Source organism: Streptomyces sp. NPDC002088, assembly GCF_040296605.1.
In the GTDB taxonomy this organism is placed as follows: domain Bacteria; phylum Actinomycetota; class Actinomycetes; order Streptomycetales; family Streptomycetaceae; genus Streptomyces.
This window is the reverse complement of sequence record NZ_JBEOXO010000015.1, coordinates 1-57,671: the sequence shown is the minus strand read 5'-3', so window position 1 is coordinate 57,671 and position 57,671 is coordinate 1. Positions and strand designations below refer to the sequence as shown.

The window sequence follows — 57,671 nt, the reverse complement described above, 5'->3', positions numbered from 1 at the left end:
CTCGCAGTCGTTGACGATCCGCGCGGCTTCCTCGAGCGTCGAGAAGCCGATGACGGGTGCGACGGGGCCGAAGATCTCCTCGCGCCACGCGGGCATGTCGGTCGTCAGGTCGGTCAGTACGGTGGCGCGATAGCCGGCACCGACGATCTCGCCTCCCGCGGCGACGGTCGCGCCCGCCGCGACGCTCTCGGTGACGATGCCGTGCACCCGCTCCAGCTGGCGGCGGTCGATGATCGGACCGAGCGCCACGTCCTCGCGGGCGGGGTCACCGACCGGGAGCGCTTCGGCCTTCGCGGCGAGCGCGGCGGTGTACTCCTCGAGCAGCGACTCGTGGACGATGTGGCGGCCGGTCGTCATGCAGATCTGGCCCTGGTGCAGGTAGGAGCCGAACGCGCCGGCGGAGGCCGCCTTCTGCACGTCGGCGCCGGGCAGCACGACCAGGGCGTTGTTCCCGCCCAGCTCGAGGTGGGCCCGCTTGAGGAGGCGGCCGGCCTGCTCGCCGATCGCCCGCCCGACCGGCGTGGAGCCGGTGAAGGAGACGACCCGGACCTCGTCGGCCTCGACGACCGCCTGGCCGACCGAGCCGTCGCCCGGCAGCAGGTGGAGTACGCCGGCGGGCAGCCCTGCCTCCTCGAAGATGCGCGCGATGACGACGCCGCCGCTCACCGCGGTGCGCGGGTCCGGCTTGAGCAGCACCGCGTTGCCCAGGGCGAGCGCGGGCGCCACCGAGCGCAGGCCGAGGATGAGCGGGAAGTTGAAGGGCGCGATCACGCTCACGACGCCGGCGGGGCGGCGGCGGGCGAGCGACCAGCGGGCTTCCTCGGAGGTGAGCACCTCGCCCTGCGGGTGCGTCGGCAGCGCCGCGCACTCGAAGCACTCGCCCACCGCGAGCTGCACCTCGAAGCCCGCCTTGGCCCGCACGGAGCCGGCCTCACGCACCAGCCAGTCCTCGATCTCGGCGGCGTGCTCGGTGAAGAGCTCACCCGCGCGGCGCAGAACGGCGGCCCGCTGCTGCGGGGAGGTCGCCGCCCACTCACGCTGGGCCTCGGCGGCGCGGGCGGCGGCGTGCCGTACGTCCTCGGCCGTGGCCAGGCCTGTCGCGCCGAGCTGCTCCCCAGTCGCCGGCTCGAGAACCGGGTGCGCGGAGGTGGAGTCCTTCCAGCCGTCGCTGAAGAACCTCTTACCCCAGACGTCGTTGTCCAGGAGTTTCATCCGTCTCTTCTTTCTCTACGGGGGCTCTACGGGGGCTCTACGGGGGTGGTCGTTACGAGGGGGTGGTGAGGGCCGTGTCCACCTGGACGAGCCGGGGGCCGTCCGGGCGCTCGGAGAGGGCTGCACGCAGCTCCTCGACGCCGGTGACGTGCTGGGAGCGGACGCCGTAGCCCTCCGCGATGCGGGTGAAGTCCAGGCCTGGGATGTCCAGGCCCGGTGCGTCCGGCACGCCGAGGAGGCCGCCGAACCACCGCAGCGCGCCGTACGTCCCGTTGCGCAGCAGCACGATGGTCAGGGGGACGCGGTGCTGGGCAGCCGTCCACAGAGCGGTGATGCCGTAGTTGGCCGAGCCGTCCCCGATCACGCCGACGACAGGCCGGTCGGGCTGGGCCATCGCGACCCCGACGGCGCCGGGCAGCCCGAAACCGAGCCCGCCGGCGGCCGGGAAATAGTAGGAGCCGGGTCGGCGCAGGTCCATCTGGCGCCACCACGAGGAGTTCGTCGAGGTCGACTCGACCACGTACGCGGTGTCCTCGGGCTGTTCGTCGCGCAGCGCGGCGAAGACCTCCTCGGGGTGCAGGCGCGGCCCCTCGACGGTGAGCGGCTCGGGCGCGGGCCGGTACGCGCCTGTGGGCGTGGCTGGGGCGTCCAGCGCCTTCACCAGCAGGTCGATGACTGCTCCGGGGTCGGCGACCAGCGCCTCGCCCATCGGCGCCCGCGCGGCAGCGGAGGCGTCGTCGGTCACCTGGATGAGCCGGGTGCCCTCCGGCAGGTACCGGCCCGGGAGGTACTCGTGGTAGCGGAACACCGGAGCTCCGAGCACGAGCACGAGGTCGTGGCCCTCGAACGCCTGCGAGATGGGCGCGATCCCGGCGGGCAGCACGCCGCGGAACAGCGGGTGGCGGTTGGGGAAGGGCAGCCGGAACTGCGACGGAGCCGCCCACACCGGACCGCCGAGGCGCTCGGCCAGCCGGACGGCGTCGTCGAAGAGGCCGGCCGAGTCGATGTCGCCGCCCAGCACGAGCGCGGGCCGCTGGGCGGAGGTGACCTGCTCGACGAGCCGGCGGCCCTGCTCGGCGCCGGGCACGGAGGCCCGCTGGACCCGCCGGTCGAGCACCGCAAGGGAGTTGTCGTCGGCGTCGGCCGCCCAGTCGTCGTACGGGACGGAGAGGTACGTCGGTCGCCGCTGCAGCTGTGCTTCGAAGACGGCCTGGGCGAGCGCGCGCGGCACGTCCTGGGCGCACGCCGGCTCCGCGGCCCAGCCGACGAGCGGCTTCATCAGCGCCGGGGCGTCGACGTTGGCGAGGTTGGCCTCCGGGCCGATGGCGGACCGCACCTGCTGGCCGGCGACGACCACGAGCGGTGTACGGGAGGCCACGGCGTTCGTCAGCGCGCCCATCGCGTTGCCCGAGCCGGAGGCGGCATGCAGGTTGACCAGGACGGGCCGACCGGTCGCCTGGGCGTAGCCGTCGGCCATGCCGACGACGGCGCCCTCGTGGAGGCCGAGGACATAGCGGAAGCCGTCGGGCAGGTCGGCGAGGAAGGGCAGCTCGTTGGAGCCGGGGTTGCCGAAGACGGTGGTGAGTCCCTGGCACTCCAGGAGCTCGTGGGAGACACGACGCACGGATGGCACAGACATTCCTTTCGGATGAGCGCTCGACACGCTAGGCAACGCCGTGACATGGACACCAATAGATGTTGCGCCGCTCCGATATAGACTTCTTCGATATGGGGAGCTTCGACCTCAACCTGACCCGCGTCTTCGTGCTGCTGTACGAGACCGGCAGCGTCACGGCCACCGCCGAGACCCTCCACGTCACCCAGCCCACCGTCAGCTACAGCCTGGGGAAGCTCCGCCGGCACTTCGACGACGAGCTGTTCCGGCGTACCGGGCGCGGGCTGACGCCGACGGCCGGCGCCCGCCGGCTGTACGAGCCGCTCCAGCGCGCACTGGCAGAGATCGACGGGGCAGCGACCCGCCAGACCGACGACTTCGACCCCCGGACCATGTCGGGCCGCTTCACACTCGCCCTCTCCGACCTCGGCGAGGTGACCCTCCTGCCTCGCCTCCTGGCGGCGGCACGCGAACGCGCGCCGCAGGTGTCGTTCACCATCCGTCCGCTGGACGTGGACCACGCCGAGGGCCAGCTGCGCCGCGGCGAACTCGACGCGTTCGTGGCCACCCCGGTGCTGACCTCCCACCGGACCGTGCGGATCCCGCTCTTCCGCGAGCGCTACGTCGGCATGGTCGCCGCCGACCACCCCCGCATCCGGGGCGACTCGGTCACCCTGACGGACCTCACGGCCGAGCACCACGTGACGGTCTCCGGCCCCAGCGGGCACGTCGCGCCGCGAGCCCTGCTGGCCGCGCATGGACTCCTGGACCGCGTGGCCGTGGACGCCACCCGGTTCTCGATGCTTCCCTACCTGATGGAGCAGACCGACCTGATCGCCATCGTCCCCGAGTATGTCGGGGAGGTCTTCACCGCGTCCCAGCGCGTGCGCCTGGTGCGCCTGCCGTTCGAGACCGAGCCGATCGAGGTGGCCCTCTACGCACGGCACGAGTCCTCACGCAGCCCCTCGCAGCGGTGGCTGGTCTCGTTCATGGCCGAGGTGCTGGGCGAACAGGTGAGCCCGGCCCAGCTGCCGCCCTACGGCACCGCGTAGCCGCGCGCGGAGACGAAGCCCTCGACGAGCCTGGCGGCGACGTTCGGGGCGCCGCCGGTGGGCGGGACAGGTCGCGCTGCTCGGGTCGTCGATGGCTTCGGCGAGGCCCGGCTGCGCTCGGCCTGGGAGGGCCGGTTGCGCCGGTCGATGTGATGACACCAGGAGCATTCCTGGCTGGTGTAGGCCGGATCGACGTACACCACCGGCACCCCGGCCCGCTTCGCCTTGTAGGCGATGAACGCGCCGAGCTGGTGAAAGGACCAGGAGTGCAGCGTGACGCGTTGGGGCTTCCTGAGCCGTGCCCGCTCGCGGATGCCCGAAAGGTCTTCCAGGGCGATCCCGCGACCGGTGCGTTGAGCCTCCGCCACGATGCGCTTGCTGATCTTGTGGTTGATGTCCTTGGCCCGGCGGGCTTCCTTGCCCGCGTGCCTCTTCGCCCGCCGCTTGGCCGACTTGGTGTTTTCCACCACGGCCTGCGCGGGGAGCGTCTCGATCACGGCCGTCACGATGGGGCGGACCGCGCTGCGGCCCGCCCCAGATTTCCGTGCTCGTCTTCGTCGTCCGCGTCGTGCCGGTTTCCCCGCCCGGTTCGGCTAGATGTGCCCTTCGCCGAATCGCCGCCCACTGCTAGCGTCGGGGCGAACCGGGAGACGGGGGGCAGGCGCGATGGCGGCAGCCGACGTGATCGATCTGGTGGCGATGGGCGAGGACTTCGTCCGCGATCCGTATCCGGTTTACGCGGCGCTGCGCGAGCGCGGCCCCGTGCACAAGGTGCGGATTCCGGAGGGTGCGGAGGCCTGGCTTGTCGTCGGGTACGAGGCCGGCCGGGCCGCGCTCGTAGATCCGCGGTTGTCCAAGCAGTGGAAGAACGCCTCGCCCTCCTTTCCGATCCCCAGTCCATCTGCGGGGCGGCACATGCTCAACTCCGACCCGCCGGACCATGAGCGGCTGCGCAAGCTGGTCGTCCGTGAGTTCACCCCGCGCCGGATCGAGCAGCTCGCGCCGCGCGTGCGGCAGATCACCGACGAGTTACTCGACGCGATGGTGACGCTTCCGGACGGGCGGGCAGACCTGGTCGAGGCGCTCTCGTTCCCGCTGCCGATCTCCGTGATCTGCGAGCTGCTCGGCGTGCCGATGCTGGACCGGGCCGCGTTCCGCGCCTGGACCGCCACGATCCTCACCGACCCCGACCCGGGGGCGCGGCTGGCCGCGACGGGTGAGGTGGCCACGTATCTCGCCGAGTTACTGGAGCGCAAGCGACTGGCCCCGGGCGAGGACCTGATGAGCGCCCTGATCCGCACCACCGACGAGGACGGCGACCGGCTCTCTGCGGACGAACTGCGCGGTACCGCCTGGCTGCTGCTGGTCGCGGGGCATGAGACCACGGTCAATCTGATCTCCAACGGCGTGTTGGCTCTGCTGACCCATCCCGGCCAACTCACCGCACTGCGCGAGGACATGACACTCATGGACAACGCGGTAGAGGAGATGCTGCGCTACGAGGGGCCGGTGGAGACGCCGACGTTCAGGTTCACCACCGAGCCGATCGAGATCGGCGCTACGGTCATCCCCGGCGGTGGTGAGATGGTCCTCGTGGCCCTGGCGGACGCAAACCACGACCCGGCACGCTTCCCCGACCCCGGCCACTTCGACGTCCGGCGGGCCGCGGGCGGTCATGTCGCCTTCGGCCACGGCATCCACTACTGCCTCGGCGCGCCGCTCGCCCGCATGGAGGCTCGGATCGCAATCCGTGCCCTGCTGGAGCGCTGCCCTGACCTCGCCCTCGACGCCCACCCGGCCGCCCTGACCTGGCGCCACGGCATGCTCATCCGCGGCCCGCATCAGCTGCCGGTCCGGTGGAAGTCCTGACCTTGCGCTTGCCGAATACCCCATCCGTGCTGGTAGGCGGCATGCGTGTGCTCGTCGAGGATGCCGCCGCATCGCGTGCATCTACGTACGTTGAGGTGCGCAATCGTGCCCGGATCTTCGATCGGAGCGGGTAGCGGATGGAGAGGGGGGAGCCCGCGATGCTGCGCCTGCCGAGAATGCCATCCGTGCAGGCCAGGGCGCTTGCGTGACGATTGCGGCAGCTCGATCACTCGTGTTGCCTCGTCTCGCGTACGTGACTGTCACCAACGCCTTCGCTGCCGTGCCGCTGCTGCCGATGAGCGACCGAGACAAGGATGCGGAGATTCTCGTTCTGCACCACCAGGTCATGGTCCTCGAGAGGCGGCTCGATGCGGAGAGGGTGGAGTTCGACTCGGAGGACCGCGCACCAGGGCTGCGGCTACAAACGCGCGCCGCATGGGCACCGACAGCGCCTCTGCGATCATTGCCGATCATGAGTGTGGAAAGACCCGCGACGGGCGCGGACAACCAGCGGAGTGGGTCCGGCTGGCCGGACCGGCCGGGAGACACCGCCCTGACGATCAGGGTGCCCGAGGCCCATCCGCTGGTGCGCTCGGCTACCCCAGCGCACATAACCGTTCTGTACCCTTTCGTACCGGTGACACGCATCGCCACCGGCGTCGGCCGCGAACTGGCTGAACTCCTCAGCCGTCACGACGCGTTCGAGCTGACGTTCGCACGGTTCCGACGTTACCCGGGCGTCCTGTACCTCGACCCGCAGCCACACCAGCCGCTGACGGCCCTGACAGCCGACGTGCGTCGGCGCTGGCCCGAAGCGGTGCCGTACCGAGGGATCTTCGGCGACGAAGGCCTCGACCCGCACCTGACAGTCGCCAACGATGAGGGCCCCGACACCTGGGAGTCGGCGTATGACGCACTGGAAGCCGAACTCACCCCCCGACTGCCGCTGACCGCGACGGTGCGCGAGGTACTGCTGATCGTCTGGGACGGCACCGCCTGGTGTGATCACGCGGCCTTCCCGCTGCGGCCCACGCCTCCCCCCGGCACCGCCACGGCACAGACCCCGCCACCGCCCCGGGCGGTACACGAGCACTCAGCCGCTCGCAGCTCCCGCTATAAAGGCGCTGCCGGCGGAAGGCCGTAGGCGGCCTTGTCACCTGCGCCAGCCGGTTGCCGCCTCTGGGCGCGTGTTCGCCGTGGATCGAGGTCCCCGACGACTTCGTCGTCGGGGCGTGGCCGACGTAGGAGGCCAGGTGAGCGGCGCTGAAGTGGCGGGGACTGGAAACAGAGCATCAGCCACCGCGCCAGTCCCCGACCCTACTTACCGGCACCCCGCCTTGGTCTGCGGCTGCCTTCTCTGGAGCAGCCGCAGACGAAGACGCCGACGTCATGGAGCGTCAGCAGGGCACCGAGCTGCCGCCGTCGCTCAGCAGAGTGTCGCGGACCCACCCGTAGACGTCCGGGTTCTTGCTGTCGTTGCGCAGGTAGGTCCAGGTGTAGCCGTTGGTCAGCGGTGGTCGTGGCCCCAGCGGTCACGGTGATCCCGGTTGTCCCAGCGATGGTCGTCACGGCGGTCGTCCCAGCGGCGGTCATCCCCACGGCGGTCGTCCCAGCGGCGGTTGTCCCGGTGGTGGTCGTCCCAGCGGCGGTTGTCCCGGTGGTGGTCGTCCCAGCGGCGGTTGTCCCGGTGGTGGTCGTCCCAGCGGCCGTCGCGGTCGCCGTGCCAGCGGTCGTGGCCTCGGTCGTGCGTGGCATGAGATACCACCGAGGGCGCATTGGTTGCGGCGCCAGCGCCAGTGGCGCCGCCCAGCAGGGCGGCGGCCGCGACGCCCAGCGCGGCGACAAGACGGGAAATCCGCATTCCGTGCTCCTTTCACGGCAGGTGCCTGATGCGCCTGCCTGGTCGGACAAGTCAATGTTTACAGCCGGAGTGCACCATTACGTCCCAATTCTCACCAAAGGCAACTTATGTGATGAAGTATGTTGAGTCGGGAACCGGCGCCCGGCGTGTCGGCGTCACGCGCGCGCACGCGAACCGGGGGCCCGCACCCCCGGTCCACCAGGGTGAACTGGCATCACACGAACTTGTCGAACCTGCGCTCCCCACCCCCTACTTGTCCGCGATCACCTGCAACAGCAGCAGCCCCGCCCCAACTCGTCCCGTAGTCCGGTCCGGCACATACGGGCAGGTATCAGCGCCCGTGGACTATCCGTGGACAGGCAGCCGTCGAGTACGCATAAGCAGCCCTGTGACCACCAGCGACGCCCAAGTGGCCTCACAAGCCGTGCCACTCTCGCGCCAGAACGGACGGGTCACGTCCGGTGGAGTGGTGTATCGACGGCCACTCGGCGATCTCAGGCCATGGCGGGGCGCAGTCGCGGTGCTCTCGGAGACCGCCCTCGTGACCTGCTGCTTCTTCCGTTGCCTCACGGCGTGTCGGACATCGGAGCCTCAGCTTCGTGTCGCTTTCTCGGCGGTCTGCCCTGATCAGAGCAGACCGCCGGGCTTGTGACCTGGGCTGTCGCGCACCTTCCGAGTCAGCAGCCCGCAGGTCTCCCACCTGTGCGGTTGCCAGGTGGTTTGGGGACGAGCGCGGTGTCGGGTCGGAAGTGCGGGCACGCGTCGACGCCGCCGGCGCGGGCCTGGACGCGGGCTGCCGGAGCGGAACTCGCGTGGACAGGCCTCCGGGTGTGTGACCCGCTCGATCGCGCCGTGCGGTCGATGCGCTTTCCCGGTCGGTCGGACGGGCGGATCAGCGCAGTCCGGCGAAGAGATCGTTCTCGGGTATGGCCGCGCCGGTGGCGTCCTGGACACGTACGAAGGTCTCCATGCCCATCAACTCGCCGAACCTCTCCTTGCCCATCTTGAGGAAGAAGATGTTCTCGCCCTGACTGGCGTGCGCGGCCAACGCGTCGAACTTCTGACCGCTGAACGCGGTGGTGTCCACCCACGTGGTGATCTCATCGTCGGGGAGGCCGATCTCTGCCATCGCGGCGGCCTCGGCAGGATCCGGCTCCGGCATGTCCTCATGAAACTCTCGCATGATCTCGCCGAACCGCTGCATCATCGAGTGGGGCATCGTGGTCCAGTACACCTTCGGTGTCAGCGCGGTCATCTCCAGCGCCGCCATCGTGATGCGGTGGGCCTGGATGTGGTCGGGGTGGCCGTAGAAGCCGTTCTCGTCGTAGGTGACGACCACATCAGGTCGGTAGTGCCGCATGAGTTCCGCGAGTCGGGCCGCGCCTTCCTGCACGGGGGTCTGCCAGAAGGATCCGGGGGCGTCGTTGCTCGGCCAGCCCGACATCCCGGAGTCGGCATAGCCCAGCATCTCCAGATCGCTGACCTTCAGGACGTCACAGCTCGCCTCAAGTTCTTGACGGCGCATCAAGGCGACCGCCGCCGGATCGTGCCCGGGATCGCCCGGCTTGACACCCCCCGGTCCGTCACCGCAACCGCCGTCGGTACACGTCACGAGAACCGTGCGGATGCCTTCCGCCGCGTACCGCGCGAGGACCCCTCCGGTTCCGGTGGCCTCGTCGTCGGGGTGGGCGTGTACTGCCATGAGCGTCAAGGGCCGGTCAGTCATGAAACAGTCCTCCTGCAGAAATACGTCTTGGTCCGAGTGCGCGGCGGGCGTACCGCGGTCTTGGGGCCCGGATCCTGGTGGGGCGGACGACCTTGTGGTCTCCGTGTTCCCCGCCCGTGCGGCGCCGGTCCCTCCGTCGATGCAACCGTGCCGGCCTCACCGGCTGTTCCCGGCGCGGCCGCTTGGCCTTCCAGACGTCGGCGTTTCAAAGCGAACGAGGTACAGGCGCGACCTGCTGTCCTGTCGAAGCGCAGCTGGCAGATAGCTGCTCGATGACCTGCGGAGGTACCAGGTGGTTTGAGAATCCTGGTGGTCGGCGTTCTCAAACCGCCTGGCTTTCGCGGAAATCGATGCTGCGACCGAGGCGCTGGTAGCTCGGGCCACTTCGTGGCGCGGGTGAAGATCTTCTCGGAGAGGATCCGGGTGACGTCCGTCCCGGCCAGCCGCCGGTGAGGTGTCAGCGCTCCCACTCGATGGGGTCACTGGGCCGGCTCGGGGGGATGGCGGTCTGGACCTCGTGGAGCGCCCCCCGCGCCTCGTTCCACGTCGAGTACAGCCCCCAGGACATCGCCTCGGGGTCCCCGTTCACGATCTGGTCCCGGTAGTGCAGCATCTGGTCCCGGGGCAGATGGGCGATCCACTCGACATACTCGCGGTAGCTCATGCCGCGCTCGCGGGCGCCCTGTTCGAGGACCGGCACCACCTCGTCGGCGACGATGCCGCCTATGTTCTCGATCCAGTCCATACGGACCCGCCAGCGACAGAGTATGCCTCCGGAGTTGGGGATCGTCTCGTGTACCCAGCCAGCGCCATCGTCTTCCCGGCGGCTTCGGAACATCGACTCTCCTCAGGTCGGTTGACTAACGGTAGTTGTCCTACTGGCTTTCGCGGACGTCTCGATCGCGATAAAGGCAGAACCGCCGGTAGAGAGGGTCCTGGGTCCCGAGGGTGGTGTAGATCCGGGCGAATCGTCGGCTCAGTTCGGTGGTCGTGGCCAGGTAAAGCTCTTTCGGATCGATGGCGGTTGTCGGCGGGTTGAGGATCAGTGTGGCCAGCACCGCGATCTCGGGGAAGGCAGCGAGGTGGTGGCGGTCCTCGACGGAAACCTTCTTGCTGGCGGAATGCGCTTCGATGCGGTCGAGGCGATCGGTCCACTCTTTTCCGAGGTCAATCGGCATGCCGGAAGCGGACCACTCGTCGACGATTTTCCGGGCAAGGTCGAGGGCCTGGCGAATCTTCCGATGGCGGCGGGCGAGCTGGTCGAGTCGCCGCTGGGCTTGAAAGACTTCCGGCAGGCACGTGAGCGGGATGTCCTGCGTGGAACGGGTCCAGAGCCGATGCCGCAGGCAGAGGTGCTGATGGGCGGGCGAGAGAGTGATCACCACGGAAGCCGCGGGGCTACGGCGGGCCGTGCAGCAGCGGCAGGGACGGCCGAGTATCTGGTCCGTTCGGGGACCCGGGCGGTTGGGGCTGAGGAAGTCGGCGAGTGCGGGCAGAGCTCTGGCGAGCTTGTCCGTTGGGCGTCCCGCGAGTGCGGCCAGGCGGTCTGGTGAGTCGGGGGTCCAGCTGGCTGTGCTGTTGCTGAGCGGGGAGAACTCCGGCGGCAGGGGTCCCAGGAGCCGGGCGAGGGCGCCGGCGGGGCGGTTGTTGGCGACGGCCAGGCGGTGGAGATAGGAGCCGAGGGTCTCGTTGTGAATGGGGCCGGGCGCGATGGGCAGCGGGCGGAGGCGGTCAGGCTGCGTCGGCATCCGGCCTCCGGCGGCGGGGTCGACGCGTCCGGCGGCGTTCGTCGTGGGACGTCTCGGCGGTCTGGTCGACCTCGATGGTGTCCAGGGTCTTGCGGGTGATGGCTTCACTGCCGTTGATGATCGCCTCAAGAGCGGCGCTGCGGACCAGCTGGGAGAGGCTGCCGATGGCGCCGTCGGTGCGCTCGTGAAGGTAGCCGTCGAGTTTGACCAGGTTGCCGGACTTGTGATGATGCAGGCGCAGAGCGCCTTCGAGAGAGGCGACCAGACTCCGCCAGTTCTGCCGCTGTGCACTGGTGCCGTAGGCGAACGGTTCGGTGTCGGTGGCGGTGTAGCGTCCTGCGATCTGCTGTCCCCGGATGCCGCTGAACAGGCCGCTGGCGGCGACGTCGATGCCGGCCAGTACGAAGGTGGCGGGGATGCGCTCGGACAGGTATTTGAGCTGGTCGGAGGCTTCGGCCCCGGCCTGCGTCGCGAGGTTGAGGTTGTGGATCTCGTCCACCAGAGCCAGCTCGACCCACAGTTTGATCAACAGGTCGCAGACGGCGTTGGTGATGGATGCCTGGGTCTCTTGCCTGTGGACCGGGAGGCCAAGGAACCGGGCGAACTCGATGGCGAGCATCTTCGGAGTGGCCCGGGGCGGGACAGTGACGTAGACGACCGGTAGGCGTCCATCGGTGGCAGGGCCCAGCCGTTTGCGGACCAGGAGCTCGCGGTTGCGGCCGAGATGGGCGATGGCGGTGGTCTTGCCGGTTCCGGCCTGGCCGGTAACGATCAGCCCACGGCGGCCTGAGATCTGGTGCCGGTTGAGCAGCACCAGCCGTCGTCCTGTGGTGAACACGTTGCGGATGGTGGGAGTGGCCACGACCACGAGGCGCGAGTGGTGGTCCAGCCGGGGCTCGTTGCAGGCGAGCCGGTCTTCTTCGCTCAGGGCCCTGAAGGCCCGCAGCGGGAGCATCTTCGGGCAGGTCGGAGTGTCGTCGACGAACTGCCTCCAACCGTCCTTGGTGGTCAGCGGGTTGTGCTCGTCGTCGGGGACAGCGGGTGGGGTCACCACAGCGGTTTCCCTTCCTCTTCCAGGGGATTGAAGACGCCGAACGGGGTGACCGGCACTTCCTCGTCCTCGCTGTCACGGTCCTCCGCGTCCGCGGACGTGGCTGGAGGGAGCGCGGGCCGCGAGAGCGCTTCGATGGCGGCCCGGGTGCGGGCCAGGACCTGCTCGGATCCGGCAGGCGCTTTCCCGGACCGGCGAAGGAGTTTCGCCAGGACCTGGGCAACTGCGGTCTCGCTGGTGTCGTCTTTCCCCTGGTCGGCGAGGAGCTGACGTGCATGGCGCCAGGTGAAGCCAGCGAACGGGGCCCGGACCATGGGCAGATGCGTCCAGGGCGCCTCGATCCACCGGCGGCTGTCACTTCGCCGTACCCAGACGCGAGAGACGTCATAGGGGTCGTAGTGGACCTCCCACAGGTCCTGCTTGGCCGTCATGCCGGACGGTTGCCGCCGTAGCCGGTTGAATTCGGGGCTGTCGTAGGTGCGGTAGTTGACCTTGATGCCGCCCTGGAGGTATTCGGCTCCTACTACGGGCAGGTCACCGAGCCGGTCGCCCGCAAGGCCGTCAAATACCTGCACGGCGAGGGCAAGACGTCCAGCACCGGCGTCGGCGAGAAGCGGACCCGCGAGCTAGTCGTGCGGCCTCCCGCACCCAGCTGACACCTGGTCGCCTCGAGCGGCGGCCGACCATGTCGGGCGGCCGCCCTCGGTCCGTACTACACGGCGGCGGCCTGCGGCATGTCGTCCCAGGTGCGGCCGTCCAGCTCGCGGCCGCCGGCCTTCGGCGTGCGGCCGCCCCACTGCTTGAAGAAGAAGGCCGCCCCCGCCTCTTGGCAGGTGTCCCGGATCTGCTCCACCCACGCCGCATCCAGCGGCCGGTGCCTCGTCCCCGACTCGCCGCCGGCGATGACCCAGTCGATCCCGGTCAGCTCCAGCCCGTCCAGCGGTCCCAGCAACGGCTCGCACGACAGGAACCTCACCGCAGCCGGAACCTGCCGCAGGTCATCGACGCGCGGCAGTTCCTTCGCGCTCTCCACGGACACGCCCATCCACAGATTCGCCGGCCACTCCAACCGGTCGGCGACCTGCCGAAGCCGCCGCGCCCGCTTGGTGAGCACCTGGTAAGTGTGCTGCGGCGTCTCCGCGATCACGTCGAAGACACGGCGCACGTAGTCCAGCGGCACCCGGGCGTGGAACAGGTCGCTCATGGAGTTCACGAACACCGTCCGCGGGCTCTTCCACCCGTACGGCACCGTCAGCGCGTCTGGATGCACCGTCATCCCGAACCCGGGCCCGGACGTTCGCGGGTCACCGTCGGCCTGGTACTTCGGCGATCCCATGGCCTTCAGCCGCTTCGCCAGCGTCAGCGCGTAGCAGTTGTCGCACCCCTCGGAGACGCGGTCGCATCCCGTGGTCGGGTTCCATGTCGCCTCGGTCCACTCGATCGCACTGCGGTCACTCACCGGCCGGCCCTCCATCCCCTCGAACCGAGCCCTGTCCCCAACGGCGCAACCGCGGCCTGCTGTAAGCCCAACGACCCGCCGCACGACCGGGTACTGGCATCCAACCATCCGACGTCCGCACCGTACTCACCACCCCAAAAAATGAAACACATGTTCCCTTTCTTGTGGTGGTCTGCGTGCTGAAAACCGGCCGTCCCCTGGGCTCCCCCACGGGGACGTGGGCTGTGGCTTTCAGTAGCCGATGGTGAAGCGGCGCTGCACGAAGCGCGGCAGCTCCGCCTCATCGATCAAGGCGATGGCCGCGTCCTCCACCGAGATGCGGCTGCGGCCGTCAGCGTCCAGGACCGGCTGGTCGCCGCCGATCCGGAAGCGGCCGGTGCGCTCGCCGGGGCCGATCTCCTCCGCCGGGCTGAAGTAGGTCCACAGCCGGTTCGAGGTCCGCAGGACGGCCAGGGCGTCGCGGTGGCCGCGTACCGCTGCGGCGTATTCGCGGGGCAGCCCAAGCTGGTCGAGGGCGGCGTGCAGCAGCTCGTCGGAGTCTGCTCGCACCACTCCCGGTTCGATTTCGAGGCTGCCGGCGCCGCCGATCACGATGAGCCGGGTCCGTGGGCGGCTCTCCAGGGCCTTCAGCAGGGCCCGCGCCGCCGTCGCATAGACGGTCGGGTCGGCGATCGAGCGCCGGACGGTGTCCGCGAAGTCCTTGGCGGCATTGCCCGGCTGGAATCCGCTGATCAGGACGTCGAGTCCGGGCAGGACGCCGGCGATGCTCTTCGGGTCCAGGACGTCGACGCTCGTCCAGGTGATGTTGTCCCGACGTTCCTCGCCCTGTGCCTGAACGGCGTCCCGACTGAACGCCTTGACGTTGTGGCCGCGGTCGAGGGCCTCGGTGACGACCCGGCTGCCGATGGTGCCCGTGGCTCCGATGACTCCGATGTGCATGGTTCTCCCCTGTGCATGCAGAAGTGGGACGCCACTAGTGGTGACGCCATGCAAAAACTATACGCCGTGAAGTTTCTATACAGAGCTAAGTAAGTCGACGCTGTAGAGTGCCTGTTGTGACAGTCACGGGAAGCAGGGGAAGGCGCGAGCGGCTACGGGCCGAGACCACGGCCGAAATCAAGAAGGTGGCACTGGCGTTGATGGCCTCGGGCGGGCCGGACGCCATCACCCTGCGGGCCATCGCCCGCGAGATGGGCATGACCGCCAACGCCATCTACGGGTATTTCCCGACCAGGGACGACCTGGTCACCACGCTGATCAACGACGTGTACACCGCTTTGGCCGACGCTGTGGACACGGCCTGGGAAGCCACGCCCTCCGCCGATGCCGCCGTCCGGATCAAGGCATGGGCCAACGCGTTCCGGACCTGGGCCCTGGTCAACCCCCAGGGGTTCCGCCTCATCTACGGCGACCCCGTGCCCGGCTACCAGGCCCCCGAGGGAGGCCCCGCCCCGGATGCCGCACGCCGGGTCTGCACCGGGCTCACCGCCCTCGCGGCAGCCGCCTGGCCCCACGCCCGGCACCTCTACCAGGACAGCACCTTCGACTGGTCCGACTTCGACCCTGGGCTCCTCGAGAAGGTGCGTCCTGCCTTCCCCGACTTGCCGCCCGCAGCCGTCGCCCTCGCCCTGCGCATCTGGGGGCACCTGCATGGACTGGTGTCACTGGAGGTCTACGGCCACATGCGTACCCAGACCACCAGCCCGGAGAAGCTCTTCCGGGAGGAACTCGCCCAGCTCATACAGACGCTGGGCATCCCGCGTCGGTGCTGAACGTCCCAAGCGCCGGCAGGGTCTTTGAACTGCGGAATTGGGCATGCCCAACGTGTGAGATGGAGACGTTCACAGATCTCTTACCCCCCAATCGGCGGGTCACGGTGCGTCAGGTGAACGGATCCGTCAGACGGGTTCGGTGTTGAGGGCGCGCCCTGCGGGATGGCGAGTGTGAGCCCACGCCGGCAGGGCGGTCAGCGCTCCGACTGCCGTCAGGATGACGAGTGCGGTGGTGAGCAGCCACGACGCCGGGGGCGTGACCGTGTCGCCGAACAGCCAGTACAGGCAGAGCCCGGCCGGGATACCCGCCGCCAATCCGGGCACGGCGGACAGCAGTTGTGCGACGCAGAGCGCCGAGACGACCTGGCCGGGAGTGGCGCCGAGGGCACGCGTGATGGTCAGGGCGCGCCGGGCCTGCACGGCGGTGCTCCAGCCGAGAAGCGCGGTGTTGAGCGTGGACAGTGCACCTAGCGCGAGCGTGACGGCGAGCAGCACCTGGCCGGTCTGGTCGGTCCGCACTTCGATGGGACCGAACCGCACAAAGTCGGGGGCCGCGTTCAACTCGGTGTGCCAGGTGAGCACCGCGGTGACCATGATGGTGGTGGCGGCCGTGCCGGCGGAGGCCAGGGCGGCGCGGCCGGGCCGACGGGCGAGCAGCCGTACGCCGAGCAGCAGCGACGTGGGCAGGTAGGCCGTCATGGCGTTCAACCGCGGGCGGTGCGTGAGCGGGTGCGCCGGGTCGGCCAGGGCATGGACGGTGCTGGCACGGGCGGCGCGCAGGACGGGGCCGAGCGTACCGGCGAGGGCGACCACGACGGCGAGGAAGACCGTGCCGACGACGGTGTCGGTGCCCGGGGGACTGACGGTGTTGAGCAGCCCGGCACTGGGATCGGCCAGTTCGGGTGCCGCCACCGTCCCGGCGGCCAGTCCGAGCGCGGTGGCCAGGACGGTCAGCAGCAGGTACTGCGTCAGCAGTACGGCGGTGACGGTGCCGGGGCCCGCGCCGACGGCCTTGAACAGTCCGGCACGCCGCTGGTCGCGGGCGGCGCGTAGGGCGGTGAGTGCGGCGAGGGTGACGATGGCGGCGACGGCGAGCAGCCAGCCGCCGATGACCAGAGTGGGCCGGGTGAACCGGATCATGGCCATGTCCGTGTGGAGGACGTCCTGCCAGTAGTGGTAGCTGAGCCGGCCGTCGGCCCCGATGGCCTGGACGGCCGCGGAGCTGCCGAAGGCGTCGGTCGCTGCAGGGTCGGACAGCTTCAGGTGGATCAGGTGGACCACGGGCGCGTCGCCCGCCGCCGCGTGGGCGTCGGTGGTGGTGAGCCAGACCATGCCGCCGGCATCGGACGGCCCGACCTGCGCTGGGTCGCCCCAGGGATACACCGAGGTGGCAGCGCTGACCGCGGTCCCGACGACCGGGTAGCCGCGCCCGCCGACGGTGATGCTGTCACCGACACGCACGCCGAGTGCCTGCGCGAAGCCGCGCTCGATCACCGCACCGCCGGGGCGCACCCAGCTGCCGGCGGTCACCAGCGGTCGGTCCACGGCGGACCGTGAGCCGCCGCGCCCCTCGACCGCGGAGTGCGCGGAACGGCCGTTCGCCCGGATGGTGGTGTCGAACGCGAAGAACGGGCCACCGAGCGCGGTCACGCCGGGTGCCTGGGCGAGGCGCGCAGCGATGCCGGAGGGGTCCGGGTCCGTCGTCGAGACCATCACGTCGGGGCCGGCGGTGGCCGTGCGGGTCTTCGCGTAGGCGGTGGCCACGGTGTTGTCGGTCGCCAGACCCATGGCCAGGGCGGCGGTGGCGGCGGTGACGGCGATCAGGAACATGGCGGCCTCGCCGGGACGGCGGCGCAAGTCGCGCACGATCAGGCGCCATATCAGCAGCAGGCGTCCCACGGTCACTGCTCCCAGCTCAGCAGCGCACCGAGCCGTGTGGTGTCGCCGTGGCCGCCGTCGCTGTCCAGGCGGGTGTCGTCGGCCAACGCCCCGTCGCGCAGGGAGACGACACGGTCCGCGGTGGCGGCGACGCGCTCGTCATGGGTGACCACGACGAGGGTCTGGCCGACGGCGCGCAGTTCGCCGAAGAGGCGGAGGACGTCGTGCGTCGCGGCGCTGTCGAGGTTTCCGGTGGGTTCGTCCGCGAGGACAACCAGTGGCTCGTTGACCAGGGCACGGGCGATGGCGACCCGCTGCCGCTGCCCGCCGGAGAGCTCCGAGGGCAGATGCCGGGCCCGGTCGGCGAGCCCGACCCGGTCCAGGAGCCCGGCGGCACAGTGGCGGGCGGTGCGCGGTGAGGCGCCGGTGAGCAGCGCGGGCAGCTCGACGTTCTCCGCCGCGGTCAGCTCGTCCATCAGGTGAAAATCCTGGAAGACGAAGCCGACGACCCGGCGCCGCAGCCTGGCCAGCGCCCGCTCGCCGAGGTGGTCGATGCGCTGCCCGCCGAGCCACACCTCGCCGTCGCTGGGCCGGTCAAGACCGCCGAGGAGCTGCAGCAACGTCGACTTGCCGCAGCCGCTGGGCCCGGTCACCGCGAGCGTCTGCCCGGCCGGTACGTCGAGGTCGACCCCGTCGACGGCCCGTACCAGGCTCTCGTCCTCCCCATACACCCGCGACAGGCCGACCGCCCGCAGCAGCGGCCCGTCCGCAGCACCGGGGTGGCGGCCGACCGGCCCGGCGCCCGGGTTGTCGTCCGTACCCCTCCGCCGTGACCGGCCCCTGACCCGCGGCACGTCCCTCGTCATCCGATCCTTCCGCCTCTCCCACGCGGGGCGGGGGCGGACCAGGTCCGCTCGCACGCCTCCAGCCAGCGCAGATCGGCCTGCAACCGGAGCGCGATGCCCTCCAGGAGCAGTCCGGCCTCCGAGTTCGTGTCGTGAGCGAGGGCGGCGTGCTGGGCCTCGGCGAGGTTGCGCATCAGCTCCCGCCGTCGCGTGTCCGCGAGTACGAGCGGATCGGCCAGACCCGACTCGGCGGCGGCCACCAGCTTCAGGTGGAACTCCACCACGTCCGCTCTGGGCCCGGCGCTCTCGGCCATCCACGCGGCCACCCGTTCCTGCCCGGCCGCGGTCGGCGCGTACACCTTGCGCCGCGGGCCGCGCACCGGCGCGTCCTCACGCTCCAGGACGACCAACCCCGCCTTCTCCAGCCGGGTGAGCGTGACGTAGATCTGACCCGCGTTCAGCGTCTCCCCCAGCGGTCCGAGTGCCGCCGCCAACCGCATGCGCAGGTCGTACCCGTGCGACGGCTCCTTGACCAGCAGCGCCAGCACCACGTCCTGCAACAGACCGTCCTCCTCTGCGACCCACATATAGATAGCGGTTAGCTAATAGGAACGTCAATCCGGCCCTGAACCCCATCCGCGGTTGGGAGGGCGCACCGCCTCCCCGCCGCTGCAGCACGTCACATGGTGGCTCTCGGTCCCGAGACGAGACCGTGGCCCAGTACGACGCACGCGTGTCGGCCACCATCTGACCGCGCTCGGACCTTCAAGGAACCTTCGTCTTCTGAAGATTGCACGCCCAGGTTTCGACCGGCAGCCAGAAGCTGGAACGGCAGATCGACGTCCTCGCCGCAGCCGACTGGCGGACTGGCTGTTCCTGCACCTGCACCGCCGGCCGGTGACCTCCGTGTACGAGTAACGAAGGCGTCCCGAGATCGGCCACCCGGCGGCCCAACTCCGCAGTTACGGATAGCCGGGATCACCAGTACTGCGGATGGCCTTGGAGCGCGCGTCACGGGTCGCGGTCGTCCGGTACGCGTGGCACGGCCGTGAGCGGCTCGGTCTGCTCCGGGTCCGCGGAGAGGTGATCGCCTTGCACGGGCTGCTGTGGCCAGATGAAATCCGCGACCCCGCTGCAGCGTTCCCCGCGCCGGTCCAGCTGGACGAGGACGAGATCGAGGAGGCCCTGGCCCTGATCGAGGCCAGGACGCTCGACAGCCTCGAAGGCCCCCAGTTCGCCGACCACTACACCGACGCCCTGCACGCGGTGATCAAGGCCAAGCAGGAAGACCGCCAGCTGCCGCAGGTCCTGGAGCCGACGGCCCGGCCGGGCCAGCTGGTGGACCTGATGGCCGCGCTGCAGCAGTCCGTCGACCAGGCCCACGCGGCACGCGGCGAGACGGGCCACGCAGACATGCACGCGGCGCCGACCAACCCTGCGAGGAAGGCCGCGGCACGAAAGACGGCGAAGAAGGCACCCACCCAGACAGCTTCCTCAAGGAACGCCGGGCGCGGCGATCGGCGAGGTACGCCAGCACGCTGACCTGTCGTGGTCGGGATCATGGTCGGGGTGTCCGCCCCCTGGTCGGGCCTGTCGTCATGAAGACGGCGCTGCATGGGGTGTTGGTGACAGGTCTGTCGGGCGGTCGGGGTGGGTGGGCGTCTGGGACTGCCCCGATGCGCCCGCCGGCGGACCGGAGCAAGACCTGTTCGAGGCGCTCGACGTGCTGCGCTCAACGGCCGAGACAGTCGCCTGCAAAGAGTGCGCGGCGGCCGTACTCGGGCTATTCCTGGACCCAACGTAACCCGTCGCCATGGCCACTCCCCCGCCGCGCAAAGTCGATCTCGTCGAGCTCGAAGCGGTCGTGATCGTCGTCCATGACCGTCGCAACGCGTCCCGCGACGACACGTCACGCACCAGCCCCAAAACGCATGCGGCCCCGGACGGCACGAGTGCCGCAACCGGGGCCACAGACGAAAAACGTGGTCGCGAAGGGCAGTCGCCTACGCGGCGGAAGGCACTGCAGGGCTTCAGCCGAACGATCGTCCCTGCAGGCAATAGGTGAGGCCCGGGGACACTGTCCCCTTCACAACCACGCCTGCATCAACCATCCGGACCCCGAAACCATTCCCCGTGCGGCCACCCCGGGCGGGCGGACCTCCGCGCCGGCTCGGGGGGAATCTCGGAACGGAGGCCCGCACCTCCATCTGCCCTCCAAGCGCGGCTTCGGGCCGCCTAGGCGGTGCGATGGGGCTTCCTGGCGGCCACCTTCTTCGCAGTCGCTCTCCTGGCGGTGGTCTTCTCGGCGGTGGTCTTTTCCGCTGCCGCCCTCTTGGCCAGCTACTTCTTCGCGTTTTTTGCAGGCGGCAGCTCGTGGACGTCCGCCTTGCCGGTCTCCCCGCACGAAGCCCTCGCCCGGGACACTGCCGACCCCTGGCCGTGGGCTGGCTGGGTCAGCGTTTGACGCGGTTACGGACCGCCAGGACCGCCAAGCCCAGAAGGACGGGCTCGGTGACGCGGGACGCCATCTCGATGTAGGTGCCAGCGGTGGTCAGGTCCTGTCCGGAAGAGCGGAACACCACCGAGTTGAGCGTGACGTTCAGGGTCTTCTCGAAGCGCTCGCCGGTGGACCTGTCCCCGGTGGGGTTCTGGGGATCAGCCTTGTCGATCTCGAAGGTGACCTTGCCGCCGCCGGGCGGCACGGTGCCGGTCGCTTCCTGCTTCGGGGAGTCCTTCGGGAGCCCGAAGCCCATCAGCAGCACGATGGTGACGAGCATGGCGGCAGCAAGCCAGCCCAGAGTCCTGGAGGCGCGCAGGCCATAGCCGGACAGCAGCCAGTAGCCGTGGAGCAGCCCGCGTTCGGCGCGGGTGGTGCCGGTGCGGTCGTGGCGGCGCATCTCCATCTCGCCGTAGTAGAAATCCGCCGCCCCGGCTCGTTCTTGCCGTCCTCGAACGCCTTGCGCAGCGCCCGGTACACGGGCGCCAGCTGCACTGGCCCGACGTATCCGATGCCGAACACCGCCACGTTCCAGCCCAGGACTGCTGTCGGCTGGTTCGCACGCCAGTGGTGTTCTTCGGCAAGGGTGCGGCGTTGAGTGAACCGGGGAGCGATTCCTGGAGCCGCCGGCAGCCTGTTCCTCCTCGGCGAAGCCGCGAAACAGTGGAGTTTTCGCAGGTCAAGCAGAAGAGACCTCCAGAGACTCAAGTGCGTCCAAATCCGTCTTGGACAGTCTCAAGTTTCGCTTCTAGTCTCGAACACACAAGGCCGACGGGTTGCATATTTCATTGCATATCCGGCACGCACGGTCATCGCAATCAACACTGCAAGGAACTCCGCCATGAGCATCAAGTCTCTGCTGCCCGGACGTCTTGGCTTCGGTACGGCACCGCTGGGCAACATGTTCCGTGACATACCGGAGGAGGAGGCGGCCGCGACCGTCGCCGCTGCCTGGGACCACGGCATCCGCTACTTCGACAGCGCCCCGTTCTACGGGGCCGGGCTCGCCGAGATCCGCCTGGGTGAGGTGCTCGCCCAGCACCCTCGCGACGAGTACGTGCTGAGCACCAAGGTCGGCCGGGTCATCTACGACGAGATCGAAGACCCCGCCACACGCGACCTCGGCGAGAAGGGCGGGCTGTTCGAGTTCGGCCGCCCCAACAAGATGGTCGACGTCTACACGGCCGACGCCACCCTGCGCTCGATCGAGGACAGCCTCGAGCGGCTCAAGACAGACCGGCTGGACATCGTGTGGGTCCATGATGTCGCGAAGGACTTCCACGGCGACGAGTGGCTGTCCGTCTACGAGTCCGCACGCACGGGAGCGTTCCGCGTTCTGACCAAACTGCGCGAAGAAGGCGTCATCAAGGCCTGGGGCCTTGGCGTCAACCGCGTGGAGCCCATCGAGCTGACTCTCGATCTGGACGAGCCCCAGCCCGACGCCTTCCTCCTCGCGGGCCGGTACACCCTCCTCGACCACGAGCACGCTCTCCAGCGGCTCCTGCCCACGGCCGTCCAGCAGGGCGTGGACATGGTGGTCGGCGGACCCTACAGCTCGGGCGTTCTGGCCGGCGGCCAGCACTTCGAGTACCAGAAGGCAGCGCCGGAAATCATCGCCAAGGTCGAACGCATCAAGAAGCTCGCCCAGCAGCACGGCATCAGCATCAAGTCCGCCGCACTGCAGTTCGCCCTGTCACACCCCGCGTCCGCCGCGGTCATACCCGGCGCCACCAAGCCGAGCCGCATCTCCGAAGATGTCGCTGCCCTCGACGAGAAGATCCCCGCCGCGTTCTGGACCGCCCTGCGTGAAGAGAAGCTCATCTCCCCCACCGCACCCCTGCCCACCGCCTGACCAACTGCCTGCCCGGCACCGCACCACCCAGGAGAGGACAATGGCCACCACCGCCGCTCACATTGACGTTCCGGTCTCCCCCGCCCGTGTATGGCAGCTCATCGGCGGCTTCGACTCGCTGCCCGACTGGCTCCCCTATATCCCCGTCAGCAAGCTCAGCGAGGGCGGCCGCGTCCGCAGCCTCGCCAACGACGACGGCGGCGTCATCGTCGAACGCCTCGAAGCCTTCGACAACAAGGCCCGCTCCTACACCTACTCCATCCTGAGCGCCCCCTTCCCGGTCACTGACTATCTCTCCACCCTCACCGTGCACGGGGTGCCTGGAGAAAGCGGGTCCCAAGTGGAGTGGTCCGGCTCATTCACCCCGGTCGGCGTCGCCGACGACGAGGCCGTGGCACTGTTCCAGGGCATCTACGCGGACGGTCTCGACGCACTGAAGCAGGCACTCAGCGCCTGAGGCCCTTCGGGCGCCTGTCCATTGGCCGCCCAAGCCGGATGAGACACACTCACTGTCCGGCACTGGGATTCCCCGGCGCGGGGCTGCCCCGTGCACTGCGCCTCAAGGCATGGGTTCGCCCGGTAGGGCGGCCCACTCGTGCTTCGGCAGGTCCAGGAGGCGCGCGACGCGGGCGTCATCCGGCAGGGGTCCGCGGTCGCCCGTCACCTTGAGGGCCGACGTGGCCGTGATGTGTCCGAGTCGGAGCGTACGCTCGATGTCCTCGCCGCGCAGCAGGCCGGCCAGGAACCCGGCGGCGAAGGCGTCGCCCGCGCCGACCGGCTCCACCACGTCGGTGCGCAGCGCGGGCACGGTCCGGCTGTCCTCGTCCCCGAAGTCGCCGAAGGCGGTGGCCGTACGACTGCCGTCCTTGACCACCAGGAGGCGCGGGTGCGGCAACAAAGCGCGTACGTCGGCCGGTTCGAGGTCCGCGCCCCACAGTTCCTGCGCCTCGTCGAGGCCGACGAAGGTGGTGTCGGCGCGGTCGGCCAGGTCTCTCAGCACGGGGGCGGCCGCCCCGGGCGGCCACAGTGCCGGGCGGTGGTTCACGTCGAAGCTGATGGCATACGGACGTTCGCCGGGCGGGGTGGTGAGCGCCGCGACGGTCAGGCTGCGGCAGGACGGGGACAATGCCGGGGTCACGCCCGTGATGTGCACCAGGGAGGCCGCCCGCAGTCGCGCGTCGTCCAGTACGTCGGGCCCCATGGCCGAGGCCGCAGAGTTGCCGCGGTAGTAGTGGACGCGGGTACGGCTCCCGGTGGGCTCCTTCACGAGCAGGCCCGTGGGCCGCAGGGGGTCCTGGCGCACGCCGCCGACGTCGACTCCGGCCGCGCTGACCGCGGTGAGCACTCTGCGCCCCAACGCGTCGTCGCCCAGCGCCGAGAGCCAGGACACGGGGACGCCCAGGTCCGCGAGGTACATCGCCACGTTGGACTCAGCCCCGGCCACCGAAACCCGCAGGTCATCCGCGGTCTCCAGCGACCGGGACGGAGCGGGGGCCAGGGCGGCCATGGTCTCCCCGATGCAGACCACCGTTCCCTCGCGGGGACGCCAGATGTCCGTCATGACGCATCCCCCGCACCCGGAACCGGTGCCCGGTGGCGGTAGGCGGCCGCCGGGCGGCCCGGCACGTCGACCCGAGCGGTGAACACGGCGCCGTCGCGAGGGCCGGGTACGGTGAGTCCCACCCGGGCGGTCGTGATGTGCAGGAGGTTCCCCTCCAGGCACACGCCGGCGGGCTGCCGTGCGGGGATGCGGAGCGTGCGGTCGAGGCTGCCGTCGGGCAGATAGCGGCGTACGGTTCCTGTGCCCCACACCGCGACCCACAGGGCACCTTCAACGTCCACCACCATGCCGTCGGGGCTGCCGTCGTCGACGGTGACGAACACCTCCGGGGTCCCGAGGCCGCCGGTGACCGGGTCGACGGGGTGGCGCCGGACGACTCCCAGGACGCTGTCGGCCAGGTACAAGGTGTCTCCGTCGGCGGTGAACGCGGGCCCGTTCGGCACGGTGATGCCGTCGAGGACGCGGGTCACCGTGCCGTCGTGGTCCACCCGGTAGAGGGAGCCAGCGCCCTCCTCGGCGTCGTAGGCCATGCTGCCCGCCCAGAAGCGGCCGAGCGGATCGGCGCTCGCGTCGTTCATGCGCATGGGCCGTGCGGCGTCCGCCTCGGGCCGGCCCAGCCACCTCGTCGCCCCGTCGGGGCCGAGCAGGCAGATCCCGGTGCCCGCGGCGGCGATCCAGGTGCCGGGAGCTCCGGCCACGGGGGCCACCGCGCCAAGCGGCACGGGCAGTTGGGCCAGTTGTCGGAGCGGGTCGGTGGGTTCGCCGGCGGCGGCGAGCAGACGTCCCGCGAGGATGTCCACGAGCACGATGCCGTGCTCCGTCCAGCGGATGCCCTCGCCGAGTTCGAGACGGTCGGGGCGGAGGGCTTCGACTTGGGGCGCTCCCGCGGCGTCATCCACGGCTTTGGCCTCCACTCCCTGTTCGGCATGGGCTGCGCCCTCGGCACGCCCGGCTGGTTCGGTCACGGCGTGTCCTTCCGGCAAGCGGTGAGGAAGGCACGGGCGCGGTCACGCAACGCGGTCAGGCTGCCGCCGTCGGCGGCGTCGCCGACCAGGGGCGAGCCGACTCCGACCGCGCTCGCGCCGGCGGCCAGATATGCCCGGGCGGCCGCCTCGTCCACGCCGCCCACCGGTATGAAGAGCTCCTGCGGGAACGGTCCGCGCAGGGCCTTGAGATAGCCGGGGCCTCCGGCCTGGGCGGCCGGGAAGATCTTCAGCGCGGTGGCGCCGGCGGTCCGTGCGGCCACGATCTCGGTCGGGGTCATGACCCCCGCCAGGACCGGCAGGCCCAGTTCGCGGGCCGTGTCGACGCCGTCGCCGAGCGCCGGGGTGACGATGAAGTCCGCGCCGGCCCGCTGGGCGGCCCGCGCGTCGTCGGCGGTCAGGACCGTACCGGCGCCCAGAGGACGGTCGGGACCGAGCGCCGTACGCGCCCGCTCGATGACGGCCAGGGTGTCCTTGCCGCTCAAGGACACCTCGATCAGCTCGACGCCTTCGTCGGCCAGGGCCAGTACGGTGCGCACCGCGGCCTCGGGATCGGTGCCGCGGACGATCGCGAGCAGGCGGTGGGCGGCCAGGGCCGCTCGGAGATCCATGGGCGAAAAGCTCCTTGTCACACAGGTCGGTTCAGGGGCAGTGGCAGTTCGCGGTCAGCGTCAGCCGCCACCGCACCTCGCCCGAGGCAGGTACCCGCGCGGCGTCGCCGGGCTCTGCCTCGTTCAGGTCGAAGACGCGGCCGAGCATCGGCTCGACGCCCGTGCTGCGGTAGGGGCGTCCGTCGGGAAAGCCGCCCAGGTTGCGCCACAGCGCGACGGACAGGGGCTGCCCGTCGGCTTCGACAGCCAGGGACAGTCGGTCCGCGTCGTCGTGAACGCAGCAGCGGGAGGCGTCCACGACGGCCCCGACCGCGGTGCCGTCGTCCGGACCCAGGTGGTCCAGGCGCAGTCCGCAGGGGGCGGGCCAGCCGCCCTCCACCCACGGGGCACCCGCCGGCCACTCCCGCTCGAGCAGCGGGGCGGCCTCGGGGAAGAGACGGGTGCGCGCCCGGTCGCGCAGGTGCAGCGTCGCGCGGTCGGAGAGATCCAGCAGGGCGTGCGCGGCCCACACGAAGCGGAATCCCGTGTCGGCTGTCAGCACGTAGTCGGCCTCGGCTCCGTCGGCGGTGCCGCGGATCGTGCGCGTCAGGGTGAAGCGCTCGCAGTGGACGACGTCCGCGTCCCCGTCCCGCGTCCAGGGCCGGGACCAGGCGTCGCCGTGGTCGGGCAGACCGCGGACCGTGGGAACGCACTCCTCCAGCCCGCCCGCGTCCACGAAAGGGACGCCGGGTGACACGCCCTCCCGCTCGGGTGCCTCGCGCCGCCACATTCGCGCCCCGCCGTGCGCAGTGAGGTCCAACGGCCGCCGTGGGCAAGGTCGGTGACGATGTCCAGGGGCACGCTCACCACTCCGCGAAGGAGCCGTCGGCGTGCCGCCACACGGGGTTGCGCCAGCTGTGTCCGGTGCGGTCGGCGGCTCGTACGGCGTCCTCGTCGATGGTGATGCCGAGGCCCGGGGCGTCGCGGCGAGCGGCGTGCCCGTCGACGAACCGGAACGGCTCGGGGTCGACCAGGTAGGACAGCAGATCGATGTCTTTGTTGTAGTGGATGCCCCGGCTCTGCTCCTGGATCAGGAAGTTCGGCGTGGCGAACGCGACCTGCAAGCTGGCGGCGAGCGCGATCGGGCCCAGCGGACAGTGCGGGGCGAGCTGGGCGCCGTAGGCCTCGGCGAGCGAGGCGATGCGGTGCACCTCCGAGATGCCGCCGGCGTGGGACAGGTCCGGCTGGGCGACCGCGATGCCCGCGGCGAGTGCGGGCAGGAACTCGGCACGGCTGTAGAGGCGTTCACCGGTGGCGAGGGGAACCGGGCTCGCGGCGACCAGGCCGGCCAGCAGGTGGCCCTGCTCGGGCACGACGGGTTCCTCCACGAACAGCGGGTGCAGCGGGGCGAGTTCGGCCAGGACACGGCGTGCGGCGGCGGCACTGAAGCGGCCGTGGAAGTCGACGGCGACGTCCCTGTCGGGGCCGAGGGCCTCCCGGGCGGCTGCCACGCGGGCGACGACCGCGGCGGTCTCGGCGGCCGTGGGGACCGGCGAGGTGACTCCGGCCGCGTTCATCTTGACCGCGGTGAAGCCTGCCTCGACCTGGGCGGCTATCTGCTCCGTCAGCTCGGCGGGTTCGTCGCCGCCGACCCAGGCGTAGACCCGGACGCGGTCGCGCACCGGACCGCCCAGCAGGGCGTGCACGGGAGCGCCGTAGGTCTTCCCGGCTATGTCCCACAGGGCCTGGTCGAGGCCGGCGACGGCGCTGGAGAGGACCGGGCCGCCCCGGTAGAAGCCGCCCTTGGTGAGTACCTGCCAGTGGTCCTGGATGCGCAGGGGATCCTGGCCGACGAGGTACTCGGCCAGGACCTCGACGGCGGCGCGGACGACCTCGGCGCGCCCTTCGACGACCGGTTCGCCCCAGCCGACCACGCCCTCGTCGGTCTCGACGCGGCAGAACAGCCAGCGGGGCGGGACCAGGAAGGTTTCGATACGGGTGAGCTTCACTGAGACCGGGGGCCTTCCGTTTCATCGGAGGTGTCGACGCGGTCCAGATCGCGTCCGGCCTGGTCGAGCAGGGCCCGCATGGCGGCCTCGGCGGCCTGCGGATCCCGGTCGCGTACGGCGTCCAGGACGGCGCGGTGGGCCGGGACCGGGTCCTCGCTGTGGGGGGAGCTGTGCACGATGCGATCGCGGTGGGCCAGCCCGGACTCGATCACCATCTCCATGCGTTCGAGGAGTTCGTTGTGGGTGGCGTTGAGCAGGGCACGGTGGAACTGGAGGTCGGCCTCGACGGCGTGGGCGGCGTCGGTGTCCTGCTCCCCCATCGCCACCAGGGCGTCCTCCAGGGCGGCCAGGTCGGCGTCGGTGCGGCGTTCGGCGGCCAGCCGCACGGCGGCCGGTTCGATGATGGCGCGCACCTCGGCGAGGTTGTGCAGCAGCGCCCGGTCGGCCTCGGTGGTGCGGCCGCCCTCGAACTGCCAGCGCAGCACGTCGGCGTCGAGCAGGTTCCACTCGGCGCGGGAGCGCACGAAGGTGCCGCGCCGCTGGCGGGCGTCGACCATCCCCTTGGCGGCGAGGACCTTGAGCGACTCGCGCAGGGCGGTCAGACTCACGTCCAGTTCGCTCTGCAGCGCCACCAGGTCCAGCGTGGCCCCCTCGGGGATCTCACCGCCCAGAATGCGGCGGGCGAGGAGTTCCACGGTCTGGCCGTGTACGCCGCGACGGGCGTAGGGCGTCATGTCGTACAGCCTTTCTGATGAGTGGGGAGCGTGGTCATGCGGAGGCCTTGACGACGCTCCAGCCTCCGTCCACGACGAGACTCGTCCCGGTGATGTAGGAGGCTTCGTCGGCGCTGAGGAACGCGATGGCAGCGGCCACCTCCTCGGGGGACCCGAAGCGGCGCATCGCCGTTTCGGCGACGCTGCGCTCCCGGTCCTCGGGCGGGACCCGGTCCCACGCGGCGGTCAGGATGGGTCCTGGCAGGACGGCGTTGACGCGGACCTCGGGCCCGTACTCGACGGCGAGTTGACTGCACAGGGACAGCAAGGCGCCCTTGGACGCGGCATAGGCGGGATGGCCGGGGATGCCCTTGTGGGCGTGGACGGACGAGGTCAGCACCAGCGCGCCCCGGCGGTCCCGCAGATCGGGCAGGACCGTCCGGAAGCCGAGGAAGCTGCCGGTGAGGTTGACGGCGAGCTGCCGCTGCCACGAGGCGAGGGACGTCTCGTGGGCCGGTGCCACCTCGACGGTGTAGGCGTTGCTGACGAGGACGTCCACAGGTCCGAAGTCGTGGGCGGTGGCCATGATCCGTGTCCAGTCGTCCTCCGCCGCGACGTCGGCTCTCACGAACCGGGCGAGGCCGCCGGCCTCGGCGATCCGTGTGGCGACCGCCTCGCCCTGTTCCTCGACGACGTCGGCGATCACGACGGCGGCTCCCTCCTGGGCGAGACGGACCGCCGTGGCGGCTCCGATGCCGGAGGCCGCTCCGGTGACCACGGCCGTGCGTCCCGTGAAGCGGGCGCCGGGCCGTCGTGCGGACTGCTCCATCGTGGGGGTTCGACTCCTCTGTGGGCGGGGGACGGCTGATCGGCCGTCCTGAAAACATATGCCGACCGGTTCACTGCCATGTCAGCACCACGAGTTCGGCGTCGTGGTCGGCGCTCCAGGCGAAGGGCAGCCCATAGTGGAGCAGATGCGCTCCGCTGTACGTGCGTCCCGACTCCGCATCGCGATAGCGGGCCTCGGGCGCGAGGCCACGCAGCCGGAGCCGGGCGGGGCGCCCGGGCACCAGTGGGGCGCCGTCGAGCCGCCCCGTGCTGAGGGCCGCGACGACGGTGCGCCCTGACTGCGGATCGTCGTACTGCACACCGAAGGTGACGTCCTGCGGGGTGCCGAGGACCCGGGCGTCCCCCCGGTGGACGACGTCCCGGACGTCCTTGTAGCGGGCGATCCAGTGGGCGGCCTCGGCACGCTGCTCGGGCGTCCAGGCGCGCAGGTCCGCGCCGATGCCCAGGACCCCGCACATGGCGTTGACGAAGCGGAAGGCAAGGCTGCGCGGGCGCGGGTCGAAGATGCCGGGGGCGTCGGTGACCCAGGAGCTCATGACGTGCGGGGCGTGGGCGTGCAGAAAGCCGTACTGGATGGACAGCCTGTCCAGTGGGGCGGTGTTGTCACTGGGCCAGACGACATCGGTGCGGGCGATGGTCGCGTGCTCGATACGGGCACCGCCGCCCGCGCAGCCCTCGATCGTGACGGCGGGGTGGGCCGCGCGCAGATGGTCCAGGACGCGCAGGTAGCCGTCGACGTGCCGGGCATCCAGGTCGAGGTGGTCGGGGCGCTCGTCGCCGGGGCGGCCGCGCTCGGTGGGCGGCCGGTTCATGTCCCACTTCAGGTAGCTGATGTCGTGCTCGGTGAGCAGCCGGTCCAGGGTGCCTATGACGAAGTCCTGGACGTCCGTGCGGCCCAGGTCGAGCAGCAGCTGGTTGCGGACCAGGCGGCCGGGGCGGCCGTCGATCCGGTAGACCCACTCGGGGTGTTCGGCGTACAGGCGACTTGCCGGGCTGACGGCTTCGGGCTCGACCCACAGGCCGAAGTCCAGCCCGAGTGCCCGGACGTCCTCGACGAAGCGGTCGAAGCCCTGCGGGAACGCCGCCGGGTCCGGGTGCCAGTCACCCAGTCCCCCGGTGTCGTCGGCACGGCCGGTGAACCATCCGTCGTCCACGACGAACAGCTCGGCCCCGATGTCGGCGGCCACCTTGGCCAGCTCCAGTTGCCCGGCCGCTTCGACGTCGAAGCCAGTGGCCTCCCAGGAGTTGTAGAGCACCTTGCGGGGGCGGCTCAGCCGCTCGCCGGTGAGGTGGCGTTCGTAGCGGTGCCAGACGCGGGAGAGTCCGTCGAGGCCGTCCGGACTGAAGGCGCACGCGAGGCGTGGGGTGGTGAGGGTCTCGCCGGGGGCCAGGACCACGACGCCTTCGTGCGGGACGCGCCCGGCGCGGACGCGCAGGATGCCGCCCGGCTCGGCCTGCGCGGTGATGTGCCAGTTACCCGACCATTCGAGGGCGATGCCGTAAGCCGCCTGGCCGTCCCCGTCCTGCACGGCGAGCCAGGGGGCGTACGCGTGCCCGGGCGCGCCCTGGAGACTGCCCATGGTGAACGTGCCCCTGGGCAGGTCGAGTTGGATGCGCTGGAACTCCTGCGACCACTGGCCGGCGAGGTACGTCAGCCGGGCCGGGCCGGTGACGGGGACGTTCACGGCGGCCGAGTCGAGGCGCTCCAGGCGAAGTTCTTCCGTGGAGGTCAGTTCGGTCCAGCGGAGGATCACGTCCGTGCCCGGCACCGTCGCGTAGCACAGGACCGTACGCAGGCCCAGGACGTCGTCGGCGAACGCGAGCCGCAGGCTCCCCTCCCCCTCCTCCGCACCGGCGAAGTCCCACCACACGCCCCGCTCCTGACCGGGGCGCGACGCCATCAGCTCGGATCCCGTGAACGGCCGCAGCCCGTACGGCAGGTACTCGGCGGGCGCCGCGTCCGCAGGCGTGATGAAGTGGGTGCGACGGGACCAGTCGAGGGCGGAGGGTCCGTCCTCGACGCCGAGCGGGCCCCAGGCGTCGAGTTCGGCCCACGGGCCGTCCGGGGACAGCCGGACGGTGTAGCTGGTGTGCTCGGTGCGCAGGGTCCAGCGCCGGTCGGAGGTCACTTCACCGCTCCCAGGTTGAGGCCGGCCACGAAGTGCCGCTGGAACCGGAGGAAGACGGCCACGGTGGGTGCGGCGGCGATGACGGAGCCGGCGGCGATCACGTTCCACATCGACACGTACTGTCCTTGCAGTCCGATGAGCGCCGCGGTGATCGGCATCTTGGTGTCGCTGCGCAGCACGGTGATCGCCCACAGCAGGTCGTTGAAGATCCAGGTGAAGGACAGCGCGCTGAGGGCCGCCAGGGCGGGGCGGGCCAGGGGCAGGATGATCCGCCAGAAGATCTGCCACGGTCCGGCGCCGTCGACGACCGCCGCCTGCTGGATCTCCACGGGGATGGCGCGCATGAAGCCGTGCAGGACGAAGACGTAGAAGCCGACGCCGAAGCCGATCTGCACACCGATGAGTGCGGGCAGGGTGTCGTAGACGCCCATCATCTCGCTCAGCTTGGAGACGGGGATGAGCAGGATCTGCGGCGGGAGCAGGTTGCCGCCCAGCATGAGCAGCAACAAGGAGCGGCGGAAGGGGAGTTCGTAGCGGCTGAGCGCGAACGCGGCCATCGAGGCCAGTGCGAGCGTCACCAGGACGCACGGCACGGTGACCAGCAGGCTGTTGATCAGGGCGCGCTGCTGACCGCCGTCGCTCCAGGCCTGGCCGAAGTTGGCGAGGGTGAAGGAGTGTGGCCAACTGCCCAGTCCGTGCGCGGCGATGTCGTCGAAGGTGCGCAGACTGGTCACCAGGACCAGGGCGATGGGCAGCAGCCACAGGACGGCCAGGGCCCCGGCGCCGAGGTGGAATCCCGCGGTGGCGGCCCGCCTGCGGCGCAGCGCCGTGGAGGTGGTGGCCATCAGTCGGCCTCCCGGAACGCGCGGACGAGGTAGGAGGCGATGACGCCGAACGCGAGGACGAAGATGACGACGGCCAGGGCGGATCCGTAGCCCAGTCGCAGGGACTGGAAGGCGGTGGAGTACATGTAGGTGCTCAGCAACTCCGACGAGTGGTAGGGGCCGCCGCGGGTCAGCGACCACACGACGTCGAAGGAACGCAGCGAGTCGATGACGATGACGGACAGGACGACCGCGTTGACGCTGCGCAGCTGGGGCAGTGTGACGTGGCGGAAGCGCTGCCAGGCGCCGGCGCCGTCGACCTTGGCCGCCTCGTACAGGGCCGGGTCAATGCCCTTGAGACCGGCGAGGTAGAGGACCATGACGTAACCGATCTGCCGCCACAGCGCGGGCACGATCACGGCGTACAGGGCGGTGTCCTGGTCGGCGAGCCAGGCGTGGCGCAGGCTGCCGAGGCCGACCGACTCCAGGAGTTGGTTGAGAACACCGTCGGGCTGGTAGATCGCCTGCCAGACGAGAGCGGTGGCGACCAGGGAGAACACGACCGGCAGGAACAGGGCCGCCCGGTAGAAGCCGACGCCGCGCCGCTCCTGCTGGAGCAGCAGCGCGGCGGCCAGACCGAGCAGGGCGGACAGGCCGCCGAAGAGCACGAGCCACAGCACGGTGTTGCCGGCCGCGCCGCGGAAGACCTCGTCGTGGGCCATCTCCCGGAAGTTGTCCAGGCCCACGAACCGCGGTGCGGAGACGCCGTCCCAACGGGTGAGGGAGAGGTAGAAGCCCTGCAGGGCGGGCCAGAAGACCCATACCGCTTCGGCGAGCAGCGGAACGAGGACGAAGGCAAGCACCATCGGGGATGTGCGGCGCGGTCCGCCGGTCCGCCTGCCGCGGGGCGACGGCGGAGCCGGGGACTTCCGTACGGGTGCGGTCAGAACGGCCACGTCAGGCGTTCCAGATCTTCTCGGCTTCGCGCTGCCAGTCGGTCAGGATGCCGCCGATGGACTTCGGCTTGGCCAGGAACTTGGTCAGTGCGGTGTCCGCGGTGGGCTGGAGGGCGTCGCTGGAGTCCCGGTTGAAGAACTGGGTGATCTCGACGGCTTCCTCGATGTGCGCGCGGCCCTTCTTCACCAGGGCGGTGCCGGAGTCCTTCGCGTCCGGGTTGCAGGGCAGGACGGTGCCCGAGGAACCCTTGATGTAGCTCTCCTGGGACTCGGCGGTGGCGAGGTAGCGCAGCAGGTCGACGACCTGGTCATGACGGCCGGTGCGGGCGCTGGCGAAGTAGCCGTCGGTGGGGGCTTCCTCGGCGAGCGGGATCTTCGTGTCGATGACGGGGAAGCGGAAGAAGTCGATGTCGTCCAGGGCGTCCTTGGGCGCGGCGTCGGCGAAGAAGGTGCCGATGAGCATCATGCCGCTGCGGCCGTTGAGCAGGGCGGTCGTGGCGTCCTGGAAGGGGACGGCGGCGCCGTTCGGGTCGAAGTACGGCAGCACCTCCTGCCAGCGGTCGAAGACCTTGCGCACCTCGGGGTCGTCGAACCGGTGCTTGCCGGCGAGGAGTTCGCGGTGGTACTGAGCGCCGTTGATGCGGATGTCGAGGTAGTCGAACCAGGCCGAGGCCACCCAGGCGGTGTTGCCGCCCGCGCCGAGCCCGATCGGGGCGACGCCCTTGCTCTTGAGCTTGTCGCACAGGTCGAGGAAGTCGTCCCAGCTCTTGGGCTCGCTCACGCCCCACTTGGCGAAGTTGGACTTCCGGTAGAACATGCCCCACCAGTAGTAGGTGGCGGGAACGAAGACCTTCTTGCCGGAGGTCGCGGTGCACAGCGACTGCAGCGCCTTGGAGTACTTCTTCAGATCGGGCGAGGCCCAGACCTCGTCGAGGTCGAGCAGCAGGTTCTTCTTGGCGTAGGCGTCGGCCACCGAGCCGGGGTACCAGGTGTACACGTCCGGCGGGTTGGCGGAGGTGAGGTACGTCGGCAGCTGGGTGCGGAAGGTCTCCGCGGCGACGGTGTTGAGACTGGCGCTTCCCGATCCCTTCTTGGCGTAGGCGGCGACGACGTCCTCCATCGCGGCCTTGGCCTGGGGGGCGGAGAGGTTGGACTGGAGGGTCACCGCGCCCTTGGAAGAGCTCTTGCCCGAGGAGGTGGAGGTGACACAGCCGCTGAGCAGCGCGGCCGTCCCAGCGGCGCCGAGTCCGGCGAGGAACCGGCGACGATTGGGCTGATGGTTCGTCATGGAGTGCTCCCTGCGGATCCGCGCGAGCGGGGTGGGCCTTGCTGGAGGCCGGGCCCGCTCGCGCGGATCCAGGTTCGCGTGGCGCTCACACCACGTCAAGAATAATTACTAATTTATTTGAACTGGATCCGGTGGACGTAGCCGTCGACGCCGCGGAACACCGCGTCGACCGTGCCGCCCGGTCCGCCCACCGCTCCGATCGCGCCGTCAAAGGCCCCGCTGGGGAACTCCTGCCGCTTGCTCCAGCCCTGCCAGGCGCCGTTCTCGTACCGCTGCTGCCAGAGCGTGTAGTCGCCCGCCCGCGCGTACAGCAGCACGGCGTCCCCTACGACGACCAGCGTCGGACTGCCGCTGACGGTCCCGCCGACCGACGTCCACGGCGACCACTCCCCCGACGCCGGCCGGGACCGGGTCCAGACGTCGTCCGCGGCCGTGCGGATCGCCACCTGAGTCCGCCCCTGGGCGTCGACGACGGCGGACGGCCGCCCGTACACCTGCCGGCCGTCGGGGGCGCCCAGCGAGGACCACTCGGACGACGACGCCTCGCGCTGCACGACCTGCCCCTCGGTCCCGCGGGCGAACAGCGTCCAGTGCTCCGGGTCGGTGAAGGCCACCGACGGCGCGTCGGTCACCCGGCCGCCCAGGCTCCGCCAGGCACCCCAGCGTCCGTCGCTGAAGACCTTCCGGTACACCCGGGAGTCGGTGCCGCGTACGAAGACGTCGATGCGGCCGCCGGCCGACGCGTACGCCGCGGGCTGGCCCAGGATCCCGCCCGTCGTCGGACCACCCAGGTCACGCGTCACGCGCCTGCCCCCGGCGTCGCCGGACGTCGTGTGCTGGACGAGCGATCCGTGCGGTCCGCGCAGGAAGGTCGCGAGCGTGTCGCCGTCGCGCACCACCGCCGGGCTCGCCGTGGCCCGTTGACCGAGGCTGCTGCCGGGCAGCGCGTCCGCACCGGTCAGCTTCAGGAACGCGGTGCCGTGCGCGGGGACCGTGACGGTGTACTCGTCAGTGTGGTCACCCCGGTCGGTCCGCTCCCGCAGGTCACGGACGCGTACCGCGCCGCCGAGCCCGACGTCGGAGAACCGGACGGTGCGTTCGGCCGGCTGGTCGGAGCGGTTGAGCAGCACGACCGCGCGGCTGCCCCGACCGGAGAGGACCTTGCTGTAGACGTCGCCGACGGAGTCGGTGGCCACCCGTACGCCCTGGACGGCGAGGGGGTCCTGGTCGACGGCGATGATCTCCGGGTTGCTCAGCGTCTTGATCATCGAGTCCGACAGGGTGCGCGGGTCGGAGCCGAGGACGAGCGGTGAACCCATCTCGGCCCACATCACGAACTGGGTGGTGGACTCCTCCTGCGTCAGCTCCAGGGAGCCGTCGCCCATGCGCCGCATGGGGATGAGGTAGTCGGGGTCGTTGTAGTGGCCGGGGCCCTGCGCCTCCGGGTGCCAGGCGTTCGCGTCCATGTTGCGCAGCACGTTGGGCCACTGGCCGGGGCTCGGGGTGCCCCACGCGATGTCCGTACCGGTGCGCCAGGAGTCGGCGATCGTCGGAGCGTAGACGTACGAGTTGTGGGCGTCCTGTTCCGGTGTGTGCGGCAGGCCCCAGTCGTCGGTGAGCGGGTTGCACAGGTTCAGCAGCATCTTCCGGCCCGACTTGGCCACCGCGTCGCTGAACTCCTTGAACGCCGGGCCCGGATCGAGCTTGGCGCCGATCCCGCACAGGAAGTCGACCTTGACCGCGTCGATCTTCCAGCCGGCGAACTGCCGCGCGTCCTGCTCGTAGTGGCCCCGGCTGCCGAGGCCACAGCTCTTGCCTCCGTCGTAGGCGCCGGCGTCGGTGTAGATGCCCGCCTTCAGGCCACGCTTGTGGAGGTAGGAGACCAGCGCCGGGATGCCGGAGGGGAAGCGGTCCGGATGGGCGACCAGCCTTCCCTGCGCGTCCCGCGGGTTGTCCGCCTGCCATCCGCCGTCGAGCCACACGATGCCGTAACCGCTGTCACGCAGACCGCTGCTGACCAGCTTGTCCGCGACGGAGCGCACCTGCTGTTCGGTGGGTGCGCCCAGCCCGTAGTAGGTGTTCCAGCCCATGTAGGGCGTCGGTGCGAGACCGCTGTCGTAGTACTCGGGCGCGCCCTGGTCGACGGCGGGCTGCGCCGAGGCCACCGGGGCCGCGGTCACCGCGAGCACGGTGGCGATCGCGGCCGTGGTCGCACGGCGCGTCAGTCTCAGTGCCGCGGGTGTGCGGACCTGCGGGTGTGAAGTCACTTGCCTCTCCCGAGGATTGGGAAGCACGAGGACGTGACGCGGGCCGCACTGCGACAGGGGCCTACGACGTCACGGCGAAGACTGTGGCGCGTGACCGAAACCCTGTCAACATTAATTCCTAATTTAATAGAAAGACACTCCCTCCCGCCTCAGGGGTTGACGGAACCCTCCCCGCGCTCAAGCGTTTGGCAACGTTGTCATCCCGTTGGCGTCACGCGCTCCGTGTCATCTCCGGCCGCACCGCTGTCTTTTGATGGGACACCACCACTCATGACAGAGCGGGAATATGACCGCCTCGGAGGCACGAACCTGGTGATCACATGAGTTTCCAGGTCCCCGGAACGCCGAGCGAGCCCGTGGCTGCCCCGCAGCATCTCCCATGCCCGCCGCCTTGGTGCAACTCGCCTGTGCCGAGGCGGTGGCCCCGGTCAGCGATGCCGCCTGTCTGCGTGTCTCCCCGACCGTGTGCCCGATCCGAGGGAGCGCCGGGCCATCCGTGCCGCTGACCGCGCCGTGCCCACAGCAGCGACAAGCATGCCGGCTGAGCCTGCTCCCTGAGGGCGATCGGCAAGTGGATCGCGGACGCCCGGCGCAGCAACCGGGCGACATCACCACGGGGCGGACGTTGCCTGATGCGGCACTGGGACCTGCTGTACTGCCGCAGCTGCGCCTTGCAAGTCAGCACCGAACCAGCACGGTGCCCGGCCCTGCTGACTGATGACATGCGAGCCAGGCCACCCCAGCTCTGGGAGGCTGCGTTTCAGGACCAGCCACTTTCACTCACTGTGATGGGCAACAGGCTGCCCGCACCGGCGTCGGCAAACCTCCTGACCACGCCCCTGGTGAACGGGCAGGACCCGCCGTTCGGCTCCGACGCTCGCCCATGCAGCGCGGGTGCCGGACCTCCGGGACGCCGGTCAGGACTTCGGCTCCTGGCTGAGCTGGCGCTGAAGGCTGCGTGTGAGGTGCTCCGCCATGGCTTCCGCGGCACGGTCGGGCTTACGGCGCAGGATCGCGCGTACGACACGTTCGTGTTCCGCCAGCGTTGGGTCGTCAGCGCTCCTGACACTTCTGAGTCGAAAGACATGCAGATGGGAGTGGAGCCGCTCCACCGCATCGGCGAGCAACGGACGTTGCGAGGCCACTGCGATCGCGTCGTGAAAGCGCTGGTCGAGAGCGGCGAAGTCGCGGTAGTCCGCGTACCGCCCCGTCGGCCCCGGATGAGTCTGCATCTCCTCCACAAGCCGCTCGATGGCGTCGAGTTGCTCCTCGCCGGCGTTGACGGCGGCGAGCGCCGCTGCTCTCGGTTCCAGGAGGAGCCGCATTTCGAAGAGCTCCTCGAGGCCCTCGCGGGTCAGCAACTCGGTCGCCCGGTACCCGGAGAGCGACCTCTTCACCACAAGTCCGTCCGCCTCGAGCCTGGCCAGCGCCTCACGGACGGGCGTAGGCGAGACACCGAGAGCACGCGACAGTGCCTCGATCCCCACACGTGCACCAGGAGCGATCTCATGGTCCATGACCATGGCCTTGATCTGCTCGTAGACGCTGTCCGAAAGAACCTGGCGACCAGAACCGGTCGATTGGCTTGTTCCTTCGGACGCCGGGGCCCTGGCAGAGGAACTGTCATGCGGTGGCATCCGTTCTCCTGCTCCTGCTGCTCCGGGGTTGTCGGGACGAGAGCAGTTTACCGAGGTGAGAGCATTGCCAGGCGCTGCCTCGGTCGCGCGGCCGCGCGGATGCCCGCAGTGGACGGCGGGCCCCAGGCGTCGGCGGCGTCACGGCACGCGCAGCCGGTAGGCGTTCGCGGCCGTGCCGCCGAAAACGGCACCCCGTTCGTCCACACTGAGCCCGGCCGTCAGAGCACGGGCCGCATCGAGCACCTCCGCGTAGTCGGCGGCCAGCGTGCACACGGGCCAGTCTGAGCCATACATGACCCGGTCCGGTCCGAAGGCGCCGAGGACCGTCTCAGCGAAGGGACGCAGGTCGTCGACTGTCCAACCACGCCAGTCGGCCTCGGTGACGAGGCCGGACAGCTTGCAGAAGGTGTTGGGTTCGGCCGCCAGGTCCCGCAGTTCCGAAGCCCACGGTTCGAGCACACCCGCCACGATGCCGGGTTTGCCGATGTGATCCAGGACGAACCTGAGGCCCGGCAGACGACGGGCCGCGGCGGTGGCCGCGGGCAGTTGGTGCGGGAGGATGACGAGGTCGTAGGCCAGGCCCACGCCAGCCACCGCGGACAGGCCCCGCAGGACATCGTCCCGCACCAGCCACCACGGGTCGGGTTCCGACTGCACCTGGTGGCGGATGCCCACCAGCCGGCCGCCACCCGGCAGTTCACACAGCCGGGCCAGCGTGTCCGCCACATCGGGAGCTGTCAGGTCGGTCCATCCGACCACCCCGGCGACCAGCGGGTCGGAGGCCGCCTGCGCCAGCATCTCGGGTGTCTCCTCCGGGACCGTCATGGTCTGTACCATCACGGTCGCGCCGACTCCGGCTCGCTCGGCCGGCGGACGCAGGTCCGCCAGCGAGAAGGTACGGCGCAAAGGCGCGAGTTCGGCACCGGTGATCCATTCCTGGTCCCGCACGGCCAGATCCCACACATGGTGGTGGGCATCGACGAGCAGCGTGTCGCTCATGCGGTTTCCTCCTTCCTTCTCCGGTCTCACCATGTGCCCTGCACCGGCTGGGGCACGTCGCGATGCGACTCGCGGTACTTCTCCAACTGCTCGGGACGGACCCGGATCACCTGTGCCAGGCGTTTCATCCCGCGTCCTTCTCCGCAGTCACCGCCGAGAGCGCACGGTCGTGGATGATGCGGATGATCCGGCCGCTCATCCGTTCGTAATCGCGGTCGTTGTCGACCTCGCCGCGGATGCGGTGGTCGGCCATGACGAGGACACGGTCCGCCAGCGTGATCATCTCGGTGAGGTCGCTGCTGATCAGCAGGATCGGCAGACCGCCGCGGGCCAGCTCCCAGAGGAGTTCGTGGAAGCCGTGCTTGGTGCGCACGTCGACGCCCACGGTCGGCTCGTCGACGATCAGCAGCCGGGTGTCGGCTGCGAGCCATTTCGCCAGACTCACCTTCTGCTGATTGCCGCCGGACAGTTCACCGGCGTTCTGCTCGAGCCCCGAGACACGGATGCCGAGGCGGTCGACCAGGTTCTGCGCCACGTTCCGCTCTTCGGCGGCGGAGACAAACCCGAGGACTTTGGCCAGCTTCTTCCACACAGTGACGGTGATGTTCCGGTGGATGGGCTGCTCCAGGAAGACGCCCTCTTCCTTGCGGTTCTCGGTCAGGTAGCCGATGCCGTACTCGTGCAGCGCCTGGCGGGGGGAAGCGATCCGGGCCGGCTCGCCGTGCACCCTGATCTCGCCGCCGGTGACCCGGCCGAGGCCCAGAACGGCCTTGACCAGCTCGCTGCGCCCGGCGCCGACGAGGCCGTAGAGACCGACGATCTCACCGGGCCGCACCTGCAGGGAGATGTCCTGGTGGCCGTCGGCGGTGGAGATCCCGTCGAACGCGAGGACTGGGGCGGCCGTCCGGTCCGGGGTGCGCGGCCGCATCTCGGTCGCCGTGTGGGCGCGGCCCACCATCAGGTTCACTACGTCGTCGTGCGTGTGGTCCGCGAGCGGTGAGGACTCCAGCACTGACCTGCCGTCGCGCAGCACGGTGACGGTGTCGCAGTTCGCGAAGACCTCTTCCAGCTTGTGGCTCACGAAGACGACGCACGTGCCACGGGCCGTCAGCCGCCGGACGACGTCGAAGAGGCGCTCGGCCTCCCGCGAAGACAAGGAGGCGGTCGGCTCGTCGAGGAGCAGCACCTCGCTCTCGGTGTGGAGTGCCTTCGCGATCTCCACCAACTGCTGCTGGGCCACGGACAGTTCACGGACCGGGCGGTGCGGGTCGAGGTCCAGACCGAGCTCTCCCAGGCAGCGCAGGGCGGGCGCGTTCATGGCCTCCCGGTCGACGAGCCCACGGCGCGAGGGCGGACTCTGCAGCGTGATGTTCTCCGCCACCGAGAAGTCGGGTATGAGGTTGCGTTCCTGATGGACGACGCCGATGCCGGTCCGGGCGGCCTCCAGGGGCGAGCGCAGGTGGACCTCTTGACCACGCCAGGTGAGTCGGCCGCCGTCGGGCGTGTGGACACCGGTCAGGACCTTGATGAGGGTGGACTTCCCCGCGCCGTTCTCACCCAGCAGCGCGTGCACGGTTCCGGCCGTCAGGCGCAGTCCGACGCCGTCCAGGGCCCGTACTCCGGGGAAGACCTTGACGATCTCCCGGCCTTCGAGAAGGACGTCGCTCATCGCGCACCTCCCGCGTTCGGCAGGGCGGGGTCGGCCGTCGGGCCCCGGTCGACGGGTGCCGACGGGGTACGTCCTTGTGCCTTGCCCTTCTTCTCCAGCTGTGTTTGGTGGATGTGGCCGCCGGCCACCGTGCCGAGCACGACCAGGCCGATGAGGAAGTTCACCCAGCTCGCATCGAGCGAGAACTGGGCGCGCGCGGCGTCGATGAGCCGCATGACGAACGCCGCCAGCACCGTGCCGAACACGGCGACGGAGCCGCCGTTCAGCGCGACACCTCCGATGATCGGAGCGGCGAAGCTCGGCAGCAGCCAGTCTCCGCCGACACTGCTGTTGACACCGGGCAGCGAGGCCGTCGCAGTCACGGCGGCGACGCCGACCAGGAGACCGGACAGGGTGTGGGCGAGCACGATCTGCCGGTCGGTGGAGATGCCCGACAGTCTCGCCGCCAGCGGGTTGCCGCCCGCCGCGAGGAGTCGCCGGCCCGCGGTCGCGCGGTACATGAACGCGGCCAGCAGGGCCGCCGCGGCGAGCGCGGCGAGGAACACCAGCGGGAGGTTCAACGGAGCCGCCCGGCCGAGGTCCTTGAGAGTCGGTGAGTAGCCGTCGATGGTGCGCGTGCCGGCCAGCCGGTACTGGGCCCCCAGCAGTAGCGGCGGTCACGGTACTCAAGGGCGAGTTCCGTCGTTCCGGGCGCCGGCTCGCTGATCCGGTAGCCCAGGTGCGCCACCCGAAGGACCGGGTGCCGTCGACGAACCGCACCCGGAGGGACGGCGCTCCGTACCGGACCCACCGTCGACCGGCAACTCCTCTCCGGCCGGGGAACGGCCCTCGAAGCTGCTGACCTCCCCCGCCGGGAGAGGCACGAGCTGACCGGCCGCCGCGACGGACAGCCGAGGTCCCCAGGCGAGGTGGCAGGGCGCTCCCGTGTCCTCGATCCACATCGCGTACGACGTGTGCGCAGTGGAGAGCAGCCAGACGCCGGAGGTGGAGTCGAAGGAGAGGGCAGACATGGGTCCTCACGTTCGGAGAATGCCGCGCAGGAGCTGTACGCAGCCAACCCTCCCTTCGATCTCGCGTCAACACCCGCCTTGAGTCTCTGATTTACAGGTCCGCTGTGGTCAACTCATGCTCTTATAAAAGACCGGGCCTTCTTCATTGACAGCGAAAAATAACCTCCCTAAGTTTCCGGCCATGCGCTCGACCCCCTCCCACGAGGCGGCCCCGGCGATGACGCCGGCCGCTTCCCTGGTCTTCACCACCCTGCTCTCCCACGGTCCGCTCACCCGGGCCGAGGTGGGACGGCGGACCAGGCTCTCCCCGGCCGCCGTCACCAAGGCGGTCCGTCCGCTGATGGAACTCGGCTATCTGGTCGAGGGCGTGGACGAAGAGGCGCGGCCGGCAGTGGGACGTCCGGCCAGCCTGGTCTGGGTGGACGGGGGCAGGGCGCTGTTCATCGGAATCAAGGTGACCGGCGACGAGATCATCGCCGTACTGGCCGACCTGTGCTGCCGTATCCGGATCTCCCGGCACGTACCCCTCACGGGCCGCGAGCCGGAGGCGGTGCTCCCCGCCATCGCCGCTCTGGTACAGGAGTTGTTCACGGAGGCCGACGGATTCGGTGTGCGGGTGCGGGGGCTGGGTATCGCGATCTCGGGGGACGTGGACCGCGCGGACGGTGTGGTCCGCTACTCGCCCTTCCTGGAGTGGCGGAACGTACCGCTCGCCGAGCTCGCCGGGACCACGACCGGGCTGCCGGTCACGGTCGACAACGACGTGCGGGCGCTCACGGTCGCCGAGCACTGGTTCGGGGCCGGAGTCGGACTCTCGGACTTCGCCCTGGTGACCGTGGGCGCCGGCATCGGCTGCGGCCTGGTGGTACACGGGCAGGTGGTGTCCGGCGCGCACGGTGTGGCCGGCGAGATCGGGCATCTGTCCCTCGACCCGTTCGGCCCGCTCTGCCACTGTGGCAACAGGGGCTGCGTGGAGGCGATCGCAGCGGACCCCGCGATACTCCGCGCAGTGCGCGCGGCAACGGGCAAGCAGGTGAGCGACGCAGCCGAGGCGCTGGACCTGGCCCACGGCGCAGCCCCCGGTGTCCGTGCGGTCTACGCACGGGCTGGTGAAGCAATCGGCAAGGCCATCGGGTCCCTGGTGAACATCTTCGGTCCCGAGCGGGTGATCATCTCGGGTGAGGGCCTGGCCGCCTACGACCTCTTCGCCGAGGGCGTCCAGGACGCGTTCGCCGCGTCCGCCTTCGGTACGGCTTCGCAGTGTGACGTGATCACACGTCCCCTGCCCTTCGAGGAGTGGGCGCGCGGGGCCGCGGCCACCGCGATCCAGTCCTTCATGGCGTCAGACACGTACGAGGAGTCGCGATGACGCTGCAGAGCCGCAGCCCATAGACCGCCACAGGAGCCGGCCGCCGAACGGTGCTCCAGCTGCTGTTCGGTATCGGCGCCGCTTCCCCGGCAGTGCCCGCTCTCCCCGCCCGCAACGCAGGGAGCGGTCCGACCGGAAGACCGTGCCCCATCCCCACCTCATCGCGGCAGGTGCTCTCATGACCGCGATTCCCATGCTCCTGGTGCACTTCACGCTGCAGCGACAATTCATCAGCGCGCTCACCATCAGCTCGGGCAACGGCTGAGCCGCCGACCCGACGCCGTGGCGGCCGGACACCGGACCGCTTCGCCCCGGCGTCCTGCCCGGTACCCAGCCGTCCCCTGCCCGGAGCAACGCCCGGCCCCCGCCGGGTGCCACCGCACGACCCCGCACACCCCAGCACAGGAGGCGACCCATGCGGTCATCCCCGTACAGAGCCCGGCGCGGAGCCCTCCCCGGCTTCCCGCGCCGCACCGTCAGAGCGACGCTGGTCCTGGCCGTCACGGCCGGACTCGCCACAGCGGTCCCGGCCACCGCCGCCCAAGCCGCCACGTCCAGCTCCACGAGCACGACCGCCACCTCGGCGGACGCCACCTCCGGCCTGGCGGCCAAGCCGTACATGGGCTGGTCCAGCTGGAGTATGCAGTCCTCCCAGTACCCGGGCCTGAACCCGGACGGCAACTACAGCTACCTCACCGAGGCGAACATCCTGAAGCAGACGGACGCCCTCGCCTCGAAGTTGAAGAAGTACGGCTACGACCATGTCAACATCGACGCCGGCTGGTGGATGGACCGCAACTGGACGTCCGAGTTCGACCAGTACGGCCGGCAGACGCCCGACCCGGTCCGATTTCCCCACGGCATGAAGTCGGTCGCCGACCACATCCACTCCAAGGGCCTCAAGGCCGGCATCTACCTGCCCGTCGGCCTGGAGAAGGGGGCCTACGGCGGCGGCAAGGTTTCGATCTGGAACGCTCCCGGCTGTACCACCGCGGACATCGTCTACCCGGACCTGCGCACCACCAACGGCTGGGACAGCGCGTACAAGCTGAACTTCGACAACCCCTGCGCGCAGAAGTACATCGACTCGCAGGCGCAGACGTTCGCTGACTGGGGCTACGACTTCCTGAAGTTGGACGGGGTGGGTCCGGGCTCGTTCAAGTCCGGTGACAACTACAACAACGTCGCGGACGTCGCCGCCTGGCAGAAAGCCATCGCCGCCACCGGGCGCCCGATCCACCTCGAGCTGTCCTGGTCGCTCGACATCGGTCACGCCGCCGACTGGAAGAAATACTCCAACGGCTGGCGCATCGAAACCGACGTCGAATGCTACTGCGACACGCTGGTCACCTGGGAGAACTCGGTCAACGACCGGTGGAACGACGCCCCCGCGTGGAGCCACAAGGCGGGCCCGGGCGGCTGGAACGACCTCGACTCGCTCGACGTCGGCAACGGGGCGATGGACGGCCTCACCAAGGCCGAGCGGCAGAGCTACATGACCCTGTGGGCCATCAACAAGTCGCCTCTGTACACCGGTGACGACCTCACCCAGTTGGACAGCTACGGACTCTCCCTGCTGACCAACGAGGAAGTCATCGCCGTCGACCAGAACACCTCGCCCGTCGCACGCCCCGTCACCCCGATGGGCGACGAGCAGGTCTGGGGGACCAAGAACTCCGACGGCAGCTACACGGTCGCCCTGTTCAACCTCGGTGACTCTCCGGCCTCCGTCACCGCCGACTGGGCCTCCTTCGGCTTCACCGGCGCGGCCGCCGTACGCGATCTGTGGAACCACCGGAACCTCGGCACGTACAAGAACGAGATCACCGCGGCGCTGCCCGCACACGGATCCCGGCTGTTCACCGTCAAGCCCGACGGCGCTCCGCTGGCGACCACCGGTTACGAGGCCGAGTCCGCGAACAACACCCTGACCGGAAACGCCTCCGTCGCCACATGCGACGCCTGCTCCGGCGGCAAGAAGGCCGGCAACCTCTACCTCGACAGCAAGCTGCAGTTCAACGACGTCAAGGTGAAGAAGGACGGGATCTACACCGTCAAGGTTGCCTACGTCAGTGGCGATCCCCGCTCGGTGACGGTCTACTCCAACGACGGCAACGGCACCACGCTGAAGTTCCCCTCCACGGGAGACTGGAGCACGGTCGACACCGTCAGCGTCCAGTTGGCCCTGAAGGCGGGCTCCAACACCATCACCTTCGACAGCGGCTGGGACTACTCACCCGACATCGACAGGATCGACGTACCCAAGTCCGCCTGACCCCTCCTACGGGTCCCGGGGCCGACACGCCCCGGGTCCCGCGCCCGGGACCGCCCCCCGCCCCCTCCACACACACGGTCCCGCAGCGCGCGGGCGTGGCAACGCCCGCCGTACTCACCTCCCGCAGCGCCCGGGCGTGCCCGCGCCCGGCGTACTCGCCCGACGCGAACTTCCGACGACCCGCCCCCGTCATTCCCGCCCCCGCCATTCCCGCATGCGCCGTTCCCCGGACATGGAGTGCACAACGTGGACACCCAGTACACCGAATCGCGCGACAACCACCCGAGCCGCAGGGGATTCCTCGCCCTCGCCGCCACGGCCGGCACGGCCGGCACGGCCGCCGCCCTCGGCGGTCTGCCCGCCTTCACCGCCTCGGCGGCCCCCCTGCGCCCCACCGAGTCGCCCATGCTGTCCGCGGCGGAGGCCGCGAAAAACCAGTTGTGGTGGCAGGCTCCCGGCGACTCCAACTCGATGATCCGGCAGGGCCTGCCGGTCGGGAACGGGCGCCTCGGGGCGCTCGCGAGCAACGACCCCTCCAGCGAACTGCTGACGATCACCGACGCGACCCTGTGGACCGGTGGTCGCAACGACACCCTGCAGAGCGACGGCCAGTTCCCCTACGGCCGCGACGACTTCGGCTCCCTGACCCTGCTGGCCAGGCTCACCGTCGACATCCCCGATCACGACCTGGGCTCCGTCGACAACTACCGTCGCACCCTGGACCTGGCCCAGGGCCTCGTCAGCGCCTCGTACGACCTGTCCGGCGTGACCTACCGGCGGCAAGTCTTCGCCAGCCGCCCCGACGACGTCATCGTCCTGTACTTCTCCCAGCAGGGCGGCGGCACCTACACCGGCACCGTCTCCCTCGCCGGCACTCACGGCGAGTCCATCACGGCCAACAGCGCCGGCCGGTACGCGTCGTTCGGTGCCTCGTTCGCCAACGGCCTGAAGTACGGCGCCGCCGTCACCGCGTACAGCGGCACCGGCAAAGTCGCCGTCAAGGGTACGACGATCTCGTTCAGCGGCTGCAAGGATCTCAGCGTCGTGGTCAGCGGCGGCACCAACTACGCGCCCGACGCGGCCGCCGACTTCCGCGACCTGTCCCTGGACCCGGAGCGCCTGGCACGGACCAAGGTGCTGAACGCGGCCGGCCACTCCACGAGCACGCTGCTGCACACCCATGTCGCCGACTTCCGCCCGGTGTTCGAGCAGCTGGACATCACCCTCGGCACGTCGTCCGCCGCACAGCGCAAGCTGGACACCTGGCAACGGGTGCGGGCCCGCTACCGGGACGACGTTCCCGACCCGGAGCTTGAGTCGGCCTACCTGCAGTTCGGCCGCTACCTGATGATCTCCGGGTCGCGGGGCAGCCTGCCGATGGGCCTGCAGGGCCCGTGGCTCGACGGCAACGACCCGGACTGGATGGGCGACTACCACACCGACATCAACGTCCAGATGAACTACTGGATGGCCGACCGGGCGGGCCTGTCCGACTGCTTCGACGCATTCGCGAACTACTGCCTCGCACAGCTGCCCTCCTGGAGGGACGTCACCCGGCGACTGTTCAACACCTCGACCAACAGGTATCGCAACTCCAGCGAGAAGGTGGCCGGATGGGCCGTGGCCTTCTCCACCAACCCCTACGGCGGCAGCGGCTGGTGGTGGCATCCGGCCGCCAACGCCTGGCTCTGCCAGAGCCTGTTCGAGCACTACGAGTACACCCAGGACCGTGCCTACCTCGCAAGGATCTACCCCCTCATCAAGGGCGCCGTGGAGTTCTGGGAGGCCCGCCTCGTCACCACGACCGTCACCGACGGCTCCGGAGCCTCGCGCGAGGTTCTCGTCGACGACAGCGACTGGTCCCCCGAGCACGGTCCGCAGGACGCCAAGGGCATCACCTACGCCCAGGAACTGGTGTGGAACCTCTTCGGCAACTACCACACCGCGACCCGCGTTCTGGGCAAGGACATCTCCTACAGCGCGACCATCGACGGCCTGCGTGAGCGCCTGTACCTGCCCGTGGTCAGCCCCAAGACCGGCTGGCTGGAGGAGTGGATGTCGCCCGACAACCTCGGCGAGACCACGCACCGGCACCTCTCCCCGCTCATCGGGCTCTTCCCCGGCGACCGGATCCGCCCGGACGACTCCACCCCGAAGGACATCCTCGCCGGCGCGACGGCCCTCCTGACCGCCCGCGGCATGGACAGCTACGGCTGGTCCAACGCCTGGCGCAGCCTGTGCTGGTCACGGCTGAAGAACGCGGAGAATGCCTACCAGCTCGTCGTCAACAACCTCAAGCCGTCGGCGGGCGGTAGCAACGGCACGGCGCCGAACCTCTTCGACATCATGGACACGGGGGAAGGCCGCGGCATCTTCCAGATCGACGCGAACTTCGGCACCCCCGCCGCGATCATCGAGATGCTGGTCTACTCGCGTCCGGGTCACGTCGAGTTGCTGCCTGCCCTGCCCGCCGCGTGGGCGGCATCCGGCTCGGTATCCGGCGTAGGCGTCCGCGGCGGCTTCGTCGCCGACATCGGCTGGAAGAACGGCAAGGTCACCCAGGTGACGCTGAAGAGCGTCGGCGGCCGCGACACGACCGTCGTCGCGGGCAGTGCCTCGCGGAAGATCAGCCTCAAGCCCGGTGAGTCCGTCACGCTGCGCAACCTCGGCTGAGGCCGGTTCGGCACACGTGACCGGACGGCCAGTGCGGCCCGACCGGTCAGTCGATGGATGTCCTCAAATCCCCCCGCCGAGACGGGAATCCATGGTGTCCGCGGCGTGCAGCGCGTCTTTGCCGGGTGCACATGGGGACGATGCCACCCCTAGCGCTCCAGAGCACCTCAGCCAGAGCCGGTGAGCCGAGCCCGCCGCGGACGAAGAGAAGGGTGGAGATCGACGATGTCCCCCGGCAAGGGAAGCGTGGCGGCGGGTCGCCGGCCGCGTCGCAGGTCCTTGCTGACCGTGGTAGGCGCGCTGACCGGCATGGCCCTGACGGTCGTTCCATTGAGCACGGCGAACGTGGCGGGCGCCGTCACGTCTTCGTCGCAGGGCAAGGGCGCCAGGGTCAGTGCGTGGTCGCCCAGCATGACGACCGGCGGCCCGTCCTTCAGCAACCAGACCATCCGGATGGTGGTGCACAGCAGCGTCGCGGGCTCGGGCGCACGCATCACCCTGTCCAACCGGTACAGCACCACCCCGCTCGATGTCAGCGAGGTGGACGTGGCCGTCCAGGCGAGCGGTGGAGAGGCGACGCGCGGCACCACGCGGAACGTCACCTTCGGCACCTCCCGCCACGTCACGATCCCCGCTGGCGAAGAGGCCGTCAGCGACGTCGTCCCGATCTCGGTCAGCGCCGGGGAGAACCTGCTCGTCAGCCTCTACCTCCCCGGCACGACGGGAATGTCGACCTGGCACTCCGCCTGCGACACCACCTGCATAGCCTCCGGCAACCACACCGGTGACGACGGCGCCGCCGCGTTCGGCACCACCACGACCTCGTGGTACTACCTGGCAGGGCTGGACGTCCTGTCGCCGAACGTGAGGGGCACCGTCGTCGCCTTCGGCGACTCCATCACGGTGTCATCGACTTCGACCAGGCCATGCGTGACCCCGCGAACCCGGCCGCCCTCAACCCGGCCTACGACTCAGGCGACCACATCCACTCCAACGACGAGGGCATGAAGGCAATGGCCGACGCGATCGACCTGCGACTCCTGCGCACCTGACGCACGCGGGCAGCGGTCCTTTCAGGAGCGGAGCCCACGCGCCGGAACGGCTCGCGGGCGCCGCCGATCCGTTGCGAGCGCCGCCGCCGACGCGCGACATCGCCGTTCCTGGGCCTCTGCGCGGGCACCTACGACGCAGGAAGGCAGGGTCGAAGTCACCGTGGTCACCCCGCCGTTCTCGCTGATCAGCCGGTCGGAAAGGGCAGCGCGGCCACGACCGCGACTCCGGCGATCGCAAGAAGCCAGTCGGTGGCGCGTCCGGTCATGCCCCGGGCCCCCTTTCCCCGCGGCTCACCCATGACTCAACGGTGTGCTGATCAAAGAGGCGGTTACGCTCCGGTCGCACAACTCCACTGCGACTCTGCGCTGTCGACCGTACAGACGTACTGCTGCGTTGGCGTGAACAGCGTGTGGCAGCGCTCCCCTGACGGCCCGGCCCCTGCCCATCAAGGCCAGAAGCACGAGGGCGAGCAGCGGATGGCGAGCAGCAGGATGTCCGATCGCCCGGCCCTCTCACTGTCGATCACGGACAACCCGCGAGGAGGAGGCGATGAGTTCGGCCGCAACGAGGAACAAATGCTTGACGTGACCACGCATCTCTTGATTGTCTTCCGATATGTATCCGGGAGCATTCCTGACGGCGCGGCGCCATGTCGACTTTGTTCGGCTTTCCGCCAGCCTGTGTAGGCCCTTGGTGGCCCGCGTACGCACGTCATACACCCGGATCTGACGACGCACTCGCAGGTGAGCACATGCGCCTCACCTCCGGCAGGGTCGCCCGAGATTCATGACGCGACCGTTGGCGCCCTCTCCCGGCACATGACGATCGACGCGGCAGCCGACAAATAGGCGGCGCCCCCGGTGTTTCCGCTTTCGCCACGCTGAATTGCAGGGCGGAACCTGTCGGGCATGTGCCCGCTTTTCCATTCTGCCGAACCGTGACACCCGGCCAATCGATTTTCCACCAGCCCGTACTGCTGCCTGCCCATCCGGGCCGACACAACCCGAGGGCTTGTCCCGACCCCAGGAGACCTGTATGCCTTCCGCCGACCCCGGCCGTTCACGGCCGAGACGACTGCTCGTCACGGCCCTCACCGCGGCGGTGATCGCCGCCGCGGCAGCAGCCCCGGCGAGCGCCACCGGCTCGGTGTTCACCCCGGTGCCGCCACACAATCCGTACGCCGGCCCCGACGGCACGGCCACCATGCACGGGGACACCGGTTCGTCGGACACGACGCCTCTGCCCGGGCCGGGGACCGGCACCCTCACCTCGAAGCGGGTGGCACTCGCGTCGGCCTGCCCGACGGTGCTGGTCGGGTCCGACGGCTATCCGGTGGCGCTGTGCACACCCATCTTCGGGCAGGTCCCCACAGTCCATCTGCTGGACCCGGACGACGGCAGCTCGATCACCGAACTCACCCTGACCAAGGGGTCGTTGCTCGGCGGGGTGTACGCCTACATCGATCAGGACGACCGGCTGGTCGTGATCGACGGCAGCAGATCACTGCTGCGGATCGGCCATCACCAGGACGCGAACGGCGACTGGACCCTGACGATCGACAAGAGTCTGTCGCTGACCGCAGCGATACCCGAGGACGACGCCGTGACCGGACTCTCGCCGGACTGGCAGGGACGGGTGTGGTTCGCGACCGGCAACGGGCTGGTGGGCACCGCCGACGACCGCACCGGCACGGTCCGCACCCTGCAACTCCCCGACGGCGAGAAGGTGGCGAACAGTATCTCCACCGCGCCCCAGGGCACCCTCGTCACCACGACCCAGGCGACCTACCTGCTGACCGCCGACGCTGACGGCACCCCACGTATCTCCTGGCGGCAGGCGTACGACCGCGGTTCGACGCGCAAGCCGGGCCAGCTCAGCTGGGGCAGCGGCTCCACACCCACCTTCTTCGGGCCCCGTGACGGGACGGACTACGTGGCCATCGTGGACAACGCGGACACCCAGGTGAAGCTCCAGGTGTACGAGACGTCGACCGGCCGACGGATCTGCTCCACACCGGTGCTGCTGGCCGGTGGGGCGGGCAGCGAGAACTCCCCGATCGGCGCGGGCCGCAGCGTCTTCGTGGCCAGCACCTACGGCTACCCGTACCCGGCGGTGCCGGACGGCGCCGGGGACAGCGTGCCCGCATCCGCTGACTTCACCGGCGGCCTCACCCGGGTGGATGTTCGGGCCGACGGCTCGGGCTGCGATCTCGTGTGGGACAACACACTGCGGTCGGCGGCCGTGCCCAAGCTGTCGCTGGCGGACGGCAAGCTGCACACGGTGCTGCGCGACCCGCTGATCCCGGGCACGTCCGGCACCAGTCTCCTCGACCCGTACCGCTATGCGGAGATCGATCCGGACACCGGAAAGGTCACCCGCAGCTCCCAGGTCGGCATCGGCTCCCTCTACGACACCCTCCAGATGGCCGGCACGGCGGCACCGGGTGGGGTCTACTACCAGGGGACGGTTACGGGTGTCCTGCGGATCACCGCCGGGTGACGCACACCGTCCGGTGATCGACACCGCCGTGTGACGGGCACCGTGAGGATCTCGGGAGGCCCCCGTCGAGGGCGTCCCGAGACCTTCGCCGTCCGTCGTCCGAGCAGGTCCCCGGCGCACACCTCCGCCGTGGGAGGCATGCCCCCGAACGTCCGTCGCGGTGAGCGCCCACCGCGCCACGTTCCTGGAGGAGACCTACGCCGGGAACGTCTCCCGGTGGCACCGCCTCACCCGCGACAACATCGAGGTGGTGCGCTCCCAGCTGACACCTCGCGCGCAGCTGGCGGTCTGGCCGGACCTGCTCACCGACGTCGCCGCGGCCGTGACCTCTCTGCCCGACGAGGGCCTGGTAGAAATGAATCGCCCCGGGTCGAATGGAGGCTCGATTCTCCGAGAGGATTGAGTCATGCCACGTCCCTCCCCCTACCCCGCTGAGCTGCGCAAGCGCGCTGTCCGCATGGTCGCCGAGGTGCGGCTACTTTCTCCCGCCGCATCGTCGGCTGGTCCGCCGCCACGACCAAGCACACCGACCTCGTCCTGGTCGCCCCACAACACACCTCTCTGATCAGGGGTGTTGCAACGACTGGTTGAACCTGCGCAGTACACCTCATCCACGGTCGCCGAACACCTGGACCGCGAGGGCATCGCGGCCTCCATCGGCTCGGTCGGTGACGCGCTCGGCAACGCGCTGATGGATTCGGCGATCGGCCTGTACAAGACCGAGCTGGTCAAACCGCAGCGGCCTTGGAAGTACCTGGCCGAGGTCGAGTTGGCCACCGCCGAGTGGGTCGACTGGTACAACCATCGTCGCGGGTAGGGCGACGGGCGTCCCGGCCCGCCGCCCAGCACGGTCTGCACTGCCTCCCCGCCAACCGCTCTCGCGCCGCTTTCCGCAGTGCCACGCCCCGACACCCACTCAGCTCCAGCGCAGACCAGCATCTCTCGTTCCCCCCTCTCCGTGCGCCTGTCCAGTGGCAGTTCATAGCCGCTTGGGCTCTCCCACCGTCAGGGTTCACTATTGGGTGGACCGCTCCAAATAGATGGAGGTGAACACGGCGACCTTGGCGCGCAGGGCCCAGGGGTCGAAGGGCTTGCTGATGTAGTCAACGGCGCCGGCCGCGTATCCGCGGGCGGAGTGTTCCGAGTCCACGCCCATGGCGGTCAGGAAGATGATGGGGACATCTCGGGTGCGGGGGCGGCGCTTGATATGGGCGCAGGTCTCGTAGCCGTCCATCTCTGGCATCTGCACGTCCATGATGATGACCGCGAAGTCGTCGTGGTCGAGGAGCGCTTTGAGTGCTTCCCGCCCGGAGGTCACGGTGACGAGCTCTTGATCGAGCGTCGCGAGAACCGCGGTCATCGCGAGTAGGTTGTCTGGTTGGTCATCGACGATCAGGATCTTGGGCATGCCGTGTGGTGCGGCTGACAGCGGAGGCGTGGGCTTCTCAACGGCCTCCAACTGGCGTTCGAGCAGATTGCAGCGGTCCTCTGCTGCGGCACGCTGAGCTCGCGCCTGTCTGAGGTCCTCTCCGAGCCGCTCCACTTCCAGCTGTAGCGCGTTGCGCTCCTGGAGGAGGCCGGAGATGTCGGGGTTGGCTGCGGCGAGCGCGTCCGCTCGTCTCTGCTCTGCGCTCCGATCGGCCTCCAACTGGTTGAGCCGCGTCTCCAGATCGGCAATGCGTTGCGTCCGGTCCAAGAGCGCGTCTCCCAGGACGTCGCCGCGGACGCTAGATCGCCTGGAGGCTCGGTCGGCGTCGGCCAGCTGCTGTTCCAGGAGTTCCATCGCATGTTTGGGAGAGGACGCGGCGTCCACGGCCGATCCGTACAGCTCCCGTACGAACTCGATGGCCTCGGTGGTAACTGCGGTTCCGCGGTGTTCGGCGAGATCCGCGAAGAGATCGGTGATCACCTGCCATGGAGGTAAGCGAGTGCCGTTCAAGTAACGCGAGAACGTTCCGGGGTCACGCTGGCGCCGCGCCGCATACCGGCGGACGGATACCTGCATGCCTTCGAACAGCTCTCGAAGGGCCATGGCAAGGGCACGGGAGGCGTCGTTGAGGTCGTCCCCCAGAGGCCGCAGCTCACCCATTGCTCTCCCCCTCTACAGCGCTGGCGCCAGCGGGACCCTGCGGCTGGACTCCGGTGTCCTCAGTGTCGATGACGCGGTTGAAGAATGGCACCGCCAGCCCCACGGCGGCGAGGCCCGCAAGCAGACTGCGCGGTGTTCCTTCCCCCGCAAGTGCCGTCAGCCCACCCGCGGCCGTGCCTGCGAGCAGTGCGAGCAGAAACACGAGAGTCGATCTCATCGACAGTAAGGGCCGGTCCACCAAGGTCTCCATTCGTCTGCCTCGTCCCAGGAAGGCGGGACTTCTCGCCCATCCGGCGGATTGCCGAAGGGGAATTACAGAATGGATGAACCCGGAGCCGTTGCGATCCATGTCGGGGGAACAGAAGCAACAACGGCTTTCGTTGCGCCCGTCCGCCCGCCCGTTCGTGGGCGATTCTGGCTGGTCAATGCTCCCTGGTCCGGATCGTTGCCAGGGCGTTGCTCTGCAACACTGCCATTCTCCGGCAACGCTGCACCAGGCACCCCGCGTGACCTCGGCCCAGTTTGCGGCCCTCCACAGTGTCGAACATCGGTCGTTGCACGGCGGCACCCCGACGTCGATGCGCCGGGCCAGACCCCTGCTTCCGGTGTTCAACAAGGGTGTTCAGCGCCGAGGCGGGGCAACAATGCCGCAGTCCAGTCGGGCTCCGCACCGAAATCACCGAAGAGTGATCAAAACCGGGTTTTGGGTCCGGCCGGGGTGGCCGTCCGGTAGGACGGTGGTGTGACGCGCGCGCAACTGACAGACGAGGAGTGGGAGTTCCTCCAGCCGTTTCTTCCGATCGGCAGATTCGGCCCTTGACTTGCTCCTCGGGCTGAAGCCCGAGGATTCTGGCCTTCCGGTCCGGTGCTGTGCCGCTACGCGGCACGGGCTCCGGTTCGGATTCCATGACTTCCTGCTTCACCGCGCGGTGCCAGAACATGTTCCGGTCTTACCTGCACTCCACAGGCTGTCACCGCCAGTCCGGCGGCCTTGATGTTCTTCGCGGCGTTGTGGTCCCGGTCGTGGACCGTCCCGCACGTGCAGGGGCTTGGGCCCGTCCTTGGTCCCGCAAGCGGAGCACACCTGGCTGGTGGGCTCGAACCGGCCGACCTTGACAAACGTCCGGCCGTAACGTGCCGCTTTGTATCCGAGCATGGCCACGAACGCGGACCAGCCCGCGTCGTGCACACTCTTGCCCAGCCTGGTACGCGCCAGCGCCTTGACCGCCAGGTCCTCCACCACGACCGCTTGATTTTCACGGATCAGCCTGGTGGAGAGCTGGTGGTGGAACTCGCGGGGCGCGTCAGCCACTTTGGCGTGCGCGCGGGCCACCTTCAACCGGGCCTTCTGGCGGTTCTTCGATCCCTTCTGTTTGCGGGACAGCTCCCGCTGGGCCTTCTTCAGCTTCTTCTCCTCTTATCATGCGCTCCGGCCGTCTCCGGTGTCCCGCCGCCTTCTTGACGGCGGGACACCAGAGATGTTGTTCATCTACATGAACATCGGGACGGGATTTCACGGCGCGAGGGAAGGCACGATCTCCCACGGCATCGTTGTGATCTTGCAGCGCGACCCAAGGTGATGAGGCCGCGACAAGAATCAGCTAGCCGATCGGTGTTCACATCCTTGTCAGCGCGACTGCGATCGCCCTATCCTCACGTAGAGAAAGCGCTTTCCCGGTGCACGCGGACCGTGCCGGAGAAAGCGGCCCGCGGTATCAGCCGTGGAGCAGCCCACAAGCCGCAACCGATCCGGCGCGGGGCTGACCGCCGGCTGACCGCACCGAGGTGCCGACGCGCCAGGAGTCCGGGATGCACTCCGGGTCGCGAACGCATCGCGCCGCCCGTCGCCGTGGCCACGGTGACCGGCACCCGCACCAGGGGTCGGCCGGGAGGCCTTCCGCCCCACTCTCCCGGTCGTCGCACCTTCGGCGGCGTCCACACCTCCGCCGCCGCGGCATGCGCACACCCCGGGTCCTGCACCCGACCGCGCCACCCGCATGACGGACGCACCACCGTTCCCTCTCGCCCCCTGGCACCCGCACCGGGCCGGCAGTGGCCCACTTCCGTCGTGCACATGACATGCACATGGCAGATTCGTATTTCGACGACCCGTCGACCCGGGCACGGACGTGCGCGGCAGTCCTGACACGCGATGACGAAAGACGAGGCGAGGATGAGAAAGCCAGTCGCACTGCGACTCTCCGCAGCACTCGGCACGCTGGCCCTGGCGGCGGCGACAGGCGTGGTCCTGTCGATGCCCACCGCGTCGGCGGCGACCTCCGACGCGACCGGGTTCGCCACCCAGAACGGCGGCACCACCGGCGGCGCCGGCGGGACGACGGTCAAGGCCACCACGGGCACCCAAGTCCATGAGGCGCTGTGCAGCCGGGCCAGCAGCAGTACCCCGATCATCATCCAGGTCGAGGGGACCATAACCGTCGGCAACACCGCGAAGGTGTCGGGCGACAGTTGCAACACCGCCGCCGGTGTGATCGAGCTGAAGGAGATCAGCAACGTCACCCTCGTCGGTGTCGGCAGTGGGGCCGTGTTCGACCAGATCGGCATCCACATCCGCGAGTCCAGCAACATCATCGTCCAGAACGTAACCGTCCAGAACGTGAAGAAGTCGGGCTCGCCCACCTCCAACGGCGGTGACGCCATCGGCATGGAGAGCAACGTACACAACGTCTGGGTCGACCACGCCACGCTGATCGCCTCGGGTGGTGAGTCGGAGGGCTTCGACGCCCTGTTCGACATGAAGAACAACACCCAATACGTGACCCTGTCCTACAGCATCCTGCGCAACTCCGGCCGCGGCGGCCTCGTCGGCTCCAGCGACAGCGACCTCGCCAACGGGCCGGTCACCTTCCACCACAACCTGTACGAGAACATCGACTCCCGTACGCCCCTGCTGCGCGGCGCCACCGCCCACATTTACGACAACTACTACGTCAGCCTGAACGAGTCGGGCATCAACCCCCGGGCCGGCGGCAAGGCCAAGGTCGACAACAACTACTTCAAGGACTCCAAGGACGTCCTCGGCACCTTCTACACCGACCTGCCCGGCTACTGGCAGGTCAGCGGGAACATCTTCGACAACGTGACCTGGTCGGAGCCGGGCGAGGACAACAACCCCGCCGGTCCGAACCCGACGTCGAACACGACCGTCAGCATCCCCTACTCCTACAGCCTCGACGCCGCGTCCTGCGTGCCGTCGATCGTGACCGCGACGGCGGGCGCCAACAACGGCCTGAAGGTGTCGGACGGCAACTGCACGGCGACGACACCCACCGCGACCGCCACCTCGACTCCCACGCCGACCGCCACCGCCACGCCGACAGCCACCGCGACGTCGACGCCCACCGGGACCAACCTGAGCATCGGCGCCGACTCCGACGGTTCCAGCAAGGCAGCCGGCACCAGCTACGGCAACGTCCGCGACGGCGACATGAGCACCTCCTGGTCGCCGACCGGCTCGACCGGCTCCATCTCGATCAAATGGGGCTCGGCGACCACCATCTCCAAGATCAACATCCGGGAGGCCTCCGACGCCACCGGCAACATCGGCTCCTGGCGGGTACTCAACGCCGACACCGGGGTCGTACTGACCTCGGGCAGCGGAGCGGGTGCCATCTCCTTCGCGTCCACCTCGCTGAAGAAGGTCACCTTCGAGATCACGAGCTCGAGCGCCACCCCGAAGGTGGCCGAGCGCGCCCACCGACGACTCCGCCGACAGCATGACCGCGTCCGCGCCGTCCAGGATCGCGTTGGCGACGTCGGAGGCCTCGGCGC

At 69.7% G+C, this 57,671-nt stretch carries 43 protein-coding genes and 7 pseudogenes (1 of these 50 running past the window's edge); 16 read left to right on the top strand and 34 right to left on the bottom strand.

Annotation, left to right across the window (positions count from 1 at the left end):
- Together ABT114_RS28720 and mdlC are read right to left on the bottom strand one after the other, a co-directional pair.
- Positions 1–1,212: the 5' portion of a benzaldehyde dehydrogenase gene (locus ABT114_RS28720; protein WP_351145779.1), read on the bottom strand. The gene continues 243 nt to the left of window position 1, outside the view; 1,212 of the gene's 1,455 nt are visible here — the first part of the coding sequence; it begins with the start codon at positions 1,210–1,212; the stop codon falls past the left edge of the window.
- Positions 1,213–1,264: 52 nt separating this feature from the next.
- Positions 1,265–2,845, bottom strand: coding sequence for a benzoylformate decarboxylase (gene mdlC / locus ABT114_RS28715; RefSeq protein ID WP_351145778.1), 1,581 nt, complete (start codon positions 2,843–2,845; stop codon positions 1,265–1,267).
- A gap of 95 nt (positions 2,846–2,940) precedes the next feature.
- Between mdlC and ABT114_RS28710 the strand changes: the two genes are divergently transcribed.
- Entirely contained in the window at positions 2,941–3,879 is a 939-nt protein-coding gene (locus ABT114_RS28710) for a LysR family transcriptional regulator (protein ID WP_351145777.1), read from the top strand.
- Positions 3,880–3,998: 119 nt separating this feature from the next.
- On the opposite strand, the pseudogene ABT114_RS28705 reads toward ABT114_RS28710, so the two are convergent.
- Positions 3,999–4,388: pseudogene (locus tag ABT114_RS28705) on the bottom strand (RNA-guided endonuclease TnpB family protein); the annotation flags it as partial.
- 157 nt (positions 4,389–4,545) lie between these two features.
- Between ABT114_RS28705 and ABT114_RS28700 the strand changes: the two are divergent.
- Positions 4,546–5,748, top strand: coding sequence for a cytochrome P450 family protein (locus ABT114_RS28700; protein WP_351145776.1), 1,203 nt, complete (start codon positions 4,546–4,548; stop codon positions 5,746–5,748).
- 295 nt (positions 5,749–6,043) lie between these two features.
- Positions 6,044–6,892 carry a 2'-5' RNA ligase family protein gene (locus tag ABT114_RS28695; RefSeq protein ID WP_351145925.1) on the top strand — a complete coding sequence of 283 codons (849 nt, stop codon included), beginning with the start codon at positions 6,044–6,046 and terminating at the stop codon, positions 6,890–6,892.
- Positions 6,893–7,255: 363 nt separating this feature from the next.
- Here the strand turns inward: ABT114_RS28695 and ABT114_RS28685 are convergent, their stop codons facing one another.
- The 8 genes from ABT114_RS28685 to ABT114_RS28650 all read right to left on the bottom strand — a co-directional run bounded on the left by ABT114_RS28685 (position 7,256) and on the right by ABT114_RS28650 (position 14,532).
- Positions 7,256–7,609 (bottom strand): hypothetical protein, encoded by a 354-nt coding sequence (locus ABT114_RS28685; protein WP_351145775.1) that lies wholly within the window; start codon positions 7,607–7,609, stop codon positions 7,256–7,258.
- An 892-nt stretch (positions 7,610–8,501) separates the two neighbouring features.
- Positions 8,502–9,335 carry a PIG-L family deacetylase gene (locus ABT114_RS28680; protein WP_351145774.1) on the bottom strand — a complete coding sequence of 278 codons (834 nt, stop codon included), beginning with the start codon at positions 9,333–9,335 and terminating at the stop codon, positions 8,502–8,504.
- 457 nt (positions 9,336–9,792) lie between these two features.
- Entirely contained in the window at positions 9,793–10,080 is a 288-nt protein-coding gene (locus ABT114_RS28675; RefSeq protein ID WP_351145773.1) for a hypothetical protein, read from the bottom strand.
- Between the two features lie 130 nt (positions 10,081–10,210).
- Complete coding sequence (locus ABT114_RS28670; protein ID WP_351145772.1) at positions 10,211–11,083, bottom strand: TniQ family protein; 873 nt, start codon at positions 11,081–11,083, stop codon at positions 10,211–10,213.
- Positions 11,067–12,134, bottom strand: a complete 1,068-nt coding sequence (locus ABT114_RS28665) for an AAA family ATPase (protein WP_351145771.1) — start codon at positions 12,132–12,134, stop codon at positions 11,067–11,069. Before ABT114_RS28665 ends, ABT114_RS28670 begins: the two co-directional genes overlap by 17 nt.
- A complete protein-coding gene (locus ABT114_RS28660) occupies positions 12,131–12,709 on the bottom strand; it encodes a Mu transposase C-terminal domain-containing protein (protein ID WP_351145770.1) in 579 nt (192 codons plus the stop codon). The genes ABT114_RS28665 and ABT114_RS28660 overlap by 4 nt, the downstream gene beginning before the upstream one ends.
- Positions 12,710–12,846: 137 nt before the next feature.
- On the bottom strand, positions 12,847–13,593 hold the full coding sequence (locus ABT114_RS28655) for a DUF5131 family protein (RefSeq protein WP_351145769.1): 747 nt from the start codon (positions 13,591–13,593) through the stop codon (positions 12,847–12,849).
- Positions 13,594–13,824: 231 nt separating this feature from the next.
- The gene (locus tag ABT114_RS28650; protein WP_351145768.1) at positions 13,825–14,532 is read right to left on the bottom strand and encodes an NAD(P)-dependent oxidoreductase; all 708 of its coding nucleotides are present in this window, start codon (positions 14,530–14,532) and stop codon (positions 13,825–13,827) included.
- 116 nt (positions 14,533–14,648) lie between these two features.
- Between ABT114_RS28650 and ABT114_RS28645 the strand changes: the two genes are divergently transcribed.
- Entirely contained in the window at positions 14,649–15,365 is a 717-nt protein-coding gene (locus ABT114_RS28645; protein ID WP_351145767.1) for a TetR/AcrR family transcriptional regulator, read from the top strand.
- A 126-nt stretch (positions 15,366–15,491) separates the two neighbouring features.
- Here the strand turns inward: ABT114_RS28645 and ABT114_RS28640 are convergent, their stop codons facing one another.
- Genes ABT114_RS28640 through ABT114_RS28630 form a run of 3 tightly spaced genes read right to left on the bottom strand, consistent with a single transcriptional unit; the run spans position 15,492 to position 18,675 of the window.
- Positions 15,492–17,264, bottom strand: a complete 1,773-nt coding sequence (locus tag ABT114_RS28640) for an ABC transporter permease (RefSeq protein WP_351145766.1) — start codon at positions 17,262–17,264, stop codon at positions 15,492–15,494.
- 2 nt (positions 17,265–17,266) lie between these two features.
- Positions 17,267–18,109 (bottom strand): ABC transporter ATP-binding protein, encoded by an 843-nt coding sequence (locus tag ABT114_RS28635; protein ID WP_351145765.1) that lies wholly within the window; start codon positions 18,107–18,109, stop codon positions 17,267–17,269.
- Positions 18,106–18,675: a PadR family transcriptional regulator gene (locus ABT114_RS28630; RefSeq protein WP_351145764.1), complete on the bottom strand. Its 570-nt coding sequence runs from the start codon at positions 18,673–18,675 to the stop codon at positions 18,106–18,108. The genes ABT114_RS28635 and ABT114_RS28630 overlap by 4 nt, the downstream gene beginning before the upstream one ends.
- Positions 18,676–19,081: 406 nt before the next feature.
- Here ABT114_RS28630 and ABT114_RS28625 point away from each other — a divergent pair, with 406 nt between their 5' ends.
- The gene (locus ABT114_RS28625) at positions 19,082–19,630 is read left to right on the top strand and encodes a Ku protein (protein WP_351145763.1); all 549 of its coding nucleotides are present in this window, start codon (positions 19,082–19,084) and stop codon (positions 19,628–19,630) included.
- 911 nt (positions 19,631–20,541) lie between these two features.
- On the opposite strand, the pseudogene ABT114_RS28620 reads toward ABT114_RS28625, so the two are convergent.
- Positions 20,542–21,191: pseudogene (locus ABT114_RS28620) on the bottom strand (pentapeptide repeat-containing protein); the annotation flags it as partial.
- Between the two features lie 235 nt (positions 21,192–21,426).
- Here ABT114_RS28620 and ABT114_RS28615 point away from each other — a divergent pair.
- Positions 21,427–22,437 carry an aldo/keto reductase gene (locus tag ABT114_RS28615; protein WP_351145762.1) on the top strand — a complete coding sequence of 337 codons (1,011 nt, stop codon included), beginning with the start codon at positions 21,427–21,429 and terminating at the stop codon, positions 22,435–22,437.
- A gap of 40 nt (positions 22,438–22,477) precedes the next feature.
- The gene (locus tag ABT114_RS28610; RefSeq protein WP_351145761.1) at positions 22,478–22,894 is read left to right on the top strand and encodes an SRPBCC family protein; all 417 of its coding nucleotides are present in this window, start codon (positions 22,478–22,480) and stop codon (positions 22,892–22,894) included.
- A 102-nt stretch (positions 22,895–22,996) separates the two neighbouring features.
- Here ABT114_RS28610 and ABT114_RS28605 read toward each other — a convergent pair whose 3' ends face one another.
- The 16 genes and pseudogenes from ABT114_RS28605 to ABT114_RS28530 form a co-directional block, all read right to left on the bottom strand.
- Positions 22,997–23,998 (bottom strand): sugar kinase, encoded by a 1,002-nt coding sequence (locus ABT114_RS28605; protein WP_351145760.1) that lies wholly within the window; start codon positions 23,996–23,998, stop codon positions 22,997–22,999.
- Positions 23,995–24,897, bottom strand: coding sequence for an SMP-30/gluconolactonase/LRE family protein (locus ABT114_RS28600; protein ID WP_351145924.1), 903 nt, complete (start codon positions 24,895–24,897; stop codon positions 23,995–23,997). The genes ABT114_RS28605 and ABT114_RS28600 overlap by 4 nt, the downstream gene beginning before the upstream one ends.
- A gap of 62 nt (positions 24,898–24,959) precedes the next feature.
- Positions 24,960–25,592: a bifunctional 4-hydroxy-2-oxoglutarate aldolase/2-dehydro-3-deoxy-phosphogluconate aldolase gene (locus tag ABT114_RS28595; RefSeq protein WP_351145759.1), complete on the bottom strand. Its 633-nt coding sequence runs from the start codon at positions 25,590–25,592 to the stop codon at positions 24,960–24,962.
- 31 nt (positions 25,593–25,623) lie between these two features.
- The gene (locus tag ABT114_RS28590) at positions 25,624–26,328 is read right to left on the bottom strand and encodes a hypothetical protein (RefSeq protein WP_502988407.1); all 705 of its coding nucleotides are present in this window, start codon (positions 26,326–26,328) and stop codon (positions 25,624–25,626) included.
- A gap of 106 nt (positions 26,329–26,434) precedes the next feature.
- Positions 26,435–27,580, bottom strand: coding sequence for a galactonate dehydratase (dgoD, locus tag ABT114_RS28585; protein ID WP_351145758.1), 1,146 nt, complete (start codon positions 27,578–27,580; stop codon positions 26,435–26,437).
- A complete protein-coding gene (locus tag ABT114_RS28580; RefSeq protein WP_351145757.1) occupies positions 27,577–28,314 on the bottom strand; it encodes a FadR/GntR family transcriptional regulator in 738 nt (245 codons plus the stop codon). The genes dgoD and ABT114_RS28580 overlap by 4 nt, the downstream gene beginning before the upstream one ends.
- A gap of 34 nt (positions 28,315–28,348) precedes the next feature.
- On the bottom strand, positions 28,349–29,122 hold the full coding sequence (locus tag ABT114_RS28575; protein WP_351145756.1) for an SDR family NAD(P)-dependent oxidoreductase: 774 nt from the start codon (positions 29,120–29,122) through the stop codon (positions 28,349–28,351).
- A 70-nt stretch (positions 29,123–29,192) separates the two neighbouring features.
- Positions 29,193–31,271, bottom strand: coding sequence for an alpha-galactosidase (locus ABT114_RS28570; RefSeq protein ID WP_351145755.1), 2,079 nt, complete (start codon positions 31,269–31,271; stop codon positions 29,193–29,195).
- Positions 31,268–32,116 carry a carbohydrate ABC transporter permease gene (locus tag ABT114_RS28565; RefSeq protein WP_351145754.1) on the bottom strand — a complete coding sequence of 283 codons (849 nt, stop codon included), beginning with the start codon at positions 32,114–32,116 and terminating at the stop codon, positions 31,268–31,270. Before ABT114_RS28565 ends, ABT114_RS28570 begins: the two co-directional genes overlap by 4 nt.
- Positions 32,116–33,051: a carbohydrate ABC transporter permease gene (locus ABT114_RS28560; RefSeq protein ID WP_351145753.1), complete on the bottom strand. Its 936-nt coding sequence runs from the start codon at positions 33,049–33,051 to the stop codon at positions 32,116–32,118. The genes ABT114_RS28565 and ABT114_RS28560 overlap by 1 nt, the downstream gene beginning before the upstream one ends.
- A gap of 1 nt (position 33,052) precedes the next feature.
- Positions 33,053–34,339 carry an ABC transporter substrate-binding protein gene (locus ABT114_RS28555; RefSeq protein ID WP_351145752.1) on the bottom strand — a complete coding sequence of 429 codons (1,287 nt, stop codon included), beginning with the start codon at positions 34,337–34,339 and terminating at the stop codon, positions 33,053–33,055.
- Positions 34,340–34,452: 113 nt separating this feature from the next.
- On the bottom strand, positions 34,453–36,606 hold the full coding sequence (locus tag ABT114_RS28550) for a DUF8189 domain-containing protein (protein WP_502988406.1): 2,154 nt from the start codon (positions 36,604–36,606) through the stop codon (positions 34,453–34,455).
- Between the two features lie 917 nt (positions 36,607–37,523).
- The gene (locus tag ABT114_RS28545) at positions 37,524–38,243 is read right to left on the bottom strand and encodes a GntR family transcriptional regulator (protein ID WP_351145751.1); all 720 of its coding nucleotides are present in this window, start codon (positions 38,241–38,243) and stop codon (positions 37,524–37,526) included.
- 138 nt (positions 38,244–38,381) lie between these two features.
- Complete coding sequence (locus tag ABT114_RS28540; RefSeq protein ID WP_351145750.1) at positions 38,382–39,242, bottom strand: amidohydrolase family protein; 861 nt, start codon at positions 39,240–39,242, stop codon at positions 38,382–38,384.
- A gap of 124 nt (positions 39,243–39,366) precedes the next feature.
- Positions 39,367–40,911, bottom strand: coding sequence for a sugar ABC transporter ATP-binding protein (locus ABT114_RS28535; protein ID WP_351145749.1), 1,545 nt, complete (start codon positions 40,909–40,911; stop codon positions 39,367–39,369).
- Positions 40,908–41,561 (bottom strand): annotated as a pseudogene (locus ABT114_RS28530) (ABC transporter permease); the annotation flags it as partial. The gene ABT114_RS28535 and the pseudogene ABT114_RS28530, both read right to left, overlap by 4 nt.
- A 541-nt stretch (positions 41,562–42,102) precedes the next feature.
- Here ABT114_RS28530 and ABT114_RS28525 point away from each other — a divergent pair.
- The 8 genes and pseudogenes from ABT114_RS28525 (at position 42,103) to ABT114_RS28490 (ending at position 52,607) form a co-directional block, all read left to right on the top strand.
- Entirely contained in the window at positions 42,103–43,290 is a 1,188-nt protein-coding gene (locus ABT114_RS28525) for an ROK family protein (protein WP_351145748.1), read from the top strand.
- Positions 43,291–43,441: 151 nt separating this feature from the next.
- Positions 43,442–43,555, top strand: a pseudogene (locus ABT114_RS28520) (carbohydrate ABC transporter permease); the annotation flags it as partial.
- A 150-nt stretch (positions 43,556–43,705) separates the two neighbouring features.
- A complete protein-coding gene (locus ABT114_RS28515; protein WP_351145747.1) occupies positions 43,706–45,565 on the top strand; it encodes an alpha-galactosidase D in 1,860 nt (619 codons plus the stop codon).
- A gap of 246 nt (positions 45,566–45,811) precedes the next feature.
- The gene (locus tag ABT114_RS28510; protein WP_351145746.1) at positions 45,812–48,238 is read left to right on the top strand and encodes a glycosyl hydrolase family 95 catalytic domain-containing protein; all 2,427 of its coding nucleotides are present in this window, start codon (positions 45,812–45,814) and stop codon (positions 48,236–48,238) included.
- A gap of 330 nt (positions 48,239–48,568) precedes the next feature.
- On the top strand, positions 48,569–49,246 hold the full coding sequence (locus ABT114_RS28505) for a hypothetical protein (RefSeq protein WP_351145745.1): 678 nt from the start codon (positions 48,569–48,571) through the stop codon (positions 49,244–49,246).
- A gap of 1,080 nt (positions 49,247–50,326) precedes the next feature.
- Positions 50,327–51,790: an NHL repeat-containing protein gene (locus ABT114_RS28500; RefSeq protein ID WP_351145744.1), complete on the top strand. Its 1,464-nt coding sequence runs from the start codon at positions 50,327–50,329 to the stop codon at positions 51,788–51,790.
- Between the two features lie 160 nt (positions 51,791–51,950).
- Entirely contained in the window at positions 51,951–52,193 is a 243-nt protein-coding gene (locus ABT114_RS28495) for a hypothetical protein (protein ID WP_351145743.1), read from the top strand.
- A gap of 171 nt (positions 52,194–52,364) precedes the next feature.
- On the top strand, positions 52,365–52,607 hold the full coding sequence (locus tag ABT114_RS28490) for an integrase core domain-containing protein (RefSeq protein ID WP_351145742.1): 243 nt from the start codon (positions 52,365–52,367) through the stop codon (positions 52,605–52,607).
- 198 nt (positions 52,608–52,805) lie between these two features.
- Here ABT114_RS28490 and ABT114_RS28485 read toward each other — a convergent pair whose 3' ends face one another.
- Together ABT114_RS28485 and ABT114_RS28480 are read right to left on the bottom strand one after the other, a co-directional pair.
- Entirely contained in the window at positions 52,806–53,879 is a 1,074-nt protein-coding gene (locus tag ABT114_RS28485; protein WP_351145741.1) for a response regulator, read from the bottom strand.
- 876 nt (positions 53,880–54,755) lie between these two features.
- Positions 54,756–55,293, bottom strand: a pseudogene (locus tag ABT114_RS28480) (RNA-guided endonuclease InsQ/TnpB family protein); the annotation flags it as partial.
- A 759-nt stretch (positions 55,294–56,052) separates the two neighbouring features.
- Here ABT114_RS28480 and ABT114_RS28475 point away from each other — a divergent pair.
- Positions 56,053–57,588, top strand: a pseudogene (locus ABT114_RS28475) (pectate lyase family protein); the annotation flags it as partial.
- On the opposite strand, the pseudogene ABT114_RS50640 reads toward ABT114_RS28475, so the two are convergent.
- A pseudogene (locus ABT114_RS50640) lies at positions 57,589–57,671 on the bottom strand (pyruvate kinase); the annotation flags it as partial.

Bases quoted from the DNA above. Each gene is read 5' to 3' on its own strand.
- ABT114_RS28710 (WP_351145777.1), top strand. From the start codon at position 2,941: ATGGGGAGCTTCGACCTCAACCTGACCCGCGTCTTCGTGCTGCTGTAC.
- ABT114_RS28700 (WP_351145776.1), top strand. From the start codon at position 4,546: ATGGCGGCAGCCGACGTGATCGATCTGGTGGCGATGGGCGAGGACTTC.
- ABT114_RS28695 (WP_351145925.1), top strand. From the start codon at position 6,044: ATGAGCGACCGAGACAAGGATGCGGAGATTCTCGTTCTGCACCACCAG.
- ABT114_RS28685 (WP_351145775.1), bottom strand. From the start codon at position 7,609: ATGCGGATTTCCCGTCTTGTCGCCGCGCTGGGCGTCGCGGCCGCCGCC.
- ABT114_RS28680 (WP_351145774.1), bottom strand. From the start codon at position 9,335: ATGACTGACCGGCCCTTGACGCTCATGGCAGTACACGCCCACCCCGAC.
- ABT114_RS28675 (WP_351145773.1), bottom strand. From the start codon at position 10,080: ATGGACTGGATCGAGAACATAGGCGGCATCGTCGCCGACGAGGTGGTG.
- ABT114_RS28670 (WP_351145772.1), bottom strand. From the start codon at position 11,083: ATGCCGACGCAGCCTGACCGCCTCCGCCCGCTGCCCATCGCGCCCGGC.
- ABT114_RS28650 (WP_351145768.1), bottom strand. From the start codon at position 14,532: ATGCACATCGGAGTCATCGGAGCCACGGGCACCATCGGCAGCCGGGTC.
- ABT114_RS28635 (WP_351145765.1), bottom strand. From the start codon at position 18,109: ATGACGAGGGACGTGCCGCGGGTCAGGGGCCGGTCACGGCGGAGGGGT.
- ABT114_RS28630 (WP_351145764.1), bottom strand. From the start codon at position 18,675: ATGTGGGTCGCAGAGGAGGACGGTCTGTTGCAGGACGTGGTGCTGGCG.
- ABT114_RS28625 (WP_351145763.1), top strand. From the start codon at position 19,082: ATGGCCTTGGAGCGCGCGTCACGGGTCGCGGTCGTCCGGTACGCGTGG.
- ABT114_RS28615 (WP_351145762.1), top strand. From the start codon at position 21,427: ATGAGCATCAAGTCTCTGCTGCCCGGACGTCTTGGCTTCGGTACGGCA.
- ABT114_RS28610 (WP_351145761.1), top strand. From the start codon at position 22,478: ATGGCCACCACCGCCGCTCACATTGACGTTCCGGTCTCCCCCGCCCGT.
- ABT114_RS28605 (WP_351145760.1), bottom strand. From the start codon at position 23,998: ATGACGGACATCTGGCGTCCCCGCGAGGGAACGGTGGTCTGCATCGGG.
- ABT114_RS28595 (WP_351145759.1), bottom strand. From the start codon at position 25,592: ATGGATCTCCGAGCGGCCCTGGCCGCCCACCGCCTGCTCGCGATCGTC.
- ABT114_RS28580 (WP_351145757.1), bottom strand. From the start codon at position 28,314: ATGACGCCCTACGCCCGTCGCGGCGTACACGGCCAGACCGTGGAACTC.
- ABT114_RS28575 (WP_351145756.1), bottom strand. From the start codon at position 29,122: ATGGAGCAGTCCGCACGACGGCCCGGCGCCCGCTTCACGGGACGCACG.
- ABT114_RS28565 (WP_351145754.1), bottom strand. From the start codon at position 32,116: ATGGCCACCACCTCCACGGCGCTGCGCCGCAGGCGGGCCGCCACCGCG.
- ABT114_RS28555 (WP_351145752.1), bottom strand. From the start codon at position 34,339: ATGACGAACCATCAGCCCAATCGTCGCCGGTTCCTCGCCGGACTCGGC.
- ABT114_RS28545 (WP_351145751.1), bottom strand. From the start codon at position 38,243: ATGCCACCGCATGACAGTTCCTCTGCCAGGGCCCCGGCGTCCGAAGGA.
- ABT114_RS28540 (WP_351145750.1), bottom strand. From the start codon at position 39,242: ATGAGCGACACGCTGCTCGTCGATGCCCACCACCATGTGTGGGATCTG.
- ABT114_RS28535 (WP_351145749.1), bottom strand. From the start codon at position 40,911: ATGAGCGACGTCCTTCTCGAAGGCCGGGAGATCGTCAAGGTCTTCCCC.
- ABT114_RS28525 (WP_351145748.1), top strand. From the start codon at position 42,103: ATGCGCTCGACCCCCTCCCACGAGGCGGCCCCGGCGATGACGCCGGCC.
- ABT114_RS28515 (WP_351145747.1), top strand. From the start codon at position 43,706: ATGCGGTCATCCCCGTACAGAGCCCGGCGCGGAGCCCTCCCCGGCTTC.
- ABT114_RS28500 (WP_351145744.1), top strand. From the start codon at position 50,327: ATGCCTTCCGCCGACCCCGGCCGTTCACGGCCGAGACGACTGCTCGTC.
- ABT114_RS28485 (WP_351145741.1), bottom strand. From the start codon at position 53,879: ATGGGTGAGCTGCGGCCTCTGGGGGACGACCTCAACGACGCCTCCCGT.